The sequence below is a fragment of the Shewanella sp. Isolate7 genome, assembly GCF_022398425.1.
Taxonomy (GTDB): Bacteria; Pseudomonadota; Gammaproteobacteria; order Enterobacterales; family Shewanellaceae; genus Shewanella.
The window spans coordinates 1-44,202 of record NZ_JAKEVJ010000027.1 but is presented as its reverse complement, the minus strand read 5'-3'; the positions used below and the strand labels follow the sequence as shown (position 1 = coordinate 44,202).

General features: G+C 53.2%; 36 protein-coding genes and 1 tRNA gene. 22 read left to right on the top strand and 15 right to left on the bottom strand.

Features of this window, described 5'->3' with window-relative positions:
- The first annotated feature begins 434 nt into the window (after positions 1 to 434).
- Positions 435 to 1,289 carry a sulfurtransferase gene (locus L1D47_RS08800; RefSeq protein ID WP_239884130.1) on the top strand — a complete coding sequence of 285 codons (855 nt, stop codon included), beginning with the start codon at positions 435 to 437 and terminating at the stop codon, positions 1,287 to 1,289.
- Positions 1,290 to 1,344: 55 nt separating this feature from the next.
- Here the strand turns inward: L1D47_RS08800 and L1D47_RS08795 are convergent, their stop codons facing one another.
- Complete coding sequence (locus tag L1D47_RS08795; protein ID WP_239884126.1) at positions 1,345 to 2,649, bottom strand: FAD-binding oxidoreductase; 1,305 nt, start codon at positions 2,647 to 2,649, stop codon at positions 1,345 to 1,347.
- Positions 2,650 to 2,832: 183 nt separating this feature from the next.
- Here L1D47_RS08795 and L1D47_RS08790 point away from each other — a divergent pair, with 183 nt between their 5' ends.
- The 8 genes from L1D47_RS08790 (at position 2,833) to L1D47_RS08755 (ending at position 11,646) form a co-directional block, all read left to right on the top strand.
- On the top strand, positions 2,833 to 3,381 hold the full coding sequence (locus tag L1D47_RS08790) for a cupin domain-containing protein (RefSeq protein ID WP_041510286.1): 549 nt from the start codon (positions 2,833 to 2,835) through the stop codon (positions 3,379 to 3,381).
- A gap of 419 nt (positions 3,382 to 3,800) precedes the next feature.
- Entirely contained in the window at positions 3,801 to 4,562 is a 762-nt protein-coding gene (locus tag L1D47_RS08785) for a gamma-glutamyl-gamma-aminobutyrate hydrolase family protein (RefSeq protein ID WP_041510287.1), read from the top strand.
- A 6-nt stretch (positions 4,563 to 4,568) separates the two neighbouring features.
- Entirely contained in the window at positions 4,569 to 5,918 is a 1,350-nt protein-coding gene (locus L1D47_RS08780; RefSeq protein WP_239884124.1) for a glutamine synthetase family protein, read from the top strand.
- Positions 5,919 to 6,195: 277 nt separating this feature from the next.
- On the top strand, positions 6,196 to 7,296 hold the full coding sequence (locus tag L1D47_RS08775) for a polyamine ABC transporter substrate-binding protein (RefSeq protein ID WP_041510288.1): 1,101 nt from the start codon (positions 6,196 to 6,198) through the stop codon (positions 7,294 to 7,296).
- A 99-nt stretch (positions 7,297 to 7,395) separates the two neighbouring features.
- Positions 7,396 to 8,532 carry a polyamine ABC transporter ATP-binding protein gene (gene potA / locus L1D47_RS08770; protein WP_239884122.1) on the top strand — a complete coding sequence of 379 codons (1,137 nt, stop codon included), beginning with the start codon at positions 7,396 to 7,398 and terminating at the stop codon, positions 8,530 to 8,532.
- A gap of 10 nt (positions 8,533 to 8,542) precedes the next feature.
- Positions 8,543 to 9,451: an ABC transporter permease subunit gene (locus tag L1D47_RS08765; protein ID WP_239884120.1), complete on the top strand. Its 909-nt coding sequence runs from the start codon at positions 8,543 to 8,545 to the stop codon at positions 9,449 to 9,451.
- Positions 9,448 to 10,275: an ABC transporter permease subunit gene (locus L1D47_RS08760; RefSeq protein ID WP_239884118.1), complete on the top strand. Its 828-nt coding sequence runs from the start codon at positions 9,448 to 9,450 to the stop codon at positions 10,273 to 10,275. The genes L1D47_RS08765 and L1D47_RS08760 overlap by 4 nt, the downstream gene beginning before the upstream one ends.
- An 84-nt stretch (positions 10,276 to 10,359) precedes the next feature.
- On the top strand, positions 10,360 to 11,646 hold the full coding sequence (locus L1D47_RS08755) for an FAD-binding oxidoreductase (RefSeq protein WP_239884116.1): 1,287 nt from the start codon (positions 10,360 to 10,362) through the stop codon (positions 11,644 to 11,646).
- A 233-nt stretch (positions 11,647 to 11,879) separates the two neighbouring features.
- On the opposite strand, the gene L1D47_RS08750 is transcribed toward L1D47_RS08755, so the two are convergent.
- Both L1D47_RS08750 and L1D47_RS08745 read right to left on the bottom strand, forming a co-directional pair.
- Entirely contained in the window at positions 11,880 to 12,827 is a 948-nt protein-coding gene (locus L1D47_RS08750; RefSeq protein ID WP_239884114.1) for an SPFH domain-containing protein, read from the bottom strand.
- 142 nt (positions 12,828 to 12,969) lie between these two features.
- Positions 12,970 to 15,420: an EAL domain-containing protein gene (locus L1D47_RS08745; protein ID WP_239884112.1), complete on the bottom strand. Its 2,451-nt coding sequence runs from the start codon at positions 15,418 to 15,420 to the stop codon at positions 12,970 to 12,972.
- A 241-nt stretch (positions 15,421 to 15,661) separates the two neighbouring features.
- Here L1D47_RS08745 and L1D47_RS08740 point away from each other — a divergent pair, with 241 nt between their 5' ends.
- Together L1D47_RS08740 and L1D47_RS08735 are read left to right on the top strand one after the other, a co-directional pair.
- Positions 15,662 to 19,177: an ATP-binding protein gene (locus L1D47_RS08740; protein WP_239884110.1), complete on the top strand. Its 3,516-nt coding sequence runs from the start codon at positions 15,662 to 15,664 to the stop codon at positions 19,175 to 19,177.
- Positions 19,178 to 19,215: 38 nt separating this feature from the next.
- On the top strand, positions 19,216 to 19,683 hold the full coding sequence (locus tag L1D47_RS08735) for a response regulator (RefSeq protein WP_239884103.1): 468 nt from the start codon (positions 19,216 to 19,218) through the stop codon (positions 19,681 to 19,683).
- Between the two features lie 82 nt (positions 19,684 to 19,765).
- On the opposite strand, the gene L1D47_RS08730 is transcribed toward L1D47_RS08735, so the two are convergent.
- The 5 genes from L1D47_RS08730 to rpsU form a co-directional block, all read right to left on the bottom strand.
- Positions 19,766 to 19,842, bottom strand: a tRNA-Ile gene (locus L1D47_RS08730).
- Between the two features lie 216 nt (positions 19,843 to 20,058).
- Positions 20,059 to 21,900 carry an RNA polymerase sigma factor RpoD gene (gene rpoD, locus L1D47_RS08725; protein ID WP_152619144.1) on the bottom strand — a complete coding sequence of 614 codons (1,842 nt, stop codon included), beginning with the start codon at positions 21,898 to 21,900 and terminating at the stop codon, positions 20,059 to 20,061.
- A gap of 125 nt (positions 21,901 to 22,025) precedes the next feature.
- The gene (gene dnaG, locus L1D47_RS08720) at positions 22,026 to 23,753 is read right to left on the bottom strand and encodes a DNA primase (RefSeq protein WP_239884101.1); all 1,728 of its coding nucleotides are present in this window, start codon (positions 23,751 to 23,753) and stop codon (positions 22,026 to 22,028) included.
- A 97-nt stretch (positions 23,754 to 23,850) separates the two neighbouring features.
- The gene (locus L1D47_RS08715) at positions 23,851 to 24,294 is read right to left on the bottom strand and encodes a GatB/YqeY domain-containing protein (protein ID WP_041510297.1); all 444 of its coding nucleotides are present in this window, start codon (positions 24,292 to 24,294) and stop codon (positions 23,851 to 23,853) included.
- 6 nt (positions 24,295 to 24,300) lie between these two features.
- A complete protein-coding gene (gene rpsU, locus L1D47_RS08710; protein ID WP_006080725.1) occupies positions 24,301 to 24,516 on the bottom strand; it encodes a 30S ribosomal protein S21 in 216 nt (71 codons plus the stop codon).
- A 333-nt stretch (positions 24,517 to 24,849) separates the two neighbouring features.
- On the opposite strand from rpsU, the gene tsaD reads away from it, so the two are divergent.
- Complete coding sequence (tsaD, locus tag L1D47_RS08705) at positions 24,850 to 25,863, top strand: tRNA (adenosine(37)-N6)-threonylcarbamoyltransferase complex transferase subunit TsaD (protein WP_239884092.1); 1,014 nt, start codon at positions 24,850 to 24,852, stop codon at positions 25,861 to 25,863.
- 314 nt (positions 25,864 to 26,177) lie between these two features.
- Here the strand turns inward: tsaD and plsY are convergent, their stop codons facing one another.
- The gene (gene plsY / locus L1D47_RS08700) at positions 26,178 to 26,789 is read right to left on the bottom strand and encodes a glycerol-3-phosphate 1-O-acyltransferase PlsY (protein WP_082035626.1); all 612 of its coding nucleotides are present in this window, start codon (positions 26,787 to 26,789) and stop codon (positions 26,178 to 26,180) included.
- Positions 26,790 to 27,085: 296 nt separating this feature from the next.
- On the opposite strand from plsY, the gene folB reads away from it, so the two are divergent.
- From folB to L1D47_RS08675, 5 genes are all read left to right on the top strand, one after another.
- Entirely contained in the window at positions 27,086 to 27,439 is a 354-nt protein-coding gene (gene folB / locus L1D47_RS08695) for a dihydroneopterin aldolase (protein ID WP_041510299.1), read from the top strand.
- 4 nt (positions 27,440 to 27,443) lie between these two features.
- Positions 27,444 to 27,935 (top strand): 2-amino-4-hydroxy-6-hydroxymethyldihydropteridine diphosphokinase, encoded by a 492-nt coding sequence (folK, locus tag L1D47_RS08690; RefSeq protein ID WP_239884128.1) that lies wholly within the window; start codon positions 27,444 to 27,446, stop codon positions 27,933 to 27,935.
- A 35-nt stretch (positions 27,936 to 27,970) separates the two neighbouring features.
- A complete protein-coding gene (locus L1D47_RS08685; RefSeq protein WP_041510300.1) occupies positions 27,971 to 28,771 on the top strand; it encodes an undecaprenyl-diphosphate phosphatase in 801 nt (266 codons plus the stop codon).
- Between the two features lie 34 nt (positions 28,772 to 28,805).
- Positions 28,806 to 29,633: a putative RNA methyltransferase gene (locus L1D47_RS08680; protein WP_239884090.1), complete on the top strand. Its 828-nt coding sequence runs from the start codon at positions 28,806 to 28,808 to the stop codon at positions 29,631 to 29,633.
- Between the two features lie 93 nt (positions 29,634 to 29,726).
- Positions 29,727 to 30,668 carry a L,D-transpeptidase family protein gene (locus L1D47_RS08675; RefSeq protein WP_052813755.1) on the top strand — a complete coding sequence of 314 codons (942 nt, stop codon included), beginning with the start codon at positions 29,727 to 29,729 and terminating at the stop codon, positions 30,666 to 30,668.
- Between the two features lie 353 nt (positions 30,669 to 31,021).
- Here the strand turns inward: L1D47_RS08675 and L1D47_RS08670 are convergent, their stop codons facing one another.
- Entirely contained in the window at positions 31,022 to 31,288 is a 267-nt protein-coding gene (locus L1D47_RS08670) for an Lpp/OprI family alanine-zipper lipoprotein (protein WP_011864811.1), read from the bottom strand.
- A 209-nt stretch (positions 31,289 to 31,497) separates the two neighbouring features.
- A complete protein-coding gene (locus L1D47_RS08665; protein WP_239884087.1) occupies positions 31,498 to 32,739 on the bottom strand; it encodes a multifunctional CCA addition/repair protein in 1,242 nt (413 codons plus the stop codon).
- Between the two features lie 188 nt (positions 32,740 to 32,927).
- Between L1D47_RS08665 and L1D47_RS08660 the strand changes: the two genes are divergently transcribed.
- Together L1D47_RS08660 and L1D47_RS08655 are read left to right on the top strand one after the other, a co-directional pair.
- Entirely contained in the window at positions 32,928 to 34,646 is a 1,719-nt protein-coding gene (locus L1D47_RS08660) for an ExeA family protein (RefSeq protein WP_239884078.1), read from the top strand.
- The gene (locus tag L1D47_RS08655; protein WP_239884076.1) at positions 34,646 to 35,806 is read left to right on the top strand and encodes a general secretion pathway protein GspB; all 1,161 of its coding nucleotides are present in this window, start codon (positions 34,646 to 34,648) and stop codon (positions 35,804 to 35,806) included. Before L1D47_RS08660 ends, L1D47_RS08655 begins: the two co-directional genes overlap by 1 nt.
- A 95-nt stretch (positions 35,807 to 35,901) precedes the next feature.
- Here L1D47_RS08655 and nhaD read toward each other — a convergent pair whose 3' ends face one another.
- From nhaD to L1D47_RS08640, 3 genes are all read right to left on the bottom strand, one after another.
- On the bottom strand, positions 35,902 to 37,149 hold the full coding sequence (gene nhaD / locus L1D47_RS08650) for a sodium:proton antiporter NhaD (RefSeq protein WP_041510305.1): 1,248 nt from the start codon (positions 37,147 to 37,149) through the stop codon (positions 35,902 to 35,904).
- A gap of 544 nt (positions 37,150 to 37,693) precedes the next feature.
- A complete protein-coding gene (gene hemL / locus L1D47_RS08645) occupies positions 37,694 to 38,980 on the bottom strand; it encodes a glutamate-1-semialdehyde 2,1-aminomutase (protein WP_239884069.1) in 1,287 nt (428 codons plus the stop codon).
- Positions 38,981 to 39,007: 27 nt separating this feature from the next.
- Entirely contained in the window at positions 39,008 to 40,027 is a 1,020-nt protein-coding gene (locus tag L1D47_RS08640; RefSeq protein ID WP_041510307.1) for an aspartate carbamoyltransferase, read from the bottom strand.
- Positions 40,028 to 40,448: 421 nt separating this feature from the next.
- Here L1D47_RS08640 and L1D47_RS08635 point away from each other — a divergent pair, with 421 nt between their 5' ends.
- A complete protein-coding gene (locus L1D47_RS08635) occupies positions 40,449 to 40,997 on the top strand; it encodes a 2TM domain-containing protein (protein WP_239884068.1) in 549 nt (182 codons plus the stop codon).
- Between the two features lie 13 nt (positions 40,998 to 41,010).
- On the opposite strand, the gene L1D47_RS08630 is transcribed toward L1D47_RS08635, so the two are convergent.
- A complete protein-coding gene (locus L1D47_RS08630) occupies positions 41,011 to 42,720 on the bottom strand; it encodes a chloride channel protein (protein WP_239884067.1) in 1,710 nt (569 codons plus the stop codon).
- A 75-nt stretch (positions 42,721 to 42,795) separates the two neighbouring features.
- Here L1D47_RS08630 and L1D47_RS08625 point away from each other — a divergent pair, with 75 nt between their 5' ends.
- On the top strand, positions 42,796 to 43,713 hold the full coding sequence (locus L1D47_RS08625; RefSeq protein WP_239884066.1) for a DUF6776 family protein: 918 nt from the start codon (positions 42,796 to 42,798) through the stop codon (positions 43,711 to 43,713).
- Entirely contained in the window at positions 43,706 to 44,056 is a 351-nt protein-coding gene (gene erpA / locus L1D47_RS08620; RefSeq protein ID WP_011864821.1) for an iron-sulfur cluster insertion protein ErpA, read from the top strand. Before L1D47_RS08625 ends, erpA begins: the two co-directional genes overlap by 8 nt.
- The last annotated feature ends 146 nt before the right edge of the window (positions 44,057 to 44,202 follow it).

The following is a 44,202-nucleotide window of genomic DNA, read 5'->3' as shown; positions in this document are numbered from 1 at the left end:
TAGCAGCGACAGTTCAAGGCATTCAACTGAGGGCATGCCGAGGCCTGCTGAAGTTGAATAACGCCGAAATGGTGTTGCTATCAAAGCCCCGCAGGGCGAGGCTTACAGCGGTATTTGCTGCGTTACAGTTCTTGCGAAGGACTAGGGCCATTCGCTGCAAACTGTGCCTAGCATCTATCCACTTTAAGCACACGCAGAGCAAGCACGGGACTTATTCGCACCTTCCTTAGATAAGTAGTTATTCTACAATTAAAAATACTAATACAGTTATCGAGCGTTTTAACAAGCTAGAATGATCAATTATTTATTACGATTGGTATCACTTGTCCTGAGTCCCTTGCATCGTATATTGTCTTTACAGATAAGCGTCATACGATTGATAAGAGGGGCCAGACAGATGTTGATTAGCCCCCACATTGGGAGTCACTATGGAATTGGAATACCCGTTAGTTACCACCGCCTGGCTTGAGGCAAATTTGTTTGAGTCGAATCTGGTATTGCTCGACGCCAGTATGCAGAGCGTGGTGGGCAAGGAGCCCATTTTATACGATGAGTTCATCTGTATTCCCAGAGCGCAGAAGTTTGATATTGAGCAGGTGTTTTGCGATACCGATTCAGCTCAGCTACATGCCATGCCGACCCCAGAGCAGTTTGAGCAAGGTGTCACGGCGCTGGGTATCGACAGAGATAGCCTGGTGGTGATCTACGATAACCAGGGGATCTATAGCGCGCCCAGAGCCTGGTGGATGTTTAAGCTCATGGGGCACGAAAACGTCTATGTGCTCGATGGCGGCCTGCCGCAGTGGCTCGGCGAGGCGCGCATGACCAGCGAAAGTTATCAAACGCCGGTACTGGATGAAGAGTCTGTGCCCTATGTGGCGGATTATCAGCCGGGTCTTATCTGCGATGCCAACTATGTACTCGAATCTCTGGGCAGCGATAGTGTTGTCCTAGATGCGCGCGCCCCTGGGCGTTTTGCCGGTGAGGTTGGCGAGCCGAGACCCGGCGTGCGTTGCGGTCATATTCCCGGTTCGCTGAACCTCCCCTTTGGCGAGCTGCTGCGCGAGCACAGGATGAAACGGGTCGAAGATCTGCAGGCCATGTTTGCCGCCCTGGTGGGTGAACAGGATAGTGAACAGGAGCGGATCTTCAGCTGTGGCTCGGGTATCACCGCCTGTATCTTGATCTTAGCCTCGGTGGCCTCGGGCCACGATAAGGCGGTGCTCTACGACGGTTCCTGGGCCGACTGGGGCCGCAATGCCGAGCTGCCCATAGAGCAGGGCGCTTGAGAATAGCCAAAAGAAAAGGTGCCTTAGGCACCTTTTTTATGTTTACCCTTTATCGTTAGAACAGGTCTTTCAGCCTGTGGTACAACATGCCCGCGGCCAGCATGGGTGAGCGGAATCTCGGCCCCCCAGGGAAGGTCATGTGCTGGACCCTGTCGAAAATATCGAACCGCTCCGCCTGGGCCGTCAGGGCTTCGCCGATAAGCCTGGCCGCCATATGGGTGGCATTGACGCCGTGACCGGCATAGGCCTGGGCATAGAGGATGTTCGGGCAATCCGACAGTCTACCTATCTGCGGCAGGCGGTTGGCACCTATGCCTATCATGCCGCCCCATTCATACTCTATCTTAACGCCCTTGAGCTGGGGGAAGACCTTCTCCAGGTTGGGACGCAGGGCGGCGTCGATATCCTTGGGATCTTTGCCCGAATAGGTACACAGGCCGCCAAACAGCAGGCGGTTGTCCTGGGAGAGGTGGAAGTAATCGAGATCGATACGCATGTCGGCGAACGCCATATTCTGCGGGATCAGTGCATCACACTGGGCCTGAGTGAGCGGCTCGGTGGCCAGCAGGTAGCTGCCGGCGGGCAGCACCTTGCCGCCTACATAGCCGTTGAGTTCATGGCCGATATAGGCGTTACCGGCGAGCACCAGATAGCGGCAGTCGACGCGGCCGTGTTCGGTATGTACGCAGGGGCGATCGCCCTTGACTATCTTGGTGGCGGCGCTGTATTCGAACATCTTAACGCCCAGGCTACGCGCCACCTTGGCCTCGCCCAGGGCAAGGTTGAGTGGGTGCAGGTGGCCGCTGTTCATGTCGACCAGGGCGCCGCAGTATAGGTCTGAGCCGATCACCTCGCCAAGCTGGTGCTTCTCCAGTAGCTTAAAGCCCTCGCGGCCCTGGTGGAGCATCTCCTGATAGTCGGCGGCGAGTTCCTTCATGTGTCTGGGTTTGGTGGCCAGATCGCAATAGCCCATCTGTAGATTACAGTCGATATTGTGTTTCGCGATGCGCTCACGGACGATGTCGACCGCCTCGAAGCCCATCTCTTCTATGGCCGCGACGCCTTCTGAGCCTATCTCGTTGCGGAACTGTTCAACATTATGACCTATGCCTCGGATCAGCTCGCCGCCGTTGCGGCCCGATGCGCCCCAGCCGATCCGTTTCGCTTCGAGCAGGACGACGTCGAAGCCCTTCTCGGCTAGCTCGATGGCGGTATTGATGCCACTAAAGCCGCCGCCGACGATGCAGACATCGGCGCTGATTCGTTCGGTGAGTTGAGGTAAAGCTTCCAGGGCATTGGCGGTGGCATGATAGTAAGAGTCGGGATATTGGTCACTGTGGACAGGGCGCTTGGTGGTCATTTTGGCTCCGAGTGAGGGTTTTATTCTTGTTATTCGACTAAATTGGCCAGAGTAAGTATACTTTTGACCCTTGAGTTGGTTATAATTCACACCTGTTGATTATATTTAACATGCTTTTTAGTTTGATACAAACTAGTATGGAAAATTGTTTCTTCCGGGGTCTTGTTGAATAGGAGATGTTTTTTGGATATAGGCGCAAATCTCAAAGCTGTTCGTAAAATGAAAGGGTTATCGCAACGCGAGTTGGCCAAGCGTGCCGGCGTGACCAACAGCACCATCTCTATGATCGAGAAGAACAGCGTCAGTCCTTCGGTGAGTTCCCTGAAGAAAGTGTTGTCGGGTTTGCCCATGTCGCTGGTGGACTTCTTCTCTATCGAGGAGAGCATGCCCAGCGAGCAGAAGGTGGTCTACCGCTCTGGCGAGCTGCTGGATATCGGCGATGGCAACCTGGACTACAAGTTGATCGGCAGAGACTACCCTAACCGCGCCATGTCTGTGATGAACGAGGTCTATCCGCCTGGGTCTGATACCGGCGAAGAGATGCTACAGCACGAAGGTGAAGAGGCGGCCATGGTGATCGAGGGCCAACTGGAGATCACCATAGGCGATGAAGTCTATGTGCTTAGCGAGGGCGATAGCTACTACTTCAACAGTGAGTTGCCCCACAGGTTCCGCAATCCTTTCGACAAGCCTTGTCGCATCGTCAGCGCCACGACGCCGGCAAACTTCTAACAAAATATTAGTAGGCCGGGTATCGCCCGGCCTATCCATCCTTCCCCCTCTCTATTGCTTCCCTGCCCATGTCGGTATGTCTATGCCCATACGGCTGAGCCATTGTATGCTTGATTATGTAAATAATTTTGTCCATTAAGGCCATGAGGTCCATTTCTGAAGTTGGCTTTTCTGTGGGAGCTGGTTCACAAAACCCCTGGCGTGATTTTCGCCTGTTTTCGGCTTTACATTAATTTTATTTCTCTTTTAATGTTGTTTTAATTGAGTTTTATTCTAATTGTTATTCTATTGTATGTTTTGTTTTCTGCGGGCTATTGCCTCGTCAACTATTTCAGTGTAGTGTGTGAAAAAATGAACATTGGTTGAAGTCTGTTCATTGCTATAACTATAAGAAGACGCAACAAAGCTAAAGGTGAACTATGTCCGATGAAGGACTTGCTGTTATCGGTGTCACGGCCTGTAATCAACAGGTAGGCCTGCACCCATTCAATATCGTTGGCGAGAAATACCTACTGAGTATTGCCGATGCCACCCAGGGCTGGCCCTTGGTGATCCCCGCACTTGGCCATTGCCCGGCCGAGACGATATTGCCCAGATTAGACGGCCTGCTGTTCACCGGTTCGCCCTCCAATATCGAGCCCCATCACTATGACGGTGTGGCGAGTGACCCAGATACCCTACACGATCCCAAACGCGACGCTACCAATCTGCCGCTGCTGAAGGCGGCGATCGATGCCGGTGTGCCTGTGCTGGCCATCTGCCGGGGATTTCAGGAGATGAATGTGGTATTTGGTGGCAGCCTGCATCAGAAATTGCATGAAGTTGGCGATTATATTGAACACAGAGAAGATAAGACGGCAGACGTCGAGGTGCAGTACGGCCTGTCTCATCCGTTGAAGATAGAACCGGGGGGATTACTCCACGAGGCTTGGGGCCGCAATTTGGCAGAGGTGAACTCTGTGCACACTCAAGGTGTTGACCGTTTGGGTGTTGGATTGCGGCCAGAAGCCTATGCCCCCGATGGATTAATCGAGGCATTTTCGGTCAAAGAGGCGAAAAATTTCGCGCTGGGGGTGCAGTTTCACCCCGAATGGAAGGTGTTAGAGAACCCTTTCTATCGCTCAATTTTCAGTGCCTTTAGTCAAGCCTGCCAAGCCAGAGCAGCTCAACGCAAGAGATAGTGAAGCATGAAGAAGTTAATCGATTATTTGAAAGCCAATAAGATCACCGAGGTGGAGTGTGTCATCAGCGATATGACGGGGATCGCCCGCGGTAAAATCGCCCCGGTGGATAAGTTTATCGACGAGAAGGGGATGCGCCTGCCTGAGAGTGTGCTGCTGCAGACTGTGACCGGCGATTATGTTGATGACGACCTGTATGACAGCCTGCTGGATAAGGCGGATATCGACTTTGTCTGTGTCCCGGACGCGAACGCGGTATTCATGTTGCCCTGGACGGTCGAAGCCACTGCCCAGGTGATCCACGACACCTTCGACAAGATGGGTAACCCCATAGAGCTGTCGCCCCGTAACCTGCTAAAGAAAGTGCTCAAGCTCTATGAAGATAAGGGCTGGAAGCCAGTCGTTGCGCCCGAGATGGAATTTTATCTGACCCATAGAAACTCAGATCCCGATATTCCATTGATCCCGCCCGTGGGCCGCAGTGGTCGCAAGGAGTCGGGTCGTCAGTCTTTCTCAATCGATGCCGCCAACGAGTACGATCCCTTATTTGAAGATATGTATGACTGGTGCGAGGCTCAGGGACTGGATATCGATACCCTGATCCATGAAGAGGGCACGGCCCAGATGGAGATCAACTTCAGCCATGGAGACCCTCTGTCGCTGGCGGATCAGGTGTTTGTGTTTAAGCGTACCCTGCGTGAGGCAGCGCTTAAGCATGATGTGTGTGCCACCTTCATGGCCAAGCCTGTCACCGACGAGCCCGGCAGCGCTATGCATATTCACCAGAGTGTGGTGGATATCAAGACCGGCAAGAATGTCTTTACTAACGAGGACGGCACGAAAAGTGCTAAGTTCCTGAGCTACATAGGCGGCCTGCAGAAGTATATTCCCGAGCTGCTTCCCCTGATGGCACCCAACGTAAACTCTTTCAGACGCTTCCTGCCCGGCACCTCGGCGCCGGTGAATCTGGAGTGGGGCGATGAGAACCGTACCTGTGGTCTGCGTATTCCCGAGTCGTCGCCACAGAACCGTCGCATCGAGAACCGCATCGCCGGTGCCGATGCCAACAGCTATCTGGCCATCGCGGCCACCTTGCTGTGTGGTTACATGGGCATGGTGGAAGATGTGAAACCCTCCACGCCTATGCATGGACGCGCTAACGAGAATCGCCAGGGGATCAGTCTGCCGCTGACCCTCGAAGAGGCGCTGGCGGTGATGTCGGAAAGCTCGGCGGTTAGGGAATATCTGGGGGATACCTTTACCACAGGTTATATCGCGGTGAAACAGGCGGATCTGGAAAACTTCCGCCGGGTGATCAGTTCATGGGAGCGCGAGTTCCTACTACTGACCGTCTAGCGGCTCTGCACCACTCTGGGGCAGGGTTGGCGACAAAATGAAGCAAGATTGCCGGGGGATTAACCCCCTGGTTGAATCATGGATAACTAATCGGTGTAAATAGATATAAATTCATATTGATGGTGGATATGTTCGATTTTACACTAGCGATGAATGTTAAACAGGTTCGATGCAGTTGTAAGCTGTAGCATTGGCAATAATAACAATGAAAGCCGTCACAAGCGGCAATGCAATGACAGTAATCATCAGACTACTGGCAAGCTAACAAGGAGATAGCATGAAGCTTTTAAAGAAAATGACAACACTCGCTCTGGTCACCGCCGGGGTATTTGCAAGCTCTGTCGCCAGCGCCGAAGAGGTGGTTAGAGTATATAACTGGTCTGATTATATCGCCGAAGATACCCTCGCCAATTTTGAGAAAGAGACGGGCATCAAGGTGGTCTACGATGTGTTCGACAGCAACGAAGTGGTCGAGGCTAAGCTGCTATCGGGTCGTTCTGGCTATGATATCGTGGTGCCGTCAAACAACTTTCTGGCAAAGCAGATCAAGGCCGGTGCCTTCCAGAAGTTGGATCAGTCACAGCTGACCAACCACAAGAACCTCAATCCTGAACTGATGAAGCAGCTGGAAACTGCCGATCCGCGTAACGAGCACGCCGTGCCTTACCTGTGGGGCACCACTGGCATAGGCTATAACGAGGCTAAGGTGAAGCAGGTATTGGGTGAAGATGCGCCGGTAGACTCTTTAGAGCTGGTCTTTAATCCTAAGTATGCCGAGAAGATCTCTAAGTGTGGCTTCTCACTGTTGGACAGTGCCGACGAGATGCTGCCGATGGCGATGATCTACTTAGGCTTAGATCCAAATAGCACTAAGAGCGAAGACTACGCCAAGGCGGGTGAGGTGATGGCGAAGATCCGTCCCTTCGTGACCTATTTCCACTCATCACGCTACATTACCGATCTGGCCAATGGCGATCTCTGTGTTGCATTTGGTTACTCGGGTGATGTCTTCCAGGCCGCCGCACGCGCCGAAGAGGCCGAGAATGGTCAGGTGATTGGTTATGCTATTCCAAAAGAGGGTTCAAACCTTTGGTTCGATATGTTGGCGATTCCTGCCGATGCAAAGAACGTGAAGAACGCTCACACCTTTATCAACTATCTGCTGCGCCCCGAGGTGATTGCACCTATCACTAACTATGTGGCGTACGCTAACCCTAACGTGCCTGCTCAGGAGCTGGTGGATGAAGAGATCCGTAACGACGCGGCTATCTATCCTACCCCTGAAGTGCTGTCACGCCTGTATGTGGCCGATGTGCGTCCGATGAAGGCGCAGCGTGCCATGACTCGCGTGTGGACCAAGGTCAAATCTGGCATGTAATGCCTGTATTAGAGGGCAAGGTCACTTGCCCTCCTTTCTTTAAGATCATCTTAACTATTGCAGTAGGTGCCTTACTGGTGCTTTTTGTGGAGAAGTATTATGGCTAGCAATTCGGGCGTCACCAACAAACCGACAACAAAGACGCAAGGAGAGGTGTTGCTGAAGATCGAGAGAGTCAGCAAGCTATTTGACGATGTTCGCGCCGTGGACGACGTCTCGCTAAATATTAATCGTGGGGAAATTTTTGCACTGCTTGGCGGCTCAGGTTCGGGGAAATCGACGCTGCTGCGCATGCTGGCTGGCTTTGAGAAGCCGACCGAGGGACGCATCTATCTCGATGGCCAGGATATTACCGATATGCCACCCTATGAGCGCCCCATCAATATGATGTTCCAATCTTACGCCCTGTTTCCGCACATGACGGTGGCGCAAAATATCGCCTTCGGTCTCAAGCAGGACAAGATGCCCAAGGATGAGATAGAACAGCGTGTTAAAGAGATGCTCAAGCTGGTTCACATGGAGCCTTATGCCAAGCGTAAGCCTAATCAGCTCTCCGGTGGTCAGCGTCAGCGTGTGGCCCTGGCGCGTTCGCTGGCCAAGCGTCCAAAACTCCTGCTACTGGACGAGCCTATGGGGGCGCTGGATAAGAAACTGCGTACTCAGATGCAGCTCGAGGTGGTGGACATTCTCGAGGCGGTCGGGGTGACCTGTGTGATGGTTACCCACGATCAGGAAGAGGCCATGACCATGGCCGAGCGCATCGCCATCATGAACGATGGCTGGATCGCTCAAACCGGTTCGCCAATGGATATCTACGAGAGCCCGGCTAACCGCATGGTGGCCGAGTTTATCGGCAGCGTGAACCTGTTCGAGGGGGATATTGTCGAGGATGAGGTCGACCACGTGGTGATCAATGTGGCCAACATTCCTCAGCCCTTCTATGTGGGCTACGGTGTGTCTACCAGTGTGGATACCACCCAGGTGTGGGTGGCGATTCGTCCCGAGAAGACTCACATCAGCCGCGAGCAGCCAAGCGAGGCGCGCAACTGGTGCGCCGGTAAGGTAGAAGATATCGCCTACCTGGGGGGCATCTCGGTTTACTACATACGCCTGTGTAATGGACAGCTTATTCAGTCAGTGATGACTAACAGCGACCGCCGCGCCGATTCGCCCACCTGGGAAGAGGATGTCTTCGTGAGCTGGGAAGCGACCAGTGCCGTTGTACTGAGATCTTAACGGGGGCGTTATGAAGAAGAAGCCAATAAAGTTTCGTTTGCCCAAGGGGCAATGCTGGACCATAGGCGTGCCCTATTTCTGGCTGCTGATGTTCTTTGCCTTGCCTTTTGCCATCGTATTGAAGATCAGTTTGTCGACGCCGGCCGTGGCGATCCCGCCCTACGAGGCGCTGTATCAATATGCCGACGAGTCGCTGCAGATCATGCTCAATCTGGGCAACTATATTCTGATCTTCGAAGATCATCTCTATATCAATGCCTATCTGGGCTCGCTCAAGATGGCGTTGGTCACCACCTTCGGCTGTCTGTTGATTGGTTACCCCATGGCGTATGCTATCGCCAGGGCACCTAAGCAGCACCAGACTGTGCTGATCCTCTTGGTGATGTTGCCATCCTGGACCTCGTTTCTTATCCGTGTGTATGCCTGGATGGGGATACTGAGTAACAACGGCGTGGTCAATAACCTGCTGATGTGGCTGGGGGTGATCTCCGAGCCGATTCAGATGCTCAATACTAATTTCGCCGTCTATATCGGCATCATCTATACCTATTTGCCCTTTATGATCCTCCCTCTCTACGCCAACCTGTCGCAGCTCGATGGCAGTTTGCTCGAGGCGGCGGCGGATCTCGGCTCACGCAGTCTCAATACCTTCTGGAAGGTAACGCTGCCGCTGTCGAAAGGTGGGGTGATTGCTGGGTCTATGCTGGTGTTTATTCCTGTGGTCGGGGAGTTTGTGATCCCTGAACTATTGGGCGGTCCTGATTCGCTCATGATAGGTAAGGTGCTCTGGCAGGAGTTCTTCAACAACCGTGATTGGCCGGTCGCTTCGTCGCTCGCCATCGTGATGTTGGCACTCTTGATTATCCCTATCACCCTATTTCATCGTTATCAGTCCAGAAGTATGGAGAAGACGATATGAGCAACAGACTAAGAAAATTGAGTTTCTCCACGCTGATGCTCTGGGCTGGGATGTTTTTCCTCTACGCGCCCATGTTCATCCTGGTCTTCTACTCCTTCAACGAGTCTAAGCTGGTGACGGTTTGGGGCGGCTTCTCGGCCAAGTGGTATGGTGAACTGTTCCGCGACGATCAGATCCTCGATGCGGTGGCGACCAGTTTGAAGGTGGCGTTCTTCGCCTCCACCATGGCGGTGATTCTCGGCACCATGGCGGCCTTCGTGATGACACGCTTCGCCCGCTCCTGGGGCAAGATGACATTGTCGAACATGATCACCGCACCGCTGGTTATGCCAGAGGTGATCACGGGTCTGTCGCTGTTGCTGCTATTCGTGCACATGGCAGACCTGCTGGGTTGGCCGGCCGAGCGTGGCATGCTGACGGTGTGGATCGCCCACTCGACCTTCTGCGCCGCCTATGTGGCCGTGGTGGTGTCATCCAGGCTGCGTGAGCTGGATATGTCTATCGAGGAGGCGGCTCAGGATTTAGGCGCGACGCCACTCAAAACCTTCTTCCACATCACAGTGCCTATGATCTCGCCGGCGCTGATTGCGGGGTGGCTGCTCTCCTTCAGCCTGTCGCTGGATGATCTAGTGATCGCCAGCTTCGCCTCTGGGCCTGGGGCGACGACCCTGCCTATGGTGGTCTTTTCCTCGGTACGTATGGGGGTATCGCCTAAGATCAACGCGTTGGCGACCTTGATCATCTTAATTGTTTCGCTGATTGCCTTCATCTCTTGGTACCTCGCCAGACGCGCCGACAAACGTAGCCGTATGGTCAGCGACTAGGCTCGCAGCGTTAGCTCTAGATAGCAGGCGCCCCGCGGCGCCTGTCAACCAAAGCCATTATTATAACGATTCAGGGTGAATGATATGACCTGTACACCTCATGCAAATTCCTATTATGCGGCGTCTGCCAATACCAAACAGTTACGTGACAAACTCAGTGACAACATAGAGACAGATGTCTGTATTATTGGCGCCGGCTACACCGGGCTCTCCTCTGCGATTCATTTACTAGAGGCAGGCTTTAAGGTGACTGTGCTGGAGGCGGCCAGGGTCGGCTTCGGTGCATCTGGGCGCAACGGCGGCCAGATAGTTAACAGCTTCAGCCGGGATATCGACACCATAGAGAAGGTGGTCGGCACTGAGCAGGCCAAGCTGTTTGGGCAGATGGCCTTCGAAGGCGGACGCATCCTTAAGGGACTGGTCGCCAAGTACAATATTCAGTGCGATCTCAAAGAGGGCGGCGTGTTTGCGGCGCTGAACAAGAAGCAGATGGGTCACCTCGCCGCGCAAAAGGCGCTGTGGGAAAAGCATGGTCACCTTGGACATCTTGAACTGCTGGATGAGCAGGGCATACGCGGCGTGGTGGATACCGAGCGCTACGTGGGCGGCATGTTAGACAAGAGTGGCGGCCATATTCACCCGCTGAATCTGGCGCTGGGTGAGGCCGATGCGGTGGAGTCCTTAGGGGGACAGATCTTTGAAGACTCGGCGGTGATCCGCGTCGATCAGGGCGATAGCCCTGTGGTGCACACCCAGGAAGGGTCGGTGAAGTGCAAGTTTGTTATCGTGGCCGGTAACGCCTACCTCAAGGGCTTATTGCCCGAGCTACAGGCCAAGTCTATGCCCTGTGGTACTCAGGTGATCACCACAGAGCCGCTTGGTGAAGAGCTGGCGCACTCGCTGCTGCCGCAAGACTATTGCGTCGAAGACTGTAACTATCTGCTGGATTATTTCAGGCTGTCTGGCGACAAGCGTCTCATCTATGGTGGTGGCGTGGTCTACGGCGCCCGGGATCCTGCCAACATCGAGGCGATCATTCGTCCCAAGATGCTGGCGACCTTCCCGCAGCTCAAGGATGTGAAGATAGATTATACCTGGACGGGCAACTTCCTGTTGACCCTGTCACGCCTGCCGCAGGTCGGGCGTATCGGCGGTAATATCTATTACTCTCAGGGCTGTAGCGGTCATGGGGTAACCTATACGCACCTGGCGGGGCAGATACTGGCAGAGACCATCAATGGCCAGGCGAAACGCTTCGATGCCTTTGCTCAGCTACCTCATTACCCCTTCCCGGGCGGTCACCTGTTGCAGGTGCCTTTCTCGGCCATAGGTGCCTGGTACTACACGATGCGTGACAAGCTGGGCGTGTAGTCCGCTATGTTTGGTCAATATAAAAAGCCCGTGAGATGCGGGCTTTTTTGTGCCTATGAATCAGGCATGTAAGGTTAGCTTACTGCCTCTTATACCAATCACAGTAAATGTGTGATCAGAAATAGCGCAGGAAAAACGCTTGAGAACAAAGCAGGATTTTTAGATAAGTAGTTATTCTACAATTAAAAATACTAATACAGTTATCGAGCGTTTTAACAAGCTAGAATGATTAATCATTTATTACGATTGGTATTACTGGTCATATTCCACAGCACGCTCTGGTCGCTGCCCATGATGGTGGTGGGCATCTGGCCGTTCCACTGCTGAGCGCGTACATAATCCACCAGGGTCTGCGATTCTCTCAGCGCCTCGGCTTTCTTCTTGATGGCTTCGGCCTCGGCGATACCCTTTAAGCGAATGGCTTCGGCCTCGGCGATGGCCTCGGTTTGAATCGCATAGGCCTTACCGTCGGCGGTGGCCTTGGCGGCATCACGCTTGGCGTTGGCCGTGTTTACCTCGCGCTGAGCCTCCAGATTCTGTCTTTCAAGACGATGCTTCTCGGCGGCCGCCAGGTTTTTCTCTGTCTGTTTGGTCTCGATAGACTGGATATACTTCTGCGGCAGGCCGAGGTTTTCCAGCTGCGCCGAGTCGAGCTTGACCGGGTACTCCTTCATCTCTTCGATGAGGAAGTCTTCGATCTGGGCGATCACCCGGCTGCGGTTTTGGATGATCTCCTCGGCCTTATAGCGTGCAAGGGCATCCTTGGCGGCCGATCTGAGTTTTGGATCCAGAATGCGAGACTCGAACTGGCTCAGGCCACCATAGCTTTTGAACAGATCGAAGGCCTGGTCACGATTGACGGTCCAGTTGATCGACACCTCGGCGGTGACCGGCATCTGCTCGTGGGTCGAGGCATTGAGCTTCTCGACATTCTTGCGAGTACGTATCTCTAAGATCTCTACCTTGTCGACGAAAGGGATCTTGATGTGCAGGCCCGGGTTGACCTGCTCTGTCGCTTGACCGAAACGCTTGATGATGCCCACATGTCCCTCGTCAACCGTGTACATGGTCTGGCTGAATAGAATAAGGGCGAAAAGTAAGCCGGCGACCAAGACAATGGCGCCTTTGCCTTTGCTCTTTATAGTCGATAGGTTGGCGATATCCTTGGGTAGTGTTGTCATGCTCTCTCCTTCGTGACGGTATCTCTAGGCCTCAATCGCATGAATGAGTAACGAGTGTTACACACAGGTTAAGGCGCTGAGGATGTTACGTTATTTCCCCTTAGAGGCAAGGGAAGAGGAAAGAAGGGGGAGGGAAGGAGCGTTAGCGAATAAAGCGTTGATCAAATTCTGTTAGGGGGAGTGGCTTGCTGAACATATAGCCCTGGCCCTGTTCACACTCCAGTGAAACCAGTTTTTGCAGCTGCTCAGCATCTTCTATGCCTTCGGCGATCAGTTTGAGCTTGAGGGATTTGCCCAAATGGATCACCGCCTTGACGATATCCAGGCTCTGTTCATCTCCCAGCATATCCTTCACGAAAGACTGATCGATTTTTAAAGTATTTACCGGGAAGAACTTGAGGTAGCTGAGACTCGAATAGCCGGTGCCGAAATCATCGATGGCGATGCTCAGCCCAAGTGAGGAGAGGGTGTTGAGTACATTGAGTGCCTCATCGAAATCATACATGAGGGAGCTTTCTGTTACCTCAAGTTCCAGGAAGCTGCTGTCGAGCCCAGTGAGTTCAAGCACCTTGGCCACGGAGTCACAAAAGTCTGGGTTGTTAAACTGCTTGGCGGCGATATTGACCGCTATCTGCAGAGGCTTGCCTTTATCCTGCCATGCCTTAGCGGCCATGCAGCTCTGCTTTAAGATGATCTCTCCCAGTTGATGGATGAGGCCTGTCTCTTCGGCAAGGGGGATGAAATCTAGGGGGGAGATCAGCTTGCCGTTGGGATCGTAAAGCCTGGCGAGGGCCTCGGCGCCGATGATCTGTTTGGTTTCTAGATCTACCTTAGGCTGGTAGTAGACCTCAATGGCCTCGGTATCAATGGCGTTGCGTAGCAGGGTAACCAGTTCGTGACGTTTAACCAGTTCCTGCTCCAGATCTTCTGAAAAATAGCAGAAGCGGTTGCGGCCCAGGTCCTTGGCGCGATACATGGCGGCATCCACATGGGTCATCAGCTCCTCGGGCCTGAGGGCGTCCGAGGGGTAGATGCTTATGCCGACGCTGGCCGACAGGGTATATTCCTGACCATCGATACGAAAAGGCGTGTTGAGGCTTCTCACGATATCTGTGGCGATCGAGTCAACCTGGCTGGTGGCGCTCAGAGAGGGGAGCAGCAGGATGAACTCGTCGCCGCCAATGCGCCCCAGGGTGGCAATGGGATCGATGAGGGACTGTAATCGTTTCGAAACCTGCTTGATCACCTGATCCCCATAACTGTGGCCTAAAGAGTCGTTGAGGTATTTGAAGTGGTCTATGTCGATCAACATTAGGGCGACGCTTGTGTCGTAGGAGTCGGCCACGGCGCAGGCATGATTGATCCTGTCATGTAACAGGATGCGGTTAGGGAGATCCGTGAGCTGATCATGATTCGCCAGATGGCTCATCTTTAGCGACATGGCCACGGACTCGCTGCAGTCATGGAACACCATGATGCCACCAGTGACCTCGCCCTCGCTGTCGGTAATGGGCGCCGCCGAATCTTCTATCTGAAATATGGTGCCATCTAAGCTGGTGAGCTGACAGTTGAGCGCCATGGCGACGTTGCGCTTCTCGTTGATGGCTATGGTGACCGGGTTGGGGCTACGGTATTTGGTCTTGGCATCGCAAAGATCCATTACCTGCTCGATATGCAGGCCGATGGCGTCACGGCTTACCCAGCCGGTAAGGCGTTCGGCGATAGGATTCATAAAGGTGATCTTAGCCTTACTATCGGTGGCGATGACAGCGTCGCCTATGGTATTGAGCATGATTTTCAGGCGGCGATTCTCCATATCCAGCTGGCTCTTGGCCTGCTTGATGGAGGTGATATCCGTTAGGGTCAGCAGCAAGCCTGCGATACGGCCCTCGTGCTTTCTGATGGTGAGATGGGCCTGGGCATATTCGATTTTGTCTGGCTTATTCTCCAGAGCAATCTCAAATTGATGCTTGAGTTTGTTGCTAGCGATGCGCGTCAATAGCTCCTCATACAGTGTCTTGGGTAACAGGCTCGAGGCCGGTTTGCCCAGCGCGTCCTGGGGGATAGTGCCGAACCACTTGCCGTTGTAGTCGTTATGGAAACGGTTGAGCAGATCCTTGGACCAATAGGAGATGTATGAGGGGATCTGATTGACCAGGGCCTGCATGTCCTGGCGTGCCTCTATGATGGTCTGCTCCTGACGCTTGAGTAGCAGGTGGTTCTTGACGCGCAGGCGGCAGGTGGTGAGATCTATGGGCTTGTGGATGAAGTCTATGCCACCTGAGCTGAGGGACTTATATTCGAAGCTGCTCTCGCTATGGGCGGTGACGAAGATCACCGCGCTGTTGCAGGTCTTAGGATTGTTCTTCAGGCGCTTGCACATCTCGAAGCCATTCATTTGTGGCATCTCGATATCCAGCAATATGATGGCGGGTTGATGTTGTTCTGCCTTGTCCAGCGCGTCCTGGCCGCCTGTGCTACAGATGATCTCGGCCAGATCGGTAAGGGACTGTTCCAGTAGATGTAGATTCGCGCTTTCATCGTCGACAACTAATATTTTTTGCCGAGCCTCCACATCGTTGCCGAAAAGCATAAAAGAATTCCTTTTCAAATCTGCCGCCTACATTTAGCTTAGCCGACTATAATCAGTTTGCTTAGGGATTTTTAATGCTAAGCGGTGAAATTGCGTTTGATTACAACTTTTGAGTTAGTAACAGCCGTGAAATGGCCATAACTTCCGATAGAGTACTGCGCAGTGCGTCGCTTATGCTTAAAGATTATTGTTTTAATAACAGTGTGTTACTGAGGTTGGATGTTAAAAGGAGTTAAAGTCCATGGTGCGACAGATTTCACGCTTATCTTCTCTCTTTGGCGGACGTTCTTTGCTGCTGATCGCCTCATTGTTAGTGCTGGCGGTGGCATTGATCATCGTCGCCAGTTTCGAGTCTCAATTAAACCAGAATATCGTCGACAGTCTGCGTGTCGATCTTGAGGCTCAAAGCGAGCAGGTCAATCACCAGGCTCAGCATAGACTCAACACTTATTTTAATAACTTACGTTTTCTGTTTGAGACGCCGCCTATCTCGGGCTTGTCGCGGGCGAAAAACAATCAGGGAATCGATCCCGTGGACGAGACCCGTTACGAGCAATGGCGTCATCGTCTCGAAACCATTTTCGTCGCGTTTCTGCAGAACAATAGTGAATATGAACAGCTACGCATACTGAGCGACGAAGGCATGGAGCTGATTCGGGTTGACCGGCGCGGTGGCTCGGTGCAGGTGGTTGAAGAGATCAACTTGCAGAACAAGCAGGGGCGGGACTACTTTCAGGCCAGCAAAGCGTTGCAACAGGGGGAGATCTATACCTCGTCCATCACCCTGAACCGTGAGTTTGGCAAGATAGATTATCCATACCGCCCCATGCTCCGCCTGGCGACACCGATTTTCGATGACGGTGGTGGCCGATTTGGCCTGCTGATCGTCAACATCAATGCCGGTGAGCTGCTTGCCTCCTTTAAGCGGCTAGTGCCAGCCCCTATCGACCTGGTGTTGACCGACGGTGAGGGCTATTTCCTGGTCCATCCCAATGAGGAGATGCGCTTTAGCCGGGACTTACATCCCGAGTTGGTTTGGGATAAACACTACCAAGCGAGTAAGACCCTTAAACGCAATTTTGAGCTGGTGCTGGACAGCTACCATGATAATAGGCCCTATTATGCCTATAGGCGGACAATTACGCTGTCGAACGATGCCCTGAGTGGGCGGCTTACCGCCACTTTGATGGCCCCCAAGCAATATGTGCAGGAGATGGCGGTATCACGTCGTATAAGTGTCTACACCTTTATGTTGGCCATTGGCGGGTTGTTTCTATTTGTGGTCATTATCCTGGGACGCAGTGCCCGCAATAGTCAGGCGCTTGCCAAGGAAAAGGCGCAATCTGCGGCCATCATAGATGGCTCCAAAGATGCCATCATAGGGGTGGACACCAGCGGGGTGGTTAATAATTGGAACCGCGCCGCCGAGTTGCTGTTTGGCTATGACGCCGATTACGCCAAGGGGCACTTTATTAACGAGCTGGCGCTGCTGCCCGAAGTCAATCTGGCCGAGTTGGTGAGCAAGGCTAATCAGGGCAATAAGACGCTTAACCTCGAGGCGCTTCTGCCGATGAACGAGGGGCGTAATGTGGATCTCTCTGTGTCGGTTTCCCCCATCTTAGGAGAAAACAAACTTGCCTTGGGCGTAGCCGTCATCATGCGTGATGTCTCCATCGAGAAGCAGGCGGCCAAGAAGATCCAATTGGTCAACACAGAGTTAGAGAAGAAGGTGGCCATCAGGACTCAGGAGCTGCAAAAGGCCAGCTATGTGAAGAGTACCTTCATTTCCAACATCAGCCATGAGATGCGCACACCGTTAAATGGTATCGTGGGCACCCTGAATCTGGTTCGTAAGGAGTCACTGAGCGAGCGACAGGAGCGTTATCTGGAGATGGCCGAGGTGAGCGTAAACGCTCTTTCGGCGCTGATCAATGATGTACTTGATCTCTCTAAGATAGAGGCGGGCAAGTTAGATCTGGACATCAGTACCTTTAGCCCGCTCAACCTGGTTGAGAGTGTCTGCAGCAGTATGGCGGTGAAGGCGCAGGAAAAGGGGGTCGAGTTTGTCATCGATGTGGTCGATCTTCGTTGCCAGAGCATAGAGAGCGACGCCCATCGACTCACCCAGATCCTCACTAACCTAGTGAACAATGCTATCAAGTTTACCGAGCAGGGATATATCAAGGTGAGGGCTTTTAGTCGTCTGCGAGAGACGGGAGAGCTCGAGTTTACCTGTCAGGTGTCTGATACCGGCATAGGCATTGCCGAGGAGAACCAGGCCAAGCTCTTTACTGCCTTTTCCCAAGCGACCTCCAGTATAGCGGGGCAATATGGTGGCACAGGTTTGGGGCTTTCGATCTGTAAGGAACTCAGTGAGCTACTCAACGGCAAGATGAGTTTTGAATCGCATCAGGAGCAGGGGAGCAGCTTCACCTTCACCATGGTGTTGCACCAGGGCCAGTTTAAGTTGATGGCGCCCGAAGCGCTGCTCCATGAGATGACCTGTAGTGTCTTGCTGGTCAACGAGGCGCAGCAGGCCTGTGTCGAGGGGGCAATCGCGCGCCTAGGTGGCAAGTTGCTGCCTGGCGCGCCTATTCGTGACTGGCTCAATCAGGATGCCCCTGTACCAGAGGTGCTTCCTCATGTGTTGATTGTCGAGCAGCGTCACTCACTGCTTACGGATCTCGATAGCCTCTGGCCGACGCTGGCGGCAACCCATAAACGCTTGCCTAGAGTACTGGCTTTTCAAAAGAGTGCCGATGGTAATAAATCCCTGCAGAATATCGAGCTTGAATATTTGAACAACCCGCTGCTGTTTTCCGAGTTTATGCACAAGTTCGGCGCCCAGAAAACTAGCACAGGTGTTGAATCGAGCAAGAGTAAACGTGCACTGGCGATTAACGACGAGGTGGCTCACTGTGTCAAAGGGGCACGTGTGCTGGTGGTCGATGATAACGAGATCAACATAGAGGTTGCTCAGGGCATCTTGTCGGAACTGTCGTTGGAGTTTGTCAGAGCCACCAATGGGCAGGAGGCACTAACCAGGCTACGGGAATGCGAGCAAGAGGGATTGACGGTACAGGTTATCCTGATGGATTGTCAGATGCCGATACTCAATGGCTATGATTGTACTCGGGCGATCCGCGCTGGGGAGGCGGGAGAGGTGTTTGTCGATACCCCTATTATTGCCATGACGGCTAGCGCCTTGATGGGCGAGCGTGATAAGTGTATCGAGGCGGGCATGAATGACTATATCACCAAGCCTATCCTGGCTGAGCGTCTGCAGGAGAAGGTGGTCGACTGGTTAGTGTCGGTCTGTGAGAAAGCCGATCAGAAAATCCAGCTAGAATCCCAGCCCCATGAGGAGATCCAGGTTAACGATGAAGATTATGTCTGGAATCGCAAGCTGGCTCTGAGTCGGCTGATGGACAATGAGGTTTTGTTTGCCGAGATCTGTCAGATGTATCACGAGACGACGCCTGGACAACTCAGGGAGCTTGAAGATGCGATTGCTGCCGAGGATTTTGAGAAGGTGCGCCAGCTTAGCCATGGGCTTAAAGGGCTCTCCAGTAGCCTAGGCGCCATACAATTGCAGGAGCAGTTTTTGAGCCTGGAAATGGAGGCTAAGATGAAAAACTGTGACAAGTTGAATCTACTCTTCGGGGTGATTAAGCCTTGCTATGAGAAGTTGATGGAGCGCCTGCAGGAGACGCTCGAAAACCAGGATGAGGTACAAAATGCCTCTGCCCAAACTTAACGAACAAATTTTAACGATTAAAGGTCGATAGGTAGTTAATGGAACAGAATAACGAATTGTCTCCATTAGTTTTTTCTCGTAAGGGGAGAATACTGATCGTCGATGATATGCAGGTCAATATCATCATTCTCAGGCAGCTATTGAGTAAGGAGTATGATATCGCCTCGGCCCTGAGTGGCCAGGAGGCTCTCGCCTTGTGCGATAGCTTTAAGCCGGATCTGTTGTTGCTCGATATCGAGATGCCGGGTATGTCGGGTTTTGAGGTCTGCCGGCAACTGAAATCTCAGCCGAATACTCAGGATATAGCAGTGATCTTTGTCTCGGCACATCATGACGAGGAGCAGCAGGTGAGTGGCTTTGAGTTGGGAGCGTTAGATTTTATCCATAAACCGCTCAATGCGGTGATCGCCCAGGCGAGGGTGAAAAACCAGATGCAGCTGAAACGTCAGTCGGATCTGTTGCGCTTTATGTTGCAGCAGGAGGCCAGAGGCAAGGTGCCGAGTTAGTCTTGGGCGCGGTAAGCCTTAGAATGAGGCGATACGGATAACAAAAAAGCCTGCACAGGGTGCAGGCTTTTTTGTTTTAAATTGGTGGCCCCTCACAGACTTGAACTGTGGACCTAACGATTATGAGTCGTGTGCTCTAACCAACTGAGCTAAGGGGCCGACTTAAGATAGTCGTCACTATCGAAAGCGCAAAGAAGTATACGAGGTTTAAAAGCGCTTGTCACCACCGATTTGGCAAGAATTCTGAACTTTGAATTCAACTGCTTATCTGTTGTGCAATCGGCTTGTTAGGCGGAGACTAAAATAGAAAAGCCAGCACTATGGCTGGCTTTTCGGCTCTGTTTTAGCTGTCTGTCTTAGCTGCTTTTAGCGAGTCTATTCATCCAGGAAAGATTTCAAGATCTCTGAGCGAGACGGGTGACGTAGCTTACGCAGTGCCTTGGCTTCGATCTGACGGATACGCTCACGAGTTACGTCAAACTGCTTGCCCACTTCCTCTAGGGTGTGGTCTGTGTTCATATCGATACCGAAACGCATACGCAGTACCTTGGCTTCACGTGCAGTCAGGCCAGCAAGTACTTCGTGAGTGGCGTTCTTCAGGCTCTCGCCGGTCGCGCTGTCTAATGGCAACTCGAGGGTCGTATCCTCGATGAAATCACCTAAATGCGAATCTTCATCATCGCCGATAGGGGTTTCCATTGAGATAGGCTCTTTGGCAATCTTGAGTACCTTACGGATCTTGTCTTCCGGCATCAACATGCGCTCGGCCAACTCTTCCGGTGACGGCTCGCGTCCCATCTCTTGTAGCATCTGACGGCTGATACGGTTGAGTTTGTTGATGGTCTCAATCATATGTACCGGGATACGGATGGTTCTCGCCTGGTCGGCAATCGAACGTGTGATCGCCTGACGGATCCACCAGGTCGCATAGGTCGAGAACTTGTAACCACGACGGTATTCAAACTTGTCCACCGCCTTCATCAGGCCGATGTTACCTTCCTGGATCAGATCCAGGAACTGTAGGCCACGGTTGGTGTATTTCTTGGCGATAGAAATTACCAGACGCAGGTTAGCCTCAACCATCTCTTTCTTGGCGCGGCGAGCCTTGGCTTCACCGATAGACATGCGACGGTTGATATCCTTGATGGCGGCAATGGCCAGGCCGGTTTCATTCTCGATGGCATCGAGCTTGGCACGGCAGCGTTGCACGTCTTCGGCAACCATCTCCAGCCCTTCGGCATAAGGTTTCTTGGCGGCAATCTCTTCGTTGAACCATTCGATGCTGCTTTCGTTAGAGGTGTAGACCTTAACGAAGTTCTTCTTCGGCATCTTGGCCTGCTCGACACACAGCTTCATGATGAGGCGCTCTTGAATACGCACCTTGTCCATCATTTCACGCATGTTCTTCACCAGACGGTCGAACTGCTTAGGTACCAGACGGAACTCTTTGAAGATCTCGCCAATTTCGAACAGGGCAGCTGTCGATTCAGGGTGTTCACGACCCTTAATCTCGATGATCTTTAAGGCTTTTTCATGTGCTTCACGCAGCTGTGTGAAACGCTCGCGCGCTTCTTCCGGATCTGGGCCTTTTGGCGAATCGTCTTCATCGCCGTCATCATCTTCGTCATCGCCCTCATCATCTTCATCGTCGAGATCGTCGTCTGACAATTCAGAGCCGATGTGAGTCGCCGTTGGCGCCACGTCTTCGGCATTGGGGTCAACAAATCCAGAGATAATGTCCGATAGTCTGACTTCTTCAGCTTCGTAGCGGTCGTACTGCTCAAGGATCATGGCGATCGCTTGAGGGTATTCGGCTACAGACGCCTGAACCGTGTTGATCCCTTCTTCGATACGCTTGGCGATAACGATTTCGCCTTCGCGGGTCAGAAGTTCTACCGTACCCATCTCGCGCATGTACATACGCACGGGATCTGTGGTACGACCCAGTTCAGCTTCAACCGTAGCCAGTGCTGCGGCAGCTTCTTCGGCAGCATCTTCATCGGTGCTGTCTTCAGACATCATGATCTCATCGGCATCCGGCGCCTGCTCATAGACGCGAATACCCATGTCATTAATCATCTGGATAATATCTTCGATCTGATCAGAATCGACCATATCTGCAGGCAAGTGATCATTCACTTCTGCATAGGTTAAATAACCTTGCTCTTTACCTTTGGCAAGCAACAATTTGAGTTGCGACTGCGGAGTCTGCTCCATAGATATCATCCAAGTTGGGTAACTGTTACAACGACGGGCAATGTGTGCCGCGCAAATCGTCAATTATAGCCGTGTGCACTGTGCTGTGCTAGTCCAAGTGTTTACTTTATGAGACAAATTTTGCTCTAAGCTTGCCCTTGGATTACTGCAATGAGCTTTTTAAGTTGCATCCGCTCTTCTTTAGTATGGTGCTGTTTTAAGCTCAATTCCTGATAACGTTGCTCAATATATTGATTGTTCAACCAAATCAGGGCTTTTTTGAACTCTTGCTGAAGGTTTTCATCCGCCACTTGATGCTCCCATTGGGCTAATTTCTTCAGGGTGTCTAATTGTTGATCACCCCTGAACTGTTCAAGTAGTTGTGCGCTGTTAACCTTCTCGGCGCGAGTTCTGTCGAGTAAGAGGCTGAGCAAATCTATGCCAGCCATCTTGATATGTTTTAGCGCAGGCTGCACCGGCAGGTTATTGCCAAGGTGCGGATGCTGTACCAACAGGGCGATGGCCAATCGCAATGGGGTACCGCGTCCCTTAAGCGCTTTGTTTTGCAGAGGCTTATTTGCGTCAATGCGTTTAAAGCCGAGTTTACGCTGCAATTCTTCTGCACTGTTCATGCCGAGCTTGTAGGCCAGATTCTCCAGCAATAGGCTCTGCAGAACAGTGTCTTGTACTTTCTCTATCAGGCCCATGGCTTGTTTAGCCAGGGTGCCTTTGTCCGTGCCGTAGCGGTTGGCTAAGGTATCGAACAGAAATTCCGGTAGTAGCTTGGCCTCGGCAATCAGTTGCTCGAAGGCCGGTTTGCCTATCTGACGCACCAGAGAGTCGGGATCTTCCCCCTGGGGCAAGAACATAAACTTTACCTGATCGCCTGGCTTGAGCAGGGGCAGGGCAGTTTCCAGCGCCCGCCAGGCCGCCTCGTTGCCCGCCTTGTCGCCGTCGTAACAGCAGACCACCTCTTTGGCGCTGCGCAGCAATAGCTGGAACTGATCTGCCGTGGTCGAGGTGCCTAGGGAGGCGACGGCATAGTCGACGCCAAACTGAGCCAGGGCCACCACGTCCATATAGCCTTCGACAATCAGGATCTGATTGGGATCCCTGTGTCTCTGTTTGAGTTCATACAGGCCGTAGAGTTCATAGCCCTTATGAAATATGGGCGTTTCCGGCGAATTCAAGTATTTCGGTGTACCGTCACCCAAGACTCTACCGCCAAAGCCAATGACCCGGCCGCGACGATCGCGGATAGGGAACATGAGGCGGTCGCGAAACCTGTCGTAACGCTTGCCGCTGTCGTTCTCGATCACCATGCCCGCGGTGAGTAACTTGTCCTGGGCATCTTGGTTTTGGCGATAACGTCCCAGCAGACCATTCCAGCCATCGGGCGCAAAGCCGATGTTGAAGTGTTCGATCACCTCATCGGACAGTCCTCGGTGGGCGAGATAGTCGATCACCTTCTGCTTGTCCGTGTGCTGTTTCAGTTGGTTCTGAAAGTAGCGGCTAGCCTCTTCCATCAACTGATAGAGGTCACGGCTTAGCCCCTCGTCGCGGCGTTTGCCCGTGCCTTGTTCTCTGGGCACTTCCAGACCTAAGCGGCCGGCGAGTTCTTCGATGGCATCTACAAAGTCTAGTCTGTCATACTCCATGACGAAATCGATGGCATTGCCGTGGGCGCCACAGCCGAAGCAGTGATAAAACTGTTTGTCTCTGCTGACGGTAAAGGAGGGAGACTTTTCGCTATGGAAGGGACAACAGGCAGAGTGATTTTTGCCCGCCTTCTTCAGGGGGACCTTGGCGTCGATGAGATCGACAATATCGGTGCGAGCTACAAGCTCATTAATAAACTCACGAGGTATCGCCATTGCTGTATAAATGCCGCCTTTTCGCGAAATTAAACCGAAAGAGTAGAAACAAACAAGCCGTGCGTAGGCACGGCTCATTCATACATCGAACTTAAGGTTACTTGAGTTTTGCCTTGATCAGAGCGCCAATTGACGCCATGTCGGCTCGCCCTTGTACCTTAGGTTTCAATGCTCCCATTACTTTGCCCATATCCGCCATGGATGATGCACCTACCGCTTGGATAGTAGCATCGACTAGCTCGGCAACCTCTTCTTCAGAAAGAGGCTTAGGCAGGAAAGTCTCGAGGACTCGAATCTCTCCGGCTTCTGCTTCTGCTAGTTCGTTGCGACCCGCCGCTTCATATTGAGCGATAGAGTCGCGACGTTGTTTAACCATTTTGGTTAAGACAGCTATGGCTTGATCATCATTTAGCGTTTCGCGGTTATCCACCTCGATCTGCTTGATGGCAGCCAGTGCCATACGAATTGTTCCCAGACGCACCTTATCTTTGGCGCGCATGGCTTCCTTCATCTGGTCTTTTAGCTGATCAACTAGGCTCATAAGAGATTAGTATAAACGTACGCGACGCGCGTTTTCGCGAGAAAGCTTCTTAGCAAGACGCTTAACTGCAGCAGCTTTAGCGCGCTTACGTGCAGTAGTTGGCTTCTCGTAGAATTCACGAGCACGAACGTCGGCTAAGATACCAGCTTTTTCACAAGAGCGCTTGAAACGACGTAGAGCTACGTCAAATGGTTCATTCTCACGTACTTTAATAATTGGCATACGCCATCACCCCTTAGGTGTAGTTTGTATTGAGTTAATTTCTTAACCCAAGTTAATTTAAAAATGGTGCGGAATTCTATACCGACTGTCGACCTTTTGTAAACCCCTTATGGCGATCCTTTCGGGATCCTTTATCGGAGCAACATCTTTAAGTTTAGCATTTCCTTGTATCCCTATCATGACCGACCAGGTGAAGGCGCCTAGTGCATGCCCCATGGCATCTGGGCTTGGCCTTTATAAGTGGGTGAATCGACAGGGGCGTGCAATCCATTGGTATTTCCGCGGGCAAGCAGGTAAAATTGGCCGCCACTTTATTTAGCTTGATGAGGAAAAATGCGAGTTTTAGGTATAGAGACATCTTGTGATGAGACAGGTATCGCCGTCTATGATGACGAAAAAGGCCTGTTATCTCATGCACTTTACAGTCAAGTGAAACTGCACGCCGACTACGGCGGCGTAGTGCCTGAGCTCGCATCGCGCGACCATGTGCGTAAGATCATCCCGCTCATCAGGCAGGCCCTAAAAGAGGCTGATTCGCCCCAGGATGATATCGACGCCATCGCCTATACCAAGGGCCCTGGTTTGGTGGGCGCGCTCTTAGTGGGCGCCTGTGTGGGGCGCTCGCTGGCTTTTGCTTGGGGTAAACCTGCCGTGGGCGTACATCATATGGAAGGCCATCTGCTGGCGCCCATGTTGGAAGAGGATGTGCCCGAATTCCCCTTCCTGGCGCTACTGGTCTCTGGCGGCCACTCTATGATGGTGGCAGTAGAAGGCATAGGTCGTTATCAGGTGCTGGGTGAATCTGTGGATGATGCCGCCGGTGAGGCCTTCGACAAGACGGCTAAGTTGATGGGGCTGGATTATCCAGGTGGCCCAAGACTGGCCAAGCTGGCCGCCCAAGGCGAGCCAAATTGCTACCGCTTTCCGCGTCCGATGACGGATCGCCCAGGCCTCGACTTTAGCTTCTCCGGCCTGAAGACCTTTGCCGCCAACACCATCGCCGATGAACCAGATGATGAGCAGACCCGTGCCAACATTGCTCGCGCCTTCGAAGAGGCCGTAGTCGATACCTTGGCCATCAAGTGTAAACGCGCCCTGAAGCAGACCGGCTATAATCGCTTGGTGATCGCCGGCGGTGTGAGTGCCAACAGCCGTCTGCGTGAGAGTCTGGCGGAGATGATGCAGGGACTCGGCGGTAGAGTCTATTATCCGAGAGGAGAGTTCTGTACCGATAACGGCGCTATGATCGCCTATGCCGGCATGCAGCGACTCAAGGCCGATCAGCTTGAGCCGCTTTCCGTTAAGGGAATGCCACGTTGGCCGCTGGACTCGCTTCCGCCGGTGTAATCTAATACCAATCGTAATAAACAATTGATCATTCTAGCTTGTTAAAACGCTCGATAACTGTATTAGTATTTTTAATTGTAGAATAACTACTTATCTAAAAATCCTGCTTTGTTCTCAAGCGTTTTTCCTGCGCTATTGCTGATCACATGTTTACTGTGATTGGTATAACGCTTTATTCTTGCCTTAAAGCCCTTCGAGAGAAGGGCTTTTTATTGCGCGCTTGCTTGGCGTCTGTGAGGTTTGATTGAGCGAGTGGCATGCTCCGGGGGAGGTCGAAGCGGAACAAGGGGACCAAGGGGGAGGCGTTCTGCCGCTTAGTTGCCGTCGGTGCGCTTCTTGCGTGAGACCTTAGACTCTTCGCCCTTGAGCAGGCGATGGATGTTTTCCTTGTGACGTATGATGATCAGCAAGGAGAGCATGGCCACCGGCACGGTAAAGCGCTCGTCGAAATACCAGGTATAGGCCGGGGCGAGTAGGGCAGTGACTATGGCAGCGAGTGACGAGTAGCGACAAATCAACACCATAACAATCCAGGTAGCGATCAGCGCCAGTGACAGGTCGGCCCCGATAGGCGCCATCGCGCCAAAGGCGGTAGCGACACCCTTGCCGCCCTTAAACTTAAAGAAGATTGGGAAAATATGGCCCAGACAGGCGGCGATGGCAATCACCCCCAATGAGACGGCGTCGACGCCGAGACGGAAGGCGACATAGGCGGGTACCGCGCCCTTCAGCATGTCGAACAGCAACACCATGGCGGCGGCACTGGCACCACCTATGCGCAGCACATTGGTTGCCCCTGGGTTGCCTGAGCCTTGGCTACGAGGATCCGGTAATCCTCTGAGTCGACAAACTAGCACGGCACTAGATATCGAACCCGCAAGGTAAGCGGTCAATATCATCGCTAGAGTCAGCAGCGTTAAGCTCAAATTGGTTTCCTTATCCTTCTTAAGGTATCATCCCGCCCTAGTTATTGAGGCGGCTGATTAAACCTTGTATTTTACGCACTGGTTGATTGGGCATGTAATGATAACGGGCGATTTGGCATCCGTTTTCTAATCCCTGATTCGTTGTCATTACAGTCGCTTATCCTACTTGGGTTTTCGGCTGCACGAAAGGGGTAATCACAGATTATCTGTGTGATCCGAGGCATTATAACCATATTGGTCGTTGTAGCTTATTAGACCTCTTTTATTACCTAATTTTTTGCCTATCGGGAGGCATCATGGACAAGGTACTTATTTCACAGCTCAAAGTCGAAACCGTGATCGGTATTTATGAGTGGGAAAAGCAGATCCATCAAAACCTGTTGATCGATCTTGAGATGGCCTGGGACAACAGCCTGGCGGCAGCCAATGACGACTACCAACAAGCCCTGTGTTACGAAACCGTCTCTAACCGGCTCACGGCCCTGATCACCGAGAAGCCGATAGAACTTATCGAGACAGTGGCGCAGATGTGTGCCGATTGCGTGATGGATGAATTTAATGTGCCTTGGGTGAAGGTTAGGGTGATGAAGCCCGGCGCCGTCCCCAGTGCCCAGGCGGTGGGTGTCGAGATTGAGCGAGGTCATCTGTAACCTTATGGCACGCATCTTCATCAGCATTGGCAGTAATATTCACCCAGAGGGCTACTTCAATGCCGCCCTCAAGGCCTTAAGTGCGCATTTCGATAACCTGTGTCTATCCAGTGTGTTTGAGAGTGAGGCGGTTGGTTTTGACGGCAGCAATTTTCTTAACATGGTGGTTGCCGCCGATACCGAGTTAGGCATCGCCGAGGTGGTGGCCTTGTTCAAGCAGATAGAGTCAGACAATGGTCGTTTGCCGGGAGCCAAGAAGTTTAGTCCCCGCACGCTGGATCTGGATCTGCTGCTCTACGACGACCTGGTCACAGACTCCCCAATCCCGCTGCCGCGCGCCGAGATCACCACCAACGCCTTCGTGCTCTGGCCGCTGGCGGAGATCGCCCCCGAGCGGGTACACCCGGTGGCGCAGCTTTCCTACCAGACCCTGTGGGACAATTATAATAAGTCGCAGCAGAAGCTGTGGCCTGTCGAATTTCAATGGTCTTATTAATTTTTCTTACCCGACCCAAATCTTAAAGGATAATCATGGATATTTTTCAGGTAATTGTGTTGGCCCTGATCCAAGGCCTGACTGAGTTTTTACCTATCTCAAGCTCCGCGCATCTCATCTTACCCGCTCAGTTGCTCGACTGGCAGGATCAGGGGCTGACCTTCGATGTGGCGGTGAATACGGGTTCGCTGCTTGCCGTGGTGATCTATTTTCGCCGCGAGCTCTTCTCCATGTTTACCGCCTGGACCGGCAGCCTGGTGTCGCGTAAGCAGACCCAAGAGAGCAAGCTGGCCTGGTGGATCATCCTGGCGACCATTCCAGCGGTGATCTTTGGCTTTACCGCCAAAGACTTTATCTCGACCCATCTGAGAAACATCGAGGTGATCGCCACCACAACCATCGTCTTCGGTCTATTGCTCTGGTGGGCGGATAAGCTAAACCGCGAAGGCTTTAGCGAGTTTCAGGTAGGCTGGAAGAAGGCCCTGCTGATCGGTTTTGCTCAGGCGATGGCGCTGATTCCCGGCACCTCACGTTCGGGCGCGACCATTACCGCGGCGTTGGCGCTGGGTCTAAGCCGCGAGGCGGCGGCGCGATTCTCTTTCCTGATGTCTGTACCTGTGAGTCTGGGCGCCGCGCTCTTAGTGGTGAAAGACTTGCTATCCAGCCAGGAGGCGATCGATTATCAGGCGCTGGTACTGGGTACTGGGCTGTCGTTCGTTGCCGCCTATCTCTGTATTCATTACTTCTTGAAGATCATCAGTCGCATGGGGATGACGCCGTTTGTTATCTATCGTCTCGCCTTGGGGGCTATCCTGTGTGTGGTGATTTTTGCCTGATGATCGATAAGTCAATCTTACTTAAGAGAGTCCTATGAAGAGTCATTACTTGTGTCCCCTCTGCCAGGCGCCGATGAATGTGCATCAAGACTCTCAGGGTCTGCACTGCGCCAATAAACACCATTTCGATAAGGGGGCACAGGGTTACTGGGTGTTCAGCCAACCGAAGAAGCCCCATATCGATTCGCGCCAGCTGATGCGCGCCAAACATTTCTTGTTGGAATCGGGGATCTTCACGCCCGTTATCGAGGCGCTGCAGCGTCAGCTAGGCGAGCTATTGCCAAGCGATGCTAGGCTGTCGCATCTGGATATCGACAGCGGTGAAGGCTATTACCTGCGCTCCCTCAATGGCGTGTTTAAGGCATTAGGCCTGGCTGTTGAGCAGACTGGTGTCGCCGAGGCGGATAACAGCCTGTTCGTGGCGGCGAAGGAGCAGCAGCCTGAAGCCTGCCTGATCCAGAGCCAGCTCAAGACCTTGCCCTTCGCGGATGATTGTTTCGATTTGGTGAGCCTGTTCGACAAGCCGCTCAAAGGCAAGGAGCCCCTGCGGGTGCTTAAGCCTGGCGGCACATTTGTGTGGTTATCGCCGGGTCCGCGTCATCTGTGGCAGATAAGAGAGTTTATCTATCCAAACCTGACCGAGAAGGGCGGTGAGCCACAGCAGCCTAAAGGGGTAAGCCTGGTGGCGAGCGAACGTATTAGCTACTCCCTGGCACTTAGCGGCGAGCAGGCGCTGACCCTGCTGGAGATGACTCCCTTTGCCTGGCGAGCCAATGACAAGATAAAGCGTCAGATCGCCCAGCAGAATTTTGAATCGCTTGAGATCGATCTCTATCTCACCTTAGCGACGAAAGATGCTTAGGTGAAAGTACAATTATTCACCACTAGAAAATCCCGGCGGCTCGGGTTACCCTTTGAGCCAAACCTTTAACTCGATTTTTGGAAATCCGTTTCGATGATGCGTAAATTGCTGTTGCTCATCTTGAGTCTCGCGCCATTGCAGTTACTTGCCAATGTCTACTCCCTGCCAGCCAATGGCGGTCGCCTCGTCGGCGAGTTGCAAACCCATGTGGTCCAGAAGGGGGACTACTTCAAAACCATCGCCGATAAATACAATATCGGTATCTTGGAGTTGATGGAAACTAACCCCGGGGTGGATCCTTTCCTGCCGACGCCCGGCACCGAGTTGGTGATCCCCACCCAGATGTTGCTGCCAGACGTGCCCCGCAAGGGCATAGTGATCAACCTGCCAGAGCTGCGTCTCTACTATTTCCCTAAGAATGGCCGTGAGGTGCATGTCTTTCCTGTGGGCATTGGTCGTATCGGTCGTGAAACCCCAGAGATGACCACCAAGATCAAGGCGCGTATTCCTAATCCGAGCTGGACGCCGCCGGCGAGCCTGCGCGCCGAGCATCTGCGTGAGCGCGGCGAGGTATTGCCTCCTGTGGTACCCGCCGGCCCTGATAACCCATTGGGTAAGTATGCCATGCAGCTCTCCTATGGCGACGGCAGCTACCTGATCCATGGTACCAACAAGGATTTCGGTATCGGCATGCGAGTCAGTGCCGGTTGTATCAGGCTTAATCCCGATGATATCGAGTGGCTATTCCACCAGGCCAAATATGGTGATAGCGTAAGGGTGATCAATCAAACGGTGAAGATCGCCTCGGAGCCAGATGGTCGTCAGATCATCGAGGTGCACTCGCCGCTGTCAAAGACGGAAGATCAGCCGCGTGAGAAGGTGATTAGCCTGAGCAGCAAGGTAGTGAAGTTTATCAGTCAGGAAAGCGTCGATAACACTAGGGCAAACGATGCCCTGCTGACGCAGAACGGTATCCCTATGGTGATCTCTCATCCACCGCTGACGGCGTCTCAGGACTTAGAGGTAACCCCCTAGGCTTTATAGGCTTAGCTTCTTATAGGTTTGCTTTGAGCGACTCATACTCAATTATCAAGGCGTCCATTGGGCGCCTTTTTTATGGGGTTTTTTCTAAGGCTAGCGTGGCGCGAGTGTCAGCGAGTGTAGTTCAAGGAATAAGAGGTGCGGGCAGGCCTGAATGCTTAAGCGGTTTGTTTAAAAGACAGTCTCATAAGGCAAGCTATATGACTAGCTCAAAGGATTAGCTTAAATGAGTTAGAAAAACTGGGGCTTAGGAGCGTGGGGAGATATTAAGTCTTGGGGAAACGAGTTTGAGGTAAAGCGAGGGGAAAATATATCGGCAACACAGGTGTGTTGCCGATACAGACACATTACTTCTTGTAAGAAGAAGCGATGTTGTCGATGCGGTCGTTAGCACGCTTAGCTTCAGCTTGTGCGTCCATCGCAGCAGCTTTTGCATCTTTAACGTCAGCAGCAAGAGCACCTTGCTCAGACTTCAGAGAGCTAACTTCAGCAGATAACTGGTCAACTTTGTTGCCTAGGTTAGCAACGCTTTCTTCTAGAGCAGTAGTGTTTGCGCAACCACCAAGAAGGGCAGTCATTGCTACGCCAGCAATCATCAGTACTTTTTTGTTCATTGGGAAATCCCTTTAAATAAGTTGGATTGAAATGGAGCAGCCGAAAAGTACAACTGCAACTGGTTAATTATGTCATAGCCAATTTATATTGCTATGAATTTTCACCCTAAGGTCGTAATACAATATCTCATGATTGTGCAAAATCAAGCCTGTCGAGGGTTTTTGCTCAAATTTTGGCTTATGATCACTAAAACTTAACGAACACTTAGCTATGGCTTTGCATTTAAGGCGGTTTTTCCCTTGTACTGGGCGATGGCATCGACCCTTAGCTTCTGTAACTGTGCCTTGATCTCGGCGCCCTTAAAACCCGCCTCTATGATAGGTTTTATCTCGACGTCGCGCGCCAGTTCAAAACAGTGCTGCACATAGGCCCCTTGGGGGTAGGGACTGTCCTCTAAACCCGTTCGTCCCTTGCTGTCGGCTTCACAGGCGAGCAGCAGCTGCGGCAGCCTTTCGGGCTTACGCCAGAGATCGGCCTTGTCGAACAACTTGACTAAGGTCTCGGGCCTCAGCTCGAAGGCGTTATGGATATTCTGATGTTGGTCACTCACCAGGAGTGCCAGATCCCGATAGTCGTTGGGGACACGAAAACGCTCGCACAGGGCGCGGATCAGCGGCAGGCCCTTTTGACCATGGCCGTGATGCTTAGGCAGGTGCTCCTTGGGAGACAGTGCCTTACCCAGGTCGTGTACCAAGGCCGCAAATCGTACCTGTTTATCCAGGCTGAGTCTGGCCGCCTGTTCTAATACCATGAGCGTATGTATGCCGGTATCTATCTCTGGGTGATACTGCTCGGGTTGGGGGATGCCAAACAGCGCCTCGATCTCGGGAAACAGTATGGCTAATCCGCCGGCTTCTTTGAGCACCTCGAAGAACACCTGCGGCGCCTTGGTGGCCAGGGCCTTATCCAGTTCCTGAAACACGCGCTCTGGCGTTAGCGCCTCTAGCTCGCCGCTTGCGGCAATTTTTTGCATCAACGCCATGGTTTCCGGGGCGACCCTGAATCCCAGTGGCTGAAAACGGGCGGCGAAACGGGCGACTCTGAGCACCCGCAGCGGATCTTCTATGAAGGCGTCGGACACATGCCTGAGCAGGCGCCGCTCGATATCCTCTTTGCCGCCATAGGGGTCGAAGATCTGCCCCTGTTCATTCTGGGCAATGGCGTTGATGGTGAGATCGCGCCGCAGCAGGTCCTCCTCCAGGGTGACATCCGGCGCAGCATAGACGCTAAAGCCGCCATAGCCTTTACCCGTTTTGCGCTCGGTGCGCGCCAGGGCATACTCTTGTTGCGTCTTAGGGTGGAGAAACACGGGGAAATCTTTGCCGACCTGTCTATAACCCTTGTCGAGCATCTCTTGGGCCGTGGCGCCCACCACCATGTAGTCACGATCTTTTATGGGAATATTGAGTAACTGGTCGCGGACGGCGCCGCCAACTAAATAGATCTTCACGTCTCACCAAGGGATAACTTTATATTTGGCCTAAGCTTATCATGGCAAGTCGTCGGGCCGCATCCTTTCGCCGTTCTGATAGCTGGCTTTAGGCGCGGCTGTGGCGCAATTAATTGGGGGGAACTTTTGACAACGTCTCCCCTAGGGATTAATTTGAATCGTCATTATTATTTTGGGACTGAGGCGGCATGTACAAGGCGTTTTACGGACTAAGCGATAACCCGTTTTCGATCGCACCCAACCCTCATTATCTGTTCTTGAGCGACAGACATAGAGAGGCGTTGGCACATTTAACCTATGGATTGGGTGAAACCGGTGGTTTTGTCTTGTTAACCGGCGAGGTGGGCACGGGGAAGACCACAGTGTCACGTTGCCTGCTCAACCAGCTGCCCGAGAATACCGATACCGCCTTCATCCTCAACCCCTCGCTGACCGAACTCGAGCTGCTTGCCACCCTGTGTGACGAGCTGGGCGTACACTATGGTGAGTCGCCTACCCTGAAACAGCTTACGGATCAGCTGAGTCAGTTTTTGCTGGCCAACCATGAGAAGGGGCGCAATACCGTCCTTATCATCGACGAGGCGCAGCATCTTCGCGCCGAGGTACTGGAACAGCTCAGGTTATTGACCAACCTAGAGACAGATACCAAGAAGTTGTTGCAGGTGATCCTTATCGGTCAGCCCGAGCTGCAACAGCTGCTTAAGCGTCAGGAACTAAGACAGCTGGCCCAGCGCATCACCGCTCGTTATCACCTGCTGCCCCTCACGCAGCAGGAGATTGCCCTCTATGTGCAGCACAGGCTGCAGGTGGCAGGCCGTCACGAGCCGCTGTTTCATCGCAGTGCCATCAAGGTGCTACACCAATACAGCGGCGGCATCCCGCGCCTGATTAACCTATTGTGTGAGCGGGCCCTGATGGCGGGTTATGCCCAGTCTAAGGTGCCTATCGATGCCAACATGGTGAGAACCGCTGCCAGCGAAGTCCTGGGGGAAGAGATCAAGCAGCGCAAACTGCTTTGGCCGGCAACCGCCGCAACGCTTATTCTGGCGACTTTTGCCGGTGCCTTCTACTTCTTTAATCTGCAGGGGCAAGGTGGCATAGTACAGGCCAGTGAACCCGCGGGGACGAGTACGCAGCAAGCCGAACAGAGCCAAAGCAGTTTCACACCGGAGACGCAGACACAAGCCGCCCAGACACAAGTCAGTCAGCGACCTGCTAGTCAGACAAGTCGTCAGCAAGCCGAAGAGACCTATGCCAGCCTGAGAGCCGATCAGCAGATATTGCGTCAGGCGATTGCCCAGAGCCGTAACATAGATACCGCCTATGCCAGCATACTGGGTCTGTGGGACAAGGCACCCTATGTCGGCCTGACGGCCTGTCAGTCGGCCAAGCAGCAGGGACTAGATTGCTTCCAGCAGCAGGGCAACTGGCACTCGCTGGTGCGTCTCAACTATCCGGCCGTGGTCTATCTGCAGGATGCGCGCGGCGAGCCTTTCTATGGCACAGTCGTGTCTCGCCAAGGTGAGCAGCTGTTGCTGCAACTGGCGGAGCAACAGCTTTGGGTCGACAGAGACTGGTTTACCCGTCACTTTGCCGGCACCTTCGAGCTCCTATGGCAGGCGCCAAGCTATCAGCCTAAGGAGATAGGCCGAGGCTCGGCACAGGCGCAGATCCAGTGGCTGGAGAATGCCCTGGCGCAGATCCAGAACAAGCCTGCCCGCCTGGTGCAATATTTCGACGCCGAACTCGAGCAGTCCTTGATGGACTTCCAGCGTCAGCATGGCCTGCGCGCCGATGCCATCGCCGGTAGCCAGACCTTAGTGCAACTCAACCTCTATCTCAGCGATAAGGGGCCAAGATTGCAAGAGGGACTACAGGGGAGACTGCAAGGCGAGGGGCGTTACTGATGTCAATCCTTCTCGATGCGGTGACCCGTGCAAAACAGCAAGATCAGCAGCTAGACCCTGTGATCACGCCTAGGGCCCAATATGAGGCGATGCAGCCCAAATGGCCTTTGGTGGTCAAGTTGGGGCTGGTGGGCACGGGTCTTGGCGGGGCAATCGCCCTTGCCTGGGTGCTGAGTGGTCAGGGCTCTCTCGCCAATCAACGGCAGGCTGAGTCTTTATCTGCTGGGCAAGCTCAGGCAGTTCAATCCAAGGCTGTTCAGCCAAAGGTCATCGAAGCAAAGGCCATAGAAGCAAAGGCCATAGAAGCAAAGGCCATAGAAGCAAAGGCCATAGAAGCAAAGGCCATAGAAGCAAAGGCCGTCAAATCAGAGACTACTCAGCCGCTTGTAAGCCAGAGTCCTCAGTCGGGCAATGATGCCAGCAATGGGACTGGTATCAAGCTGGCGGGCAAGGTCGCACTGCCCGTGCCGGTGGAACGCCCCATTCTCCAGGCTAAGGCGAGCACCCCCGCGACTGTCGTGCCTCAGCCAAGGCGCCAGCCGGCCGAGATACAAAGCGTTGCCAGGAATAAGGCGTTAGGCAATGACGGTTTGAGCGCTCAAAGCAGCGAGGAGCCGATTATCCTAGGTGCCAACGCTAATCAGCGTGGCCGTGATCTACTCAGCTCTCTAAAGGCCCAGGTGGATGAAGCGGCCGCAGATGTCGGCCTGGAGTCGGCCTATGTGGCAGAGCAGGGTTCGGACCAGGCATTAGATCAGATGTCGGAACAGCTCCCAGAGCCTGATGCCCAGCAGCGCCCTGCGGTGAAGGATACCAGCAAGTTGGTGGCCGCCTTCGAGGCCGCGCTCAAGGAGGTGGAGAAGGAGAACGCCGTCGCCACACCTGTGACCGAGCCTAAGCTAGATCCCATTCCAGTACCCAAAGCGGATGAGCTGCCAAAGTATGGTCAGTTGCCGGCAGGGCTCCAGCTACAGGTGCCCGAGTTCAACATTCTGGCCCATGTCTATGCCAACGATCCTAAGAACCGCTGGTTGAATGTGGATGGCGCCGAGTTACAACAGGGCGACATGATTGGCGGTAAGCTCAAGATAGTCGAGATACGCCCAAGAGACGTGGTGTTAGAGGTGGCGGGCACAGAGTTTAAGGTGCCGGCTATCTAGCGAGCATGAAGCGCGAGTCGTGAGCGCTTTGATGATACAAAAAAGGCGATGAATTATTCATCGCCTTTTTTCATGTTTGGCTGTCGCCAACACCTCTAGCCGTAAAACTCGTAGGCCAGTAGCAGGGTCAGGCCGTAACCACAGGTATAACACAGCGCCAGCGCCGGTACGTACTTGAGGTAGGTGACGAAGGTGAGCTCTTTCACCTTGCTCATGGCGATGATACCCGCCGCGCTACCTATCACCAGCAGCGAGCCACCCACGCCCACTGAGTAGGTGAGTCCTAACCACTCTGGGGTGTTAAGCACAGGTTCGGCTTTGAGCAGCGCCGCGGTCAGGGGGACGTTATCCAGAATCGCCGAGCCGATACCCGTCACGAAGTTAGAGATGTTAGGATCAAACTTGGCATACACATCGGTCAGCAGATGCAGGGTGCCGATCTCTTTCAGCATGCCCACAAGCAGCAGGATCCCTAAGAAGAAGAGCAGGGTATCGAACTCTACCTGACGGATATATTCGAGGATCTGTAGCTCCTCCTTGTTGCTGCGCTGCAGTGTGCCCATCAGGAACATCACCGACAGGCCCGACAGGAAGGTCAGTACAGGCGGAATACCGAAGAAGATATTGAGCACCATGGTCATTATGATGGTGATCAGGAAGATGAGGGCAATAAATACATCCAGCTTGCTGTATTGACGCTTGATAGGGGTGGTGCTCACATGGCCTTCCGCCTTTAGCGAGAAGAGTACCGCCAGCAGCATGACGCTGATCGCCGCCGGAATAAATAGCAGGAGTAGCTGTGAGATATGGACATGGCCGCCGAGGAAGATCATCAAGGTGGTCACATCGCCGGTGATCAGCGCCACACCGCCCGAGTTTACCGCGAAGATGATGAGTACCGACATGCGGCGCTTCATCTGGCTCTCGAGCTGGAAGGTGGTCAACAAGCCCAGCGAAACCAGGGTCGCGGTCACGTTATCACAGATGGCCGACAGTACCAGGGAGAAGAGGGCCACCTGGATCATCAGCATGCGCACAGAGACCTTCTGCGGAAACAGCTTCTGCACCAGGATCTGAATCATGCCTTTGGCGTTTAGGTAGGCCACGAAGGTCATAGTCGACATCAGGAAGAGCCAGAGCGTCGCGATTTCCAGCAGGTTATGGTCCAGCTCCTCTGCCACTAGATGCTGGTGGCTGGGATCCCGCGCCGCAACAAATAAGGTGATCCAGGCGATACAGCCGAAAAAGAGGGTGGTTTTAGCCTTATTAATGTGGGTAACTTCTTCAAAAATAATGCTTAATAGCGCTAGCACAGCAAGTGTGATCAGGAAAATGTTGAGCATACATTTGTTCCTACGGCTGATAGTAAATCTCGCCCGGCAGAGTAGAGGCGGCATGATTTATATCAAGGTTTGGTTAAGGTTGTTGTGTTAGGCGGCGATCTGACCATAGGATGAGATAATACGCAAGTGTTACCTTAGTCTAATTTCGCTGGAAAATGCGATCTTGCGCACTCCTAGTCTTTTTAACTAGCGGAATATTTTTTGATTCCTTCGTTCTGTGGTGAAATGCGCTGAACTCTCACCACCCTATGTCTGCTGCTTAGTTTATCCTGCTGATAATTACTCGTGTCGCGATAGTCTCTACTGTCAGCGACTGATAGAGTGGAATAAATTATTTACGAGTGGCAGCTGGCCAGGTTTATCCTGCACAGGCCGCTTGATCTCGGGTGAATTGATCTCGGGTGAATTGATGTCGGGTGAATAGAGCTTAGGCCTTAATTGAGCATCGCGTGCATCGCGTGCATCGCCGGTAAACGCCGGGTAACAAAAAAGGACGCCTAGGCGTCCTTTTGGTCATTGTCTGTCATATCACTCGCGGCGCGAGTTACTTGGCCATACGGGCAAACACACGGTCGGCAGCGGCCAGTGTCTCTTCCAGCTCCTTCTCGCCGTGCGCCATAGACAGGAAGCCTGCCTCATAGGCGCTCGGCGCCAGGTAAACACCTTCGTCCAGCATGCCGTGGTAGAAGGCGCGGAAGGCGTCTGCATCACACTGAGTCACCTGTTCGAAGCGGGTAACCTTTTCCAGCTCGGTGAAGAAGAAGCCGAACATGCCGCCCACATAGTTGATGCTTAGTGGAATACCATGCTTGTTGGCCGCGGCCTTAAAGCCTTCGGCGATACGCTTGGTCTTAGCCGCTAGCTCTTCATACAGGCCTTCGGCGCACAGCTCTTCCATCTGTGCCAGACCCGCCGACATGGCGATAGGGTTACCCGACAGGGTGCCCGCCTGATACACAGGACCGGTAGGAGCGATAAACTGCATCACCTCTTTACGGCCGCCAAAGGCACCGACTGGCATACCGCCGCCGATCACCTTACCCAAGGTGGTCAGGTCTGGGGTAATGCCATAGTGGCCTTGTGCACCGCTCTTAGCGACGCGGAAGCCTGTCATTACCTCGTCGATGATCAGCAGGGCGCCATACTGGTCACACAGGGCGCGCAGACCCTCGAGGAAGCCAGGCATAGGCGGAATGCAGTTCATGTTACCGGCAACCGGCTCAAGGATGATACAGGCGATCTCTTCAGGGTACTGCTCGAACAGCGCCTTAACCGACTCCAGCTCGTTATAAACCGCGGTCAGCGTGTGCTTAGCGAAATCTTCAGGGATGCCCGGTGAGCTTGGCTGACCTAGCGTCAGGGCGCCAGAGCCGGCCTTAACCAGCAGGCAGTCGGCGTGGCCGTGGTAGCAGCCTTCAAACTTGAGGATCTTGTCGCGATTGGTAAAGCCGCGTGCCAGACGGATGGCGCTCATGGTGGCTTCGGTACCTGAGCTCACCATGCGAACCTGCTCCATCGAAGGCACCATCTCGATCACCTTCTCGGCCATACGCACCTCAAGCTCGGTTGGCGCGCCGAAAGAGAGACCATTTTCTACCGCATCTAACACGGCTTGGCGGATCTTTGGATGATTATGACCCAAGATCATCGGGCCCCAAGAGCCAACATAGTCGATATAGGCCTTGCCGTCGGCATCATAGATGTAGGCGCCGTCAGCCTTCTCGATGAAACGTGGTGAACCACCGACGCCGTTGAAGGCACGCACGGGTGAGTTTACGCCACCAGGGATAGTTTTCTTAGCCTGCTCAAATAGGGTTTCAGAACGGGTCATTCTAGATCCTTTAAAGTCGTTGCCAGATTAAAAATCGGCTTTTTGTGAATACCAATTTACCGGACATTCGTGCTGTTCCAGCTGGGAATCAACACCTAATGTCAACGCAAACAGCGCCATGCGGATAAGCAATCCGTTGTCTGCCTGTCTGAAGATGGCCAAGTTTGGATGACTGTTGAGGTCGTTGTCCAGCTCGTTGGCCTGTTCTCTCGAATCGCGAGGCAGCGGATGCATGATCACTGTATTCGATTTGCAATGCTGTGTGTAAATATTGTGGTTTAATCGGAACTTACCACGATACTTGTTGGCCTCTTCCTGTGAAGGAAAACGCTCTTCTTGAATACGCGTCAGGTAGAGTATATCAGCCTGATCTAAATTGCCTTCAAGTTGATCTGTTATTGTGATCTTATGCCCAGCATTTTCAATGTCATCGATCACATAGTCTGGCATTGCCAGCTCTTTGGGTGAGATTAGCGTGAAGCTCACATCTTTATACATGCACAGCAGGCGCGACAGCGAGTGTACCGTGCGGCCAAACTTGAGATCGCCCACCATGGCGATGTGCATGCCGCTGATGGTGCGGCCACCGGCGGCCAGCTCTTTCTGAATGGTGAACAGGTCCAGTAGTGCCTGGGTCGGGTGCTCGTTGGGGCCGTCGCCACCGTTAATCACGGGCACACGACTGCCTTCGGCAAACTCTCTGACCGAGTAGGCATCGGGATGGCGCATGGCGATCACATCCGAGTAGCTCGACAGCACGCGGGCGGTGTCGTAGAGCGACTCGCCTTTGGACAGCGATGAGGTGCCTATGCCAACGGTTTCGTTGACCTTGCCGCCCAGCAGGTTAAAGGCGCTACCGAAGCTGACCCGGGTGCGGGTGCTGGGTTCGAAAAACAGATTACCCAGAATCGCGCCATCGAGTACCGTGGTACGTTTTTGTCTGAGGGCATAGGGAGTCATTCGCGATGCAACGCTAAAGATCTCTTGTACGGCATCTAGATTGAGTTGGTTTACCGAGAGGATGTGTGAACCTTGAAACTGAGTCATCAGCCTTTATTTCCAATTTCGGGGGGCAAAATGGCCGAAGCAGATGGTCATTTCGCCCTAAGTTATGTAGGGTGGCTGAGGCGACACTATACCAGACATAGCGAGGCGGTGGAATAACTTGCCGAGCATATTTGCGTGTTGGCCCAAGCTTTGCTGGGCCAAGGCTTGCGGCCTAAGCCCTGCGGGCCAAATTGGCCATCAAGCAGGGGCAAGCAACAGGCTATCGAGCTGCTTGGTAATACCTGTTTGTCCATCGTGCGCGGTCTGCCTCCTATTTGTAAATTATTGAAAATAAATGGGTTAATGGGCGTGTCGTGCTTATGTCGTGTAGTCGTCGTGCTCAAGTCGCTAAGACGCCGTGGTGGGACAAACCGACAAAGACTAAGCTGGCATCTCCAATTAAACGAGGTTAAGGAAAACAATGATCATTCGTAAATTACGTCTTCAGCGGGCCTGGTCGCAGGAACAACTAGCGCAGCATTCGGGCCTTAACGTGCGCACCATACAGCGTATAGAGCGTGGTCAGAAGGCGAGTCTCGAATCATTGAAATCGTTAGCCGCAGTATTTGAGGTGCCACTGGAGGCGCTGCAACAGGAGATGGATATGAATATGACAATGGATAAGCAAACCAAGGACGCAACTGAGGAAAGATTGCAGCCCGTTAGCCATGATGAGCGCGCCGCCATCGAGTATGTCAAAGAGCTGAAAGGCTTCTACAGCAATCTTACGACCATGGCGATTGTCTTGCCACTGCTTTATCTGCTGAATCTGATGATAAGCCCAGGTTATATGTGGGTCTGGTGGGTCGTGCTGGGCTGGGGCGGCGGGGCCGTGCTGCACGCCATCTCGGTATTCGAGCCCTTTAGCCTGTTTGGCGCGACTTGGGAGAAGCGTCAGATAGAGAAGCGACTCAAGCGCAGGCTGTGGTTATTTAGGTTTTTAGCAGGTGCCGCTAAGCCTGGTTTATAAAAGCTGGCGCCTGCTATATCTGCCCCTGGTTGATCTCTTTTTGCAGCATCACCCAGCTGATCACCCCGACCACATTTTCACGCTTGTCCTGATAGATAAACACCTCGCCGCGACGCTCCTTGGACAGAATATCGTACACCTCCTTGAGGGTGGCGGTGTCGACGACGCCTTCGATAGGATGCCGGGTAAGTGTGCTCATCTCCTCGGAGACCTGCAGCTCCAGGTGCAACATCTCCATCTGGCCCTGATTGTTTTGCATCAATACCGAGCGGCCCTCGGCGCGCTTGAGCACCTCCAGCAGCAGCTCGTCGTTGTCTCTTACAATCACGAAGCGCTTGTCCATCACGGCGCGCACCCCCTGCTTCTGCAGGCCGAGCTTGACCGAGGAGACCTTATAGTCCAGCCCCATCAACTCTATCTGCTTGTAGAACAGCGACTTAGTATTGAACGCCTGATGGGCGATCAGAAACGCCGGAATAGTCACGAACATAGACGGCAAGATGATGGCGGCGTTATTGGTCAGCTCCAGCAGGGCGACTAGTGCCGCCAGCGGCGCACTGAGGCAGACCCCCATCATGGCCGTCATGCCTATGATGGTGTAGAGGCCCACATAGGGGGTGATGGTGGGAAACAACATGGCGCTGACCACGGCCAAGATGGCGCCAATCAGAGCGCCGATGCCAAATAGCGGGCCTATGATGCCGCCGGGAATGCCCAGGCCGATTGCGGCGATGGTGGCGATGATTTTCCCTAGTAACAAGCCGACCAGTAGTGACAGGCTGGGGTGTTCGCTAATGGCGTGACTAATGGCCAAGTCGCCGCTGCCCAGTGCCTGGGGCAGGAAGAAGCCTATGATGGTGGTGATAAGCCCGGCGAGCAGCAGGCGTAAGATCAGAGGATGTTGCTGTCCCTTGGCGGTGACTTTCAACAGGGTGTGATTAAACAGGGCGGCGATACAACCTAAGGTGATGCCACAGAGTGCCAGCACAGGATATTGCGACAGGGGAATATGACTTACCCCTATCTGGTCATATTCGTGGATATTGCCAAACACCAGCTGGCTGGAGAGGGCGCCGCAGATGGCCGACAGCATGATGGGGAAGAAGTAATGTACCTTGTATTCCCTCAATATCACCTCGAACACAAAGATCACCGCTGCCAAAGGGGCGTTGAAGGTGGCCGCGATACCGGCGGCGATGCCGCTGGCGCACATGATGCGCACGCTGTTGTCGGGCAGTTTAAACTTCTCCGCCATCACGCTGGCACTAACCGCGCCCAGGTGAATCGCCGGGCCTTCACGGCCGACAGAGAAGTTGGTCGCCAGGGCAAACAGCGCCTGGAAAAATTGCCCCGGGGCTGACTGCAGGGGGATCTTGCCGTAGTGCAGCTTCATCCTTTGCATCACATAGGCGATCCCCATGCGTTTGTAGCGCTTAGATCCCAAAATGGCCACAAACCAGATTAAGATCGCCCCTAAAAGTGGCAATAAGACTCGCCAGTCACCTAAGTTGCCAGTAAACTGCCACTCTTGGGTCTGAGTGAGGTGGTTAAGCCACTGCAGCAGAAGTCGAAAGAGGATGATCACGCCAGAGGCCACCAGGGCGAAGGCGAGGGCGAGGGCACAAAGCTGAACGCTGATCTTGGCCTGGGCCAGTTTGTCTTTGAGGTCGGTATTCAGGTATTTCTGGCATTGCTGTATGGCGCTGTTTATTCTGAGCTGCACAGTAACCTTCCGGATCAATCGTTAGTAACGCTTCGCGGGGCGAATGAAAAAATTATCATAAGGGGCTAGTACTTAATGCCAAATTATCATCGCTGGGTCGATCGCATGCAAGTGTTCGAACGAAAAATTAGACCTTCGAGCGTTTATCTGTTTTGTTTAGTGATCGTCGCCTTCTTACTCGGCGTGTTAACCTGGGACCTCTGGTCCGCCAATCATTCTGTGACACAGACACATTCCACCGCGAAAGAAGCCGAGCTACGCCAGGCGCTCAAGGAGCAGGCCGAGGTATTGGCCTCGCGCAACCTAGAGCTGTCGCTGGAGCGTGAAGCCAACAGCAACATGCAGAAGATGTTTCTCGAGCAGCACCAGAAACAGAAGTCGCTGGACAGAGAACTCGCCTTCTATCGCAGCATCATGGCGCCCGAGCATCAGGCCGATGGCGTCGCCATCCACGGCCTGGAGATGACCCCGGGCCCGCTGGCCAATCAATTTCAGGTCAAGTTAGTGCTCACTCAGCTGCAGAAACGTAAGCAGGCATTGAAGGGCCAAGCCAAGCTCGTCTTTGTCGGCGTGCAGCAGGGTAAGATGGTGAATCTGCCACTGTCGGCGTTAACCGATGCCAAGTTTGCCTTTAGCTTCCGCTATTTCCAGACCTTGGAGACGCAGATCACCCTGCCGACCGGCTTCGAGCTGTCCCGGGTAGAGACAGAGGTGATAGTGCCCGCCAGCCGTTGGAGCAAGGGCGCCAAGGCGCAGCAGAGCTTTACCGCCCAGGAACTCCTTGCCACACCAGAGCCAGATAGCGAGGTGGGCGCACGCTCCGGCGGCGAGCCCAATGCGATAGAGGAGCCCCAAGTGGACGAGGCTTATGCCCCCGCCGAGGAGGGCGAAGGGTCACAGATTTCAACAGAGCCACGACTATTACTTGAACAAAATAGTCAGGTATCGGATAATTCCGCTCAGCAAACCGATGTAAGAGGTAGTAATGACTGAACAAGCTGAAGATACAATGCCAATTCGTTTTACCGACGCGGCAGCAGCCAAGGTAAAAACCTTATTGGAGGAAGAGCAAAACGATGCGCTTAAGTTACGTGTATACGTGACCGGTGGCGGGTGCTCAGGTTTTCAGTATGGCTTTACATTCGATGAGAAGGTCAACGAAGGTGACTTTACCGTTGAGAAACAAGGGGTTCAACTGGTTGTTGATCCTATGAGCCTGCAATACCTGGTAGGCGGTGAAGTGGATTACACCTCTGGACTTGAAGGTTCACGTTTCTTCGTGAAGAACCCTAACGCCACCACCACCTGTGGCTGCGGTGCCAGCTTTTCGGTTTAAGCCTCCCGTAGCGAGAACCGAATGCCGCCGATGAGCGCATAAACAAAAAGCCAGCATAGCTGGCTTTTTTTGTGTCATTTTTTATACCAATCGTAATAAACAATTGATCATTCTAGCTTGTTAAAACGCTCGATAACTGTATTAGT

Excerpts from the sequence above, each read along its gene's own strand:
- L1D47_RS08795 (WP_239884126.1), bottom strand. The coding sequence starts at position 2,649 with ATGACCACCAAGCGCCCTGTCCACAGTGACCAATATCCCGACTCTTAC.
- L1D47_RS08785 (WP_041510287.1), top strand. The coding sequence starts at position 3,801 with ATGTCCGATGAAGGACTTGCTGTTATCGGTGTCACGGCCTGTAATCAA.
- L1D47_RS08780 (WP_239884124.1), top strand. The coding sequence starts at position 4,569 with ATGAAGAAGTTAATCGATTATTTGAAAGCCAATAAGATCACCGAGGTG.
- L1D47_RS08775 (WP_041510288.1), top strand. The coding sequence starts at position 6,196 with ATGAAGCTTTTAAAGAAAATGACAACACTCGCTCTGGTCACCGCCGGG.
- potA (WP_239884122.1), top strand. The coding sequence starts at position 7,396 with ATGGCTAGCAATTCGGGCGTCACCAACAAACCGACAACAAAGACGCAA.
- L1D47_RS08765 (WP_239884120.1), top strand. The coding sequence starts at position 8,543 with ATGAAGAAGAAGCCAATAAAGTTTCGTTTGCCCAAGGGGCAATGCTGG.
- L1D47_RS08760 (WP_239884118.1), top strand. The coding sequence starts at position 9,448 with ATGAGCAACAGACTAAGAAAATTGAGTTTCTCCACGCTGATGCTCTGG.
- L1D47_RS08755 (WP_239884116.1), top strand. The coding sequence starts at position 10,360 with ATGACCTGTACACCTCATGCAAATTCCTATTATGCGGCGTCTGCCAAT.
- L1D47_RS08750 (WP_239884114.1), bottom strand. The coding sequence starts at position 12,827 with ATGACAACACTACCCAAGGATATCGCCAACCTATCGACTATAAAGAGC.
- L1D47_RS08745 (WP_239884112.1), bottom strand. The coding sequence starts at position 15,420 with ATGCTTTTCGGCAACGATGTGGAGGCTCGGCAAAAAATATTAGTTGTC.
- L1D47_RS08740 (WP_239884110.1), top strand. The coding sequence starts at position 15,662 with ATGGTGCGACAGATTTCACGCTTATCTTCTCTCTTTGGCGGACGTTCT.
- L1D47_RS08735 (WP_239884103.1), top strand. The coding sequence starts at position 19,216 with ATGGAACAGAATAACGAATTGTCTCCATTAGTTTTTTCTCGTAAGGGG.
- rpoD (WP_152619144.1), bottom strand. The coding sequence starts at position 21,900 with ATGGAGCAGACTCCGCAGTCGCAACTCAAATTGTTGCTTGCCAAAGGT.
- dnaG (WP_239884101.1), bottom strand. The coding sequence starts at position 23,753 with ATGGCGATACCTCGTGAGTTTATTAATGAGCTTGTAGCTCGCACCGAT.
- L1D47_RS08715 (WP_041510297.1), bottom strand. The coding sequence starts at position 24,294 with ATGAGCCTAGTTGATCAGCTAAAAGACCAGATGAAGGAAGCCATGCGC.
- rpsU (WP_006080725.1), bottom strand. The coding sequence starts at position 24,516 with ATGCCAATTATTAAAGTACGTGAGAATGAACCATTTGACGTAGCTCTA.
- tsaD (WP_239884092.1), top strand. The coding sequence starts at position 24,850 with ATGCGAGTTTTAGGTATAGAGACATCTTGTGATGAGACAGGTATCGCC.
- folB (WP_041510299.1), top strand. The coding sequence starts at position 27,086 with ATGGACAAGGTACTTATTTCACAGCTCAAAGTCGAAACCGTGATCGGT.
- folK (WP_239884128.1), top strand. The coding sequence starts at position 27,444 with ATGGCACGCATCTTCATCAGCATTGGCAGTAATATTCACCCAGAGGGC.
- L1D47_RS08685 (WP_041510300.1), top strand. The coding sequence starts at position 27,971 with ATGGATATTTTTCAGGTAATTGTGTTGGCCCTGATCCAAGGCCTGACT.
- L1D47_RS08680 (WP_239884090.1), top strand. The coding sequence starts at position 28,806 with ATGAAGAGTCATTACTTGTGTCCCCTCTGCCAGGCGCCGATGAATGTG.
- L1D47_RS08675 (WP_052813755.1), top strand. The coding sequence starts at position 29,727 with ATGATGCGTAAATTGCTGTTGCTCATCTTGAGTCTCGCGCCATTGCAG.
- L1D47_RS08670 (WP_011864811.1), bottom strand. The coding sequence starts at position 31,288 with ATGAACAAAAAAGTACTGATGATTGCTGGCGTAGCAATGACTGCCCTT.
- L1D47_RS08660 (WP_239884078.1), top strand. The coding sequence starts at position 32,928 with ATGTACAAGGCGTTTTACGGACTAAGCGATAACCCGTTTTCGATCGCA.
- L1D47_RS08655 (WP_239884076.1), top strand. The coding sequence starts at position 34,646 with ATGTCAATCCTTCTCGATGCGGTGACCCGTGCAAAACAGCAAGATCAG.
- nhaD (WP_041510305.1), bottom strand. The coding sequence starts at position 37,149 with ATGCTCAACATTTTCCTGATCACACTTGCTGTGCTAGCGCTATTAAGC.
- hemL (WP_239884069.1), bottom strand. The coding sequence starts at position 38,980 with ATGACCCGTTCTGAAACCCTATTTGAGCAGGCTAAGAAAACTATCCCT.
- L1D47_RS08640 (WP_041510307.1), bottom strand. The coding sequence starts at position 40,027 with ATGACTCAGTTTCAAGGTTCACACATCCTCTCGGTAAACCAACTCAAT.
- L1D47_RS08635 (WP_239884068.1), top strand. The coding sequence starts at position 40,449 with ATGATCATTCGTAAATTACGTCTTCAGCGGGCCTGGTCGCAGGAACAA.
- L1D47_RS08625 (WP_239884066.1), top strand. The coding sequence starts at position 42,796 with ATGCCAAATTATCATCGCTGGGTCGATCGCATGCAAGTGTTCGAACGA.
- erpA (WP_011864821.1), top strand. The coding sequence starts at position 43,706 with ATGACTGAACAAGCTGAAGATACAATGCCAATTCGTTTTACCGACGCG.